Origin of the sequence: Paenibacillus sp. JSM ZJ436, from assembly GCF_044383795.1 — a bacterium.
GTDB classification, from domain to species: Bacteria; Bacillota; Bacilli; order Paenibacillales; family Paenibacillaceae; genus Paenibacillus_AQ; species Paenibacillus_AQ algicola.
In genome coordinates this window covers 57672-115342 of record NZ_JBISEO010000005.1, presented here as the reverse complement: position 1 = coordinate 115342, position 57671 = coordinate 57672, and the positions used below count along the sequence as shown (strand labels likewise).

General features: G+C 55.5%; 55 protein-coding genes and 1 riboswitch (2 of these 56 cut by a window edge). Of the genes, 43 read left to right on the top strand and 12 right to left on the bottom strand.

Annotated features, from left to right (window positions below):
- The 3 genes from ACH6EH_RS08650 to ACH6EH_RS08640 form a co-directional block, all read left to right on the top strand.
- Positions 1-1030, top strand: the 3' portion of a protein-coding gene (locus ACH6EH_RS08650; RefSeq protein ID WP_397331989.1) for a DEAD/DEAH box helicase. It extends 446 nt beyond the left edge of the window; 1030 of the gene's 1476 nt are visible here — the last part of the coding sequence; the start codon falls outside the window, past its left edge; its stop codon occupies positions 1028-1030.
- Between the two features lie 122 nt (positions 1031-1152).
- Complete coding sequence (locus ACH6EH_RS08645) at positions 1153-1506, top strand: DUF3243 domain-containing protein (protein ID WP_397331988.1); 354 nt, start codon at positions 1153-1155, stop codon at positions 1504-1506.
- 126 nt (positions 1507-1632) lie between these two features.
- Positions 1633-2802 carry a hypothetical protein gene (locus tag ACH6EH_RS08640; RefSeq protein ID WP_397331987.1) on the top strand — a complete coding sequence of 390 codons (1170 nt, stop codon included), beginning with the start codon at positions 1633-1635 and terminating at the stop codon, positions 2800-2802.
- A 94-nt stretch (positions 2803-2896) separates the two neighbouring features.
- On the opposite strand, the gene ACH6EH_RS08635 is transcribed toward ACH6EH_RS08640, so the two are convergent.
- Positions 2897-3457, bottom strand: coding sequence for a hypothetical protein (locus ACH6EH_RS08635; protein WP_397331986.1), 561 nt, complete (start codon positions 3455-3457; stop codon positions 2897-2899).
- A gap of 215 nt (positions 3458-3672) precedes the next feature.
- On the opposite strand from ACH6EH_RS08635, the gene ACH6EH_RS08630 reads away from it, so the two are divergent.
- The 9 genes from ACH6EH_RS08630 to ACH6EH_RS08590 all read left to right on the top strand — a co-directional run bounded on the left by ACH6EH_RS08630 (position 3673) and on the right by ACH6EH_RS08590 (position 15325).
- Positions 3673-3978 carry an antibiotic biosynthesis monooxygenase family protein gene (locus tag ACH6EH_RS08630; RefSeq protein ID WP_397331985.1) on the top strand — a complete coding sequence of 102 codons (306 nt, stop codon included), beginning with the start codon at positions 3673-3675 and terminating at the stop codon, positions 3976-3978.
- Positions 3979-4025: 47 nt separating this feature from the next.
- A complete protein-coding gene (locus ACH6EH_RS08625; RefSeq protein ID WP_397331984.1) occupies positions 4026-5096 on the top strand; it encodes a cobalamin-dependent protein in 1071 nt (356 codons plus the stop codon).
- A 38-nt stretch (positions 5097-5134) separates the two neighbouring features.
- On the top strand, positions 5135-6880 hold the full coding sequence (locus ACH6EH_RS08620) for an ATP-binding protein (protein ID WP_397331982.1): 1746 nt from the start codon (positions 5135-5137) through the stop codon (positions 6878-6880).
- Positions 6881-7311: 431 nt separating this feature from the next.
- The gene (locus ACH6EH_RS08615) at positions 7312-8670 is read left to right on the top strand and encodes an FAD-dependent oxidoreductase (RefSeq protein ID WP_397331981.1); all 1359 of its coding nucleotides are present in this window, start codon (positions 7312-7314) and stop codon (positions 8668-8670) included.
- A gap of 394 nt (positions 8671-9064) precedes the next feature.
- Positions 9065-11128: a molybdopterin-containing oxidoreductase family protein gene (locus ACH6EH_RS08610; RefSeq protein ID WP_397331979.1), complete on the top strand. Its 2064-nt coding sequence runs from the start codon at positions 9065-9067 to the stop codon at positions 11126-11128.
- A gap of 114 nt (positions 11129-11242) precedes the next feature.
- Positions 11243-12487 carry an MFS transporter gene (locus ACH6EH_RS08605; RefSeq protein ID WP_397331978.1) on the top strand — a complete coding sequence of 415 codons (1245 nt, stop codon included), beginning with the start codon at positions 11243-11245 and terminating at the stop codon, positions 12485-12487.
- 6 nt (positions 12488-12493) lie between these two features.
- Positions 12494-12991 carry a GNAT family N-acetyltransferase gene (locus ACH6EH_RS08600; protein WP_397331977.1) on the top strand — a complete coding sequence of 166 codons (498 nt, stop codon included), beginning with the start codon at positions 12494-12496 and terminating at the stop codon, positions 12989-12991.
- Between the two features lie 125 nt (positions 12992-13116).
- Complete coding sequence (locus tag ACH6EH_RS08595) at positions 13117-14709, top strand: methyl-accepting chemotaxis protein (protein ID WP_397331976.1); 1593 nt, start codon at positions 13117-13119, stop codon at positions 14707-14709.
- Positions 14663-15325: an MOSC domain-containing protein gene (locus tag ACH6EH_RS08590; RefSeq protein ID WP_138227321.1), complete on the top strand. Its 663-nt coding sequence runs from the start codon at positions 14663-14665 to the stop codon at positions 15323-15325. The genes ACH6EH_RS08595 and ACH6EH_RS08590 overlap by 47 nt, the downstream gene beginning before the upstream one ends.
- Before the next feature lie 203 nt (positions 15326-15528).
- Here the strand turns inward: ACH6EH_RS08590 and ACH6EH_RS08585 are convergent, their stop codons facing one another.
- Both ACH6EH_RS08585 and ACH6EH_RS08580 read right to left on the bottom strand, forming a co-directional pair.
- Positions 15529-16077, bottom strand: coding sequence for a GNAT family N-acetyltransferase (locus ACH6EH_RS08585; RefSeq protein WP_397331975.1), 549 nt, complete (start codon positions 16075-16077; stop codon positions 15529-15531).
- Between the two features lie 65 nt (positions 16078-16142).
- Positions 16143-16400 (bottom strand): DUF2164 domain-containing protein, encoded by a 258-nt coding sequence (locus ACH6EH_RS08580; RefSeq protein WP_397331974.1) that lies wholly within the window; start codon positions 16398-16400, stop codon positions 16143-16145.
- Between the two features lie 239 nt (positions 16401-16639).
- Between ACH6EH_RS08580 and ACH6EH_RS08575 the strand changes: the two genes are divergently transcribed.
- Entirely contained in the window at positions 16640-18385 is a 1746-nt protein-coding gene (locus tag ACH6EH_RS08575) for a glutamine--tRNA ligase/YqeY domain fusion protein (RefSeq protein ID WP_397331973.1), read from the top strand.
- A gap of 138 nt (positions 18386-18523) precedes the next feature.
- On the opposite strand, the gene ACH6EH_RS08570 is transcribed toward ACH6EH_RS08575, so the two are convergent.
- Complete coding sequence (locus tag ACH6EH_RS08570) at positions 18524-19768, bottom strand: MFS transporter (RefSeq protein WP_397332131.1); 1245 nt, start codon at positions 19766-19768, stop codon at positions 18524-18526.
- 196 nt (positions 19769-19964) lie between these two features.
- Here ACH6EH_RS08570 and mobA point away from each other — a divergent pair, with 196 nt between their 5' ends.
- Entirely contained in the window at positions 19965-20585 is a 621-nt protein-coding gene (gene mobA, locus ACH6EH_RS08565) for a molybdenum cofactor guanylyltransferase (protein WP_397331972.1), read from the top strand.
- 103 nt (positions 20586-20688) lie between these two features.
- Here the strand turns inward: mobA and moaA are convergent, their stop codons facing one another.
- From moaA to ACH6EH_RS08535, 6 genes are all read right to left on the bottom strand, one after another.
- Positions 20689-21693: a GTP 3',8-cyclase MoaA gene (gene moaA / locus ACH6EH_RS08560; RefSeq protein WP_397332130.1), complete on the bottom strand. Its 1005-nt coding sequence runs from the start codon at positions 21691-21693 to the stop codon at positions 20689-20691.
- 213 nt (positions 21694-21906) lie between these two features.
- Positions 21907-25143 carry an efflux RND transporter permease subunit gene (locus ACH6EH_RS08555; protein ID WP_397331971.1) on the bottom strand — a complete coding sequence of 1079 codons (3237 nt, stop codon included), beginning with the start codon at positions 25141-25143 and terminating at the stop codon, positions 21907-21909.
- A 133-nt stretch (positions 25144-25276) separates the two neighbouring features.
- Positions 25277-26197 carry a TetR/AcrR family transcriptional regulator gene (locus ACH6EH_RS08550; protein ID WP_397331970.1) on the bottom strand — a complete coding sequence of 307 codons (921 nt, stop codon included), beginning with the start codon at positions 26195-26197 and terminating at the stop codon, positions 25277-25279.
- A gap of 123 nt (positions 26198-26320) precedes the next feature.
- The gene (locus tag ACH6EH_RS08545) at positions 26321-26635 is read right to left on the bottom strand and encodes a DMT family transporter (protein WP_397331969.1); all 315 of its coding nucleotides are present in this window, start codon (positions 26633-26635) and stop codon (positions 26321-26323) included.
- Positions 26635-26994 (bottom strand): DMT family transporter, encoded by a 360-nt coding sequence (locus ACH6EH_RS08540; protein WP_208203838.1) that lies wholly within the window; start codon positions 26992-26994, stop codon positions 26635-26637. Before ACH6EH_RS08540 ends, ACH6EH_RS08545 begins: the two co-directional genes overlap by 1 nt.
- A gap of 62 nt (positions 26995-27056) precedes the next feature.
- A complete protein-coding gene (locus tag ACH6EH_RS08535) occupies positions 27057-27638 on the bottom strand; it encodes a TetR/AcrR family transcriptional regulator (protein ID WP_397331968.1) in 582 nt (193 codons plus the stop codon).
- 173 nt (positions 27639-27811) lie between these two features.
- Between ACH6EH_RS08535 and ACH6EH_RS08530 the strand changes: the two genes are divergently transcribed.
- On the top strand, positions 27812-28522 hold the full coding sequence (locus tag ACH6EH_RS08530; RefSeq protein WP_397331967.1) for a hypothetical protein: 711 nt from the start codon (positions 27812-27814) through the stop codon (positions 28520-28522).
- A gap of 107 nt (positions 28523-28629) precedes the next feature.
- On the opposite strand, the gene ACH6EH_RS08525 is transcribed toward ACH6EH_RS08530, so the two are convergent.
- Complete coding sequence (locus ACH6EH_RS08525) at positions 28630-30141, bottom strand: phospholipase D family protein (RefSeq protein WP_397331966.1); 1512 nt, start codon at positions 30139-30141, stop codon at positions 28630-28632.
- 204 nt (positions 30142-30345) lie between these two features.
- On the opposite strand from ACH6EH_RS08525, the gene ACH6EH_RS08520 reads away from it, so the two are divergent.
- From ACH6EH_RS08520 to ACH6EH_RS08485, 8 genes are all read left to right on the top strand, one after another.
- The gene (locus ACH6EH_RS08520; RefSeq protein WP_208203841.1) at positions 30346-31269 is read left to right on the top strand and encodes a MerR family transcriptional regulator; all 924 of its coding nucleotides are present in this window, start codon (positions 30346-30348) and stop codon (positions 31267-31269) included.
- 25 nt (positions 31270-31294) lie between these two features.
- Positions 31295-32410, top strand: coding sequence for a type 2 isopentenyl-diphosphate Delta-isomerase (fni, locus tag ACH6EH_RS08515; protein WP_397332129.1), 1116 nt, complete (start codon positions 31295-31297; stop codon positions 32408-32410).
- 223 nt (positions 32411-32633) lie between these two features.
- Positions 32634-33734, top strand: a complete 1101-nt coding sequence (gene ychF / locus ACH6EH_RS08510; protein ID WP_138227310.1) for a redox-regulated ATPase YchF — start codon at positions 32634-32636, stop codon at positions 33732-33734.
- Positions 33735-34141: 407 nt separating this feature from the next.
- Positions 34142-35209 (top strand): peptide chain release factor 1, encoded by a 1068-nt coding sequence (gene prfA, locus ACH6EH_RS08505; protein ID WP_138227309.1) that lies wholly within the window; start codon positions 34142-34144, stop codon positions 35207-35209.
- A gap of 25 nt (positions 35210-35234) precedes the next feature.
- Positions 35235-36104, top strand: a complete 870-nt coding sequence (gene prmC, locus ACH6EH_RS08500; RefSeq protein ID WP_397332128.1) for a peptide chain release factor N(5)-glutamine methyltransferase — start codon at positions 35235-35237, stop codon at positions 36102-36104.
- Between the two features lie 140 nt (positions 36105-36244).
- Positions 36245-37447 carry an FtsW/RodA/SpoVE family cell cycle protein gene (locus tag ACH6EH_RS08495; protein WP_397331965.1) on the top strand — a complete coding sequence of 401 codons (1203 nt, stop codon included), beginning with the start codon at positions 36245-36247 and terminating at the stop codon, positions 37445-37447.
- Between the two features lie 239 nt (positions 37448-37686).
- Positions 37687-38376 (top strand): stage II sporulation protein R, encoded by a 690-nt coding sequence (gene spoIIR / locus ACH6EH_RS08490; protein WP_397331964.1) that lies wholly within the window; start codon positions 37687-37689, stop codon positions 38374-38376.
- Positions 38377-38593: 217 nt separating this feature from the next.
- Positions 38594-39760 carry an L-threonylcarbamoyladenylate synthase gene (locus tag ACH6EH_RS08485; protein ID WP_397332127.1) on the top strand — a complete coding sequence of 389 codons (1167 nt, stop codon included), beginning with the start codon at positions 38594-38596 and terminating at the stop codon, positions 39758-39760.
- Here the strand turns inward: ACH6EH_RS08485 and ACH6EH_RS08480 are convergent.
- On the bottom strand, positions 39736-40008 hold the full coding sequence (locus ACH6EH_RS08480; RefSeq protein WP_397331963.1) for a hypothetical protein: 273 nt from the start codon (positions 40006-40008) through the stop codon (positions 39736-39738). The two genes, ACH6EH_RS08485 and ACH6EH_RS08480, sit on opposite strands and share 25 nt — an antisense overlap.
- A gap of 19 nt (positions 40009-40027) precedes the next feature.
- On the opposite strand from ACH6EH_RS08480, the gene ACH6EH_RS08475 reads away from it, so the two are divergent.
- The 20 genes from ACH6EH_RS08475 to spoIID form a co-directional block, all read left to right on the top strand.
- Entirely contained in the window at positions 40028-40588 is a 561-nt protein-coding gene (locus ACH6EH_RS08475; protein ID WP_397331962.1) for a manganese efflux pump MntP, read from the top strand.
- Positions 40589-40632: 44 nt separating this feature from the next.
- Positions 40633-41217 carry a low molecular weight protein arginine phosphatase gene (locus ACH6EH_RS08470; RefSeq protein WP_208203842.1) on the top strand — a complete coding sequence of 195 codons (585 nt, stop codon included), beginning with the start codon at positions 40633-40635 and terminating at the stop codon, positions 41215-41217.
- Positions 41218-41360: 143 nt separating this feature from the next.
- Positions 41361-41443: riboswitch (ZMP/ZTP riboswitch) on the top strand.
- 117 nt (positions 41444-41560) lie between these two features.
- Entirely contained in the window at positions 41561-42016 is a 456-nt protein-coding gene (gene rpiB, locus ACH6EH_RS08465; protein WP_397331961.1) for a ribose 5-phosphate isomerase B, read from the top strand.
- 121 nt (positions 42017-42137) lie between these two features.
- Positions 42138-42731, top strand: coding sequence for a TIGR01440 family protein (locus tag ACH6EH_RS08460; RefSeq protein WP_397331960.1), 594 nt, complete (start codon positions 42138-42140; stop codon positions 42729-42731).
- Positions 42732-42789: 58 nt separating this feature from the next.
- A complete protein-coding gene (gene glyA / locus ACH6EH_RS08455) occupies positions 42790-44040 on the top strand; it encodes a serine hydroxymethyltransferase (protein WP_138227301.1) in 1251 nt (416 codons plus the stop codon).
- 235 nt (positions 44041-44275) lie between these two features.
- A complete protein-coding gene (upp, locus tag ACH6EH_RS08450) occupies positions 44276-44905 on the top strand; it encodes a uracil phosphoribosyltransferase (RefSeq protein WP_138227300.1) in 630 nt (209 codons plus the stop codon).
- A gap of 97 nt (positions 44906-45002) precedes the next feature.
- Positions 45003-46160, top strand: a complete 1158-nt coding sequence (wecB, locus tag ACH6EH_RS08445) for a non-hydrolyzing UDP-N-acetylglucosamine 2-epimerase (RefSeq protein WP_138227299.1) — start codon at positions 45003-45005, stop codon at positions 46158-46160.
- 175 nt (positions 46161-46335) lie between these two features.
- Positions 46336-46569: an AtpZ/AtpI family protein gene (locus ACH6EH_RS08440; RefSeq protein ID WP_138227298.1), complete on the top strand. Its 234-nt coding sequence runs from the start codon at positions 46336-46338 to the stop codon at positions 46567-46569.
- Positions 46562-46939 carry an ATP synthase subunit I gene (locus tag ACH6EH_RS08435; RefSeq protein ID WP_397331959.1) on the top strand — a complete coding sequence of 126 codons (378 nt, stop codon included), beginning with the start codon at positions 46562-46564 and terminating at the stop codon, positions 46937-46939. Before ACH6EH_RS08440 ends, ACH6EH_RS08435 begins: the two co-directional genes overlap by 8 nt.
- A 35-nt stretch (positions 46940-46974) precedes the next feature.
- On the top strand, positions 46975-47736 hold the full coding sequence (atpB, locus tag ACH6EH_RS08430) for a F0F1 ATP synthase subunit A (protein WP_138227296.1): 762 nt from the start codon (positions 46975-46977) through the stop codon (positions 47734-47736).
- Between the two features lie 107 nt (positions 47737-47843).
- Positions 47844-48056, top strand: a complete 213-nt coding sequence (gene atpE, locus ACH6EH_RS08425; RefSeq protein WP_138227905.1) for a F0F1 ATP synthase subunit C — start codon at positions 47844-47846, stop codon at positions 48054-48056.
- 95 nt (positions 48057-48151) lie between these two features.
- Positions 48152-48640 carry a F0F1 ATP synthase subunit B gene (gene atpF / locus ACH6EH_RS08420; RefSeq protein ID WP_138227295.1) on the top strand — a complete coding sequence of 163 codons (489 nt, stop codon included), beginning with the start codon at positions 48152-48154 and terminating at the stop codon, positions 48638-48640.
- On the top strand, positions 48637-49176 hold the full coding sequence (locus ACH6EH_RS08415; protein WP_208203846.1) for a F0F1 ATP synthase subunit delta: 540 nt from the start codon (positions 48637-48639) through the stop codon (positions 49174-49176). The genes atpF and ACH6EH_RS08415 overlap by 4 nt, the downstream gene beginning before the upstream one ends.
- An 18-nt stretch (positions 49177-49194) precedes the next feature.
- Entirely contained in the window at positions 49195-50709 is a 1515-nt protein-coding gene (atpA, locus tag ACH6EH_RS08410; protein WP_138227293.1) for a F0F1 ATP synthase subunit alpha, read from the top strand.
- A gap of 199 nt (positions 50710-50908) precedes the next feature.
- Positions 50909-51766 carry an ATP synthase F1 subunit gamma gene (gene atpG / locus ACH6EH_RS08405; protein ID WP_138227292.1) on the top strand — a complete coding sequence of 286 codons (858 nt, stop codon included), beginning with the start codon at positions 50909-50911 and terminating at the stop codon, positions 51764-51766.
- A 111-nt stretch (positions 51767-51877) separates the two neighbouring features.
- On the top strand, positions 51878-53278 hold the full coding sequence (gene atpD, locus ACH6EH_RS08400; protein WP_397331958.1) for a F0F1 ATP synthase subunit beta: 1401 nt from the start codon (positions 51878-51880) through the stop codon (positions 53276-53278).
- 98 nt (positions 53279-53376) lie between these two features.
- The gene (locus ACH6EH_RS08395) at positions 53377-53781 is read left to right on the top strand and encodes a F0F1 ATP synthase subunit epsilon (protein WP_138227290.1); all 405 of its coding nucleotides are present in this window, start codon (positions 53377-53379) and stop codon (positions 53779-53781) included.
- A 290-nt stretch (positions 53782-54071) separates the two neighbouring features.
- Positions 54072-54329: a DUF1146 family protein gene (locus ACH6EH_RS08390; RefSeq protein ID WP_397331957.1), complete on the top strand. Its 258-nt coding sequence runs from the start codon at positions 54072-54074 to the stop codon at positions 54327-54329.
- A 470-nt stretch (positions 54330-54799) separates the two neighbouring features.
- A complete protein-coding gene (gene murA, locus ACH6EH_RS08385; protein WP_397331956.1) occupies positions 54800-56146 on the top strand; it encodes a UDP-N-acetylglucosamine 1-carboxyvinyltransferase in 1347 nt (448 codons plus the stop codon).
- Positions 56147-57017: 871 nt separating this feature from the next.
- Positions 57018-57671 carry the 5' portion of a stage II sporulation protein D gene (gene spoIID / locus ACH6EH_RS08380; protein ID WP_397331955.1) on the top strand. The gene runs 249 nt beyond the window's last position, so 654 of the gene's 903 nt are visible here — the first part of the coding sequence; the start codon lies at positions 57018-57020; the stop codon falls past the right edge of the window.

Sequence of the window (57671 nt, the reverse complement as noted above, 5' to 3'; positions counted from 1 at the left end):
GCTCGTGCTGGATGAAGCGGATCAGATGCTGCACATGGGCTTTCTGGATGAAGTGGAGGCGATCATTGCAGCGCTGCCGTACAAGCGCCAGAGTATGCTGTTCTCGGCTACGATGCCGGATCGCGTCAAGCAGCTTGCTGCAAATTATATGAACAAGCCCGTGGATATTGTCATCAAGGAGGGCGGGAGCTCGCTCATTCCGCTGCAGAATATCAAGCAGGTGCTGGTAGAGTGCACGGACCGGACGAAGCAGGATGCACTGAAGGGCATGCTGGAGCTGCACCAGCCGTATCTGGCGATGATCTTCTGCCGCACGAAGCGGCGTGCCCAGACCTTGAACGAAGCGCTCCTGTCGCACGGCTATGCCAGCGACGAGCTGCACGGGGACTTGTCCCAGGCGAAACGCGAAGCGGTGATGAAGCGGTTCCGGGAAGCCAAGCTTCAGCTGCTGGTGGCGACTGATGTCGCGGCGCGGGGACTGGACGTGGAAGGCGTGACCCACGTGTATAATTACGACATGCCGCATGATGTCGAGAGCTATGTCCACCGGATCGGCCGGACGGGACGTGCCGGCGGCACGGGTCTTGCGGTAACGTTCGCGGCACCGAAGGACGGATTTGATCTGGAGAAGCTGGAGCGCAGCCTCTCCATCAAGCTGAAGCGGATCACCTGGGACGGCCGCAGCGGTGAAGTCCGCGAAGGATCGTCCGGTCAGCGCAGCAGCCGAAGCAACGGCTCCTCCGAGGGCCGGGAAGGCAGCGGCGAGAGACGCGAGCGCCGGGACGGCACCTCGGGTGGACGCGGACGCAGCGAAGGTTCGCGCCGGAGCGAGGCATCCGGCGGCCGGGGCCGGACGTCTGGCGGCAGAGGCGGACAGAGCAGCGGCGGGCCGAGATCCGGCAAGAGCGGCACGGGAGCCGGCCGCAGCGGCGGCAGAGGTACAGGCGGAAGCGGCCGGAGCTCTGGCGGCTCCAGCAGACATGCCGGCAGCGGAGGTTCAGGCAGCGGACGGCGCGGGCGCACTCGTTAATTGGTTGTATAGCCGATGTAAACTCTTTGTCTAATCTGCAGATTCTGATTCAGGCATGCCCCAGGGGTTTAATAATTCTACGTTACCGAATATAGTAAAAATTTACTGAGGAGGCGTTAGACATGTCTGAACATAATCATGTAGTCAAAAAAGACGGTGAGCTTGATATGAACAAAGTGGACGATGCCATGAACAAGATGGATCAAGGGGAAAAGGAACAAATCCTGGCCAACTTTGATACCTTCAAATCCTACCTGCATAAACGTATCAAACTGGCAGAAAGCATCGGTCTTGGCGAGGAGCAGCTGGCCAAAGGTGCCGAGAAAGTAGCCAACTATCTGGCCGAGCACGAAGATCCGCGCAACAGCGAAGAGAAGCTGCTGCAGGAGCTGTGGAAGGTGGGTTCGGAAGAGGAGCGCCACAAGCTGGCCCACATGCTGGTCAAGCTGGCTCAGAACGAATCCAGCCATCACTAATCATATGGCCTCAGCCCTTCTCCGGTCGTGCACCGGGGAGGGGCTTTTGCTTGTGCTTTTGCTTTTTCCTTTGGCTGCAGGAATCTGCAGCTGTACATAATCTTCTGTATAAAGGAGTGGCCCAACGTGTCCACGGCGATTCACGAATATCGGGAGCGCAAAATGCAGCCCTTCTACTGGATACTGACGTTTGAAATGATGATAATAGGAATGCTGCTGGGACTGGCGCTGGTTGTGGGTCCGTTGATCTTGCTGTCCTTGTGGCCTTCAGGCTGGATGGCGCTCACCCTGCTGGCCATACCTCTAGGCCTATGGATGATTCGATCGCTGTGGAGGAGCCTGGCGACGCGCATCTGGCATAACCGTCATAATGATTATTTTGCCATCTATGAAGATGTACTGAGGTATACCGTGTGGGACCGGGAGACCCGGGAGGAGCAAAGCGGCAGCATCCGTCTGAAGGACATCTCCGAGATGTACTACGGACGCCATGTGATGATGTACAGCTACGCCTACAAAGAAACCTCCTTCCGGGAACGCGCGCCCCAGGTCGAGCTGTGGCCGGTCATTCACCTGATCTACAACAGCGGCGGAGGCGAGAAGATGATCAGCGTGCCTTTGGCAGAGACGCGGGAGGCGAACGAGTGGCTGAAGACACTGGCTCCGCATGGCATCCCGCTCTGGCTGTCGTCGGTAGTGGTCGTGGACGAGGATGAAGCGACCATCCACGTCCTCCGTAAGGAGGAGAATCGGGACGCCGCCGTGTTTGAGAACAATATCGAGCGGGCGTTCCGGCCCTTCATTGAGAAGAAGGTCGAGGAAGAGGAGCAGCGAGCGCCGGGTCCGGAAGAGCTGGAGGCACTGGATGCCGAAATTCGGCGGATCGAGGAGCAGGAGGCACAGCAGGCTCAAAAAGCGGTGTTTGCCAATGTGGGTCCCTTGGGCTGGATGGTGTTTGTACTCCAGTTCTTCTTCAGCTGGCTCATTATGAATCAGGCAGTCGCTGGCAGGATAGATCCTGACGGGGTGATCATTCCGGTACTGCTGATGCTCGTCATGAGCTTCTTGTTCTTCTTCTTGGTCAAGCGCCTCCGCTGGCCTCATCTGCTGGTCTGCTGGGGCGGTTTGTTTGTGACACAGCTGGTGCTGGATATGATTGCCGGGAGCAGTGAGGAGGGAAGTGCCCTCTATTCGATCGGCGGCGGGCTGATCGGGATGTCGATGGTAGCACCGGTCTTCATCTGGCTGCCCTATCTGCTGGCCCTTGGCTTGCGCCGCTCAGCAAAGGATAAGTAAAGGCCTGCCCTATGAAGCACTGAGGTGCTTCTAGGGCAGGCCTTTATAGGTCAAGCAGAGCTGTGTCAGGGTGCGGCCGCCTATAGGAATAACCTCAAGGAGTATCCGCACCTGTACCTGAAGCCGGAGCAGCCTTGAACTGCATAAGATACGGGTTATCTCTGCTCTCCAAGGAATACACCGTATCCAGCTCCTTCTTCTCTCCCGGTGCAAGGTGAACCTCTTCAAAGGTGCGCTTCAGCAGCTCGGTAATCCGGTCTTCATCCGTCACCGTCACGCTAACGGTTCCGGTAAACGGAGCCGAGCCGTAATTGCCGGCGTAGATGACCCATTTGGTACCATCGTCCTCGTCCAGAAACGCCCCCACATAAGCCACAATGCCCGGCGCCTCCGAGAAGGGAAGCCTGTCCTTGATTTCCGCATGGTATTCATCCATGTCCTGTACCATCTTCTCTTCCACGTAGAGCGACTCCTGGGACACGATCACGGTCGTGAACGTGACGAAGGCATAGAACACTACCAGCGACCAGCCTGTGCTCTTGAGCGTCGTTCTCCGGTCGTAGCCTCCGGCAACCATGCCGATGAAGGCAATGAGCACCAGCACTGGCACGGCCAGATGCCATACAGACACAAACATTTCTGTCTCCAGTCTCATGAACGGTACAACCTCGTTTCTATGTATTCAGCCAAGTCATTTTGGCATACATTTTGTACCCGGAACCTGCTTGCTTTAATCATCTAAAGGCTTCCTTTTTGCCGCCAATTCCGGTGTTTTCATATAAACCTGTCTCCAAATGCGCTATAATAGGGGAAGTATCTATACCAATTTCATATTCACACTAGAGCTGCTAAACCTCGGGAGGTCGTTTCGTGTATATTGTTCAATCCATCGTAGAGGTGCCTGTGCACAAGGCAGAGGACTTGGTCCAATTATATGTCAACCGAAGCCGGTCCGTCGATAAGCAGCCTGGCTTTCTTTCATTTCAGCTGCTTCAGAACGAGCAAAAGCCGGGAGAGCTGACGGTCCACATGACGTGGGAGAAGAAGGAGCATTATCTGGCTTGGGTAACGAGTGAGGATTTCAAGCGGATCCATGAGCTGGAGAAAAAATATCCGGATCAGGAGCTGGCCGGCATCAAGCCGATGGTTCGTAGATACCACGTACGGGCGGAATAGCCCGTATTCTCATTGCAGCATACATCTATAGAGAGGAAGGGATAAGCATGGGAATGACAGAAAAGACCGCCGGAGATGCATTGCTGAACGAGGCCGAGAAGCTTGCGGACTGGATCACGGAGCAGCAGTACAACAGGCAGCCGGATCTGCAGGACCGCTTCGGCCCTTCCGGAAAAGAAAAGACCCGGCGTGACTCGCTGTATACGCTGAATTATTTAGCGGAGAGTGTGCTGGTCAGTAGTCCGGCTTTATTTTTACATTATGTATCGTGGTTAAAAGTATTGCTTGAACGCTATAAAGTGACAGGCGAGGAGTTAAGGGTGAACCTGGAGGCGATGCGGGAGGCGCTGGATGAGCGGTTTGATCATCAAGACAAAAGAACCGTTCTGGATTATTTGGACATGGGGATGATGCAGTCTGTGGAGACGGTGACGCTGCATTCCTATATTACAGAGGACAACCCTTTGGCGAAGGAGGCGGCAGATTACCTGGAGCTGCTGCTGCAGGGAAAGCGCCGGGAAGCCTCAAGCCTGATTCACGGGCTGCTGGAGCGGGAGATCGGTATTTCAGCACTGTACAAGCATATTTTTCAGACGGTGCAGTATGAGATCGGGCGGCTGTGGCAGCTGGGGCGTGTGAGTGTCGCTCAGGAGCACTACTGCACAGCGGTTACCCAGTCGATTATTTCCAGTCTGTATCCGCACTGGATGACGGTGGGCAGTAAGGGCCTGACCCTGGTGGCGGCCTGTGTCGGCAAGGAGACTCACGAAATCGGGCTGCGCATGGTGGCTGACACGTTCGAGCTGCATGGCTGGGACACGTATTATCTCGGAGCAGACGTTCCGGATTTCAGCCTGCTGCAAGCCATCGAGAAGCATGATGCGGATGTGGTCGCGATATCGGCTACGATGACCTACCATATCCATCTGGTGCGGGACCTCATCCGCAAGATTCGGGCCGACGAGCGGTACAAGCATGTGAAGATTATGGTTGGAGGCCTGCCCTTCAACCTGGACCCTAATCTGTGGCGGGAGGTCGGAGCGGATGGCTGCGCGCCGGATGCCGAAGCTACGGTAGCTGCCGCGGAGCAGCTGGTCCTGACGAAGCCGGCGACGTAACGGTGCTTGGAAGCAACAAGTAAGGGAGGGACAGGCAAATGCATGACCCTAATACAGAGGCGGACCGGCTGCGGCAGACGATCGAGGAGATGTCCGATCAGATCATCCGGGCGAGGGAAAGGGAAGAGCAGGTGCTGGGTGAATTTACAGCTATGAACAATGAGCTGGTCACGCTGCAGCGCCGGCTGGCAAAGAGCAATGCCGAGCTCAAGCGGAGCCGCCTGGAGGCAGAGCAGGCTAATGAAGCGAAAGGCCGGCTGCTGGCTGTGATCAGTCATGAGATCCGTACACCGATGAATGCCATCATGGGCATGGCGGAGATGCTGGAGCAGCCGGGCTTGACGGATGTCAATCGGCAATCGGTGGGCTTGATCCGCGATTCCGCGGCTCTGCTCATTCATATGATCAACGATTTGCTGGACTTATCCAAGATTGATGCGGGCAAAATGGAGCTGCGGCGGGAAGCCTTCGATCTGCATGTTATTTTGGATCATAGTGCCAGGCTGCTGCAGGACAAGCTGGAGAACAACGGCAACCGGCTGTCTATGCTTCTGGATGAACGTTTGGAGCGGCAGTGGATTGGCGATGCAGGGAGGATCAATCAGGTGATGCTGAATCTGCTCGGCAATGCCAACAAGTTCACACAGGACGGGCAGATTATGATCCGTGTGAAGCCGGCAGAGCATGAAGGCCAGGACGAGAACCAGAGCCTGGTGCGCTTCGAGGTCGAGGACACCGGCATGGGGATCTCAGCAGAGGATCAGAAGAATCTGTTTACGCCCTATATGCAGACCGATGAAGGCGGCTCCCCGGAGTATGGAGGCACAGGGTTGGGATTGTCCATTTGCAAGTCGCTCGTCGAGCTGATGCGGGGGAGAATCGGAGTATCCAGTGAAGAAGGCCGGGGCACCTTATTCTGGTTTCAAATTCCGCTGGAGCCGGCTGTCGGCCAGGAAAGCGGTAACCGCTCGGTGGAGGCGCTTCGCGCCGCATATGCAGAGCAGCAGCCGCTGCAGACGACCAGCCGGGATCTGTCTGTCCCTGTGCTGCTGGTGGAGGATAATGACATCAACCGTCAGGTGGTGGGGATGCAGCTGCGTAAGCTGGGCTTGCAGCAGGTGGACTGGGCCCGGAACGGGCTGGAGGCCGTACAGAAGGCGCGCGAGAATACCTATGCCCTCATCCTGATGGATCATATGATGCCTAAGCTGAGCGGAGCCGAAGCCGCGGCTCAAATCCGCGCAGAGGAGCAGCAGCTGGGCAAGCCGGCTGTGCCGCTGGTGGCGATGACAGGCAGCACCGATGAGCGGGCGCGCAGGCAGTGCATGGATGCCGGTATGAATGATTTCGTATCCAAGCCGGTGCATGCCCAGGCTCTGGCCGCCATCCTGGAAGCTTATCTCCCTGAAAAAACGGCTCAAAGCGATCGGCCGGTGCTGGATTACAAAACGATTCACGAAATTATCGAAATTCAGGAAGACGGCAGTCAGGAGCTGCTGGCATTGCTGTTCCAAATGTACCAGGAGGATATGCCGGACAAGATGGAGCGGCTGCACAAGCTGCTGCAGCAAGGCAGAAGCGCCGAGGCGGCGGCGGCAGCCCATGACATGAAGTCCGGCAGTCTCAGTCTGGGCGTTCAGGAATTCTCCCGGCTGCTGGCAGAGATTGAGGCGTTATGTAAGGCAGGTCGACTGGAGCAGGGCCTTCATACGTTCGGACAACTGCAGCCTGCCTATGAGGAAGCCTGCGGCAGCCTGAATGCGCTGCTGGAGAGCCAGGAATAATGTGATCGGATTAAGAGACAATAAGATCATTGGTGGGCGGGCGCCTGCCGGTGGTCTTTTTTTTGAGTTCCCGTTGTCTGCTGTCCGAACGCACTCTTGAAGAAATAACTGTGAAAAGCTGGTTCAAAAGCCTCCAGCACTGGTATTAATTAAAAAACCAATATTCCCGACATTCTCTAGCTCATAGCTCATAGCTCATAGCTCATTGCCATAGAAGTGTTCCCAGGATCAAAGATTGTGAAATTGTGAACAAAGTGTGAGGATTGCTATAGCCTATTGCGTTGTGAACTAATTCACAATATAATAAAGACATAAACAAGGTGAATGTTTTCACAATAACAAGCAACTAACGGAAAATGACAAACAAAAACCGAAAAATGAACGACAGACGAGCTGAATGAAATACCACCATGCCAAGGAGGAATAAGAATATGAAAGTAGCAGTGATCGGATGTACCCATGCCGGAACGGCAGCAATTGTGAATACCGCGAAGCTGTACCCGGAGGCTCAAATTACCGTATATGAACGCAATGATAATATTTCATTCCTGAGCTGCGGAATTGCGCTTTATGTCGGCGGGGTCGTGAAGGATCCGGACGGCTTGTTCTACTCCTCCCCGGACCAGCTGGCGGAAATGGGCGTGACGACGAAGATGAAGCATGAGGTCGTCTCTGTCGATACGGACGGCAAAAAGCTGACTGCGCGCAACCTCGACACCGGCGAAACGCTGGAGGATACGTTCGACAAGCTGATCGTGACGACCGGCTCTTGGCCGATCATTCCGAAGCTGGACGGCATTGATCTGGACAATATTTTGCTGAGCAAGAACTACAATCATTCCAATACCATTATTGAGAAGTCGAAGCATGCGAAGCACATTACGGTGGTTGGCGCCGGCTACATCGGTGTGGAGCTGGTGGAGGCGTTTCAGCAGAACGGCAAGAAGGTGACCCTCGTCGATAGCGTGGACCGGATTCTGAACAAATATCTGGACCCGGAATTCAGCGATAAAGTCGAGGAGTCGTTCCGCCAGAAGGGCATTGAACTGGCGCTGGGACAGACTGTGAAATCCTTTGAGGGCGAGCATGGCCAGGTGAAGCGCGTCGTCACCGATAAAGGCACGATTGAAACCGATATGGTCATTCTGTGCATCGGCTTCCGCCCGAACACCGAGCTGCTGAAGGGTCAGGTTGAGATGCTGAAGAACGGCGCGATCGTCGTCGATTCCTACATGCAGACCAGCAAAAAAGACGTCTTCGCCGCTGGCGACAGCTGCGCCGTCCGGTACAACCCGACCGGCAAGGCGATGTACATCCCGCTGGCCACGAATGCGGTACGGATGGGCACACTCGTAGCGCGCAACCTGGCCAAGCCGACGACGGAGTATATGGGCACCCAGGGCACCTCGGGCTTGAAAATTTACAGCCATCACATCGCCTCCACCGGCTTGACGGAGCTGACTGCGAAGGAGGAGGAGCTGGATTTCGACACGGTGACGATCAAGGAGCACTACCGCCCCGAGTTCATGCCGACGTCGGAGGAGGTTACGCTGAAGGTCGTCTTTGACAAGAAGGACCGCCGGATTCTGGGCGCCCAGCTGATCTCCGGAGCGGACTTGACCCAATCGGTCAACACCCTCTCGGTATGTATCCAGAACAAGATGACGATTGACCAGCTGGCCTTTGTCGACTTCTTCTTCCAGCCGCATTACAACAAGCCGTGGAACTTCCTGAACACGGCGGGCCTGGAGGCACTGCCGAAGCTCGTGAAGGATCCGGTGCAGGTGTAAGGGAAACGGTATATGCGGCATAAGCCATTAAAAAAGGCTGTCCCGGAAGATGAACATCTTCTCTTGGGGCAGCCTTTGCTTTAAAGATGAAACAGACACAAAAAACAAATTCGCCGCATCGAGTTTCGGGGGAAGAAACTCGTTGCGGCGAATTTTTTTGGGAGTGGTCCATGATACGGCAAGGAGAGAAAGGGTCTGGGTTCCTCCTCTTGCTGTTGATACCAAATTACCCGGCGCACCGAGGGATGAAACAGGGGGGTGCATATTTTGTCAAAAAATATTTCGGGCGCTCTTCCCGCTTTACGGCATCCCGGATTTCGTTCTAAGATAAGGGGTAGAATATTGTCATATCAAGGATGGCATCGGGGTACGAGACGAGAGGATGACGACATAGATGATTCACGAGAAGGAAGGCGTCTTCCCGGCGGTATGTCCGCTGGACTGCCCGGATACATGCGGGCTGCTGCTGCATAAGCAGGAAGGCAGAATTGTAAAAGTGACCGGAGATCCGGAGCACCCCATCACCCAGGGAGCAATCTGCAATAAGGTGCGCCATATGGCCGAGCGGATTTATCATCCCGAGCGGCTGCTGTATCCGCTGCGGCGGGTCGGAGCCAAGGGAGAGGGGAATTTTGAAGAGATTACCTGGGAGGAAGCCATTACGGAAATTACAAGCCGCTACCGCAGCCTGATTGAGGAATACGGATCGGAGAGCATCCTGCCGTACAGCTTCTACGGCAATATGGGTGTGCTCAGTGTGGACGGCATGGACCGCCGGTTTTTTAATGCGCTGGGTGCGAGCAAGCTGAAGCAGACGATCTGTAACGCGGCCGGCAATGCAGGCTGGATTTCCGTCATGGGCGCCAATCGGGGGACTGTACCGGAGGAGACCGTGGATGCGGATGTGATTCTGGTCTGGGGCGGCAATATTGTCAGCACGAACATGCACCAGGTCGTATTGGCTGAGAAGGCTCGGAAGAACGGAGCGAAGGTTGTCGTCATTGACGTACACAAGAATCAGACGGGGCAGTGGGCCGACTGGTTCATTCCGCTGCACCCCGGCACAGACAGTGCGCTCGCTGCAGGCATGATGCATGTCCTGTTCCGGGATGGACTGGTGAATGAGCCGTTTCTGGAACGCTATACGCTGGGCCATCAGGAGCTGAGGGAGCATGTGAAGCAATATACGCCGCAGCATGTATCTTCTATCACCGGAATTCCGGCTGCAGATATTGAGAAGCTGGCGACCCTGTACGGTCAGGCCGAGGCCGCCTATATTCATATCGGCAACGGGCTGCAGCACCATGACAATGGCGGAATGGCTGTGCGGAGCGTAGCCTGTCTGCCCGCCTTGACCGGTCACTGGCAGAAGCGGGGCGGCGGCGCGTCCAAATCCAATGGCGGCTACAGCAACATGAATAGCGAGGCGCTGGAGCGTCCGGATCTGCGGCCGAATCCCGATGCCCGGGTCATCAACATGAACCGAATCGGGGAGGCGCTGGCTATGGAGGAGAAGCCGGTGAAGGCGGTGTTCGTGTACTGCAGCAATCCGCTGGTCGTAGCGCCGGATGCCGAACGGGTCAAGGCGGGCTTCGCCCGGGAGGACCTGTTCACTGTTGTGCATGATCTGTTCATGACGGACACAGCCAAATACGCAGATATCGTGCTGCCGGCGACCTCTACCTTTGAGAACACCGACGTATACGGCTCATACTGGCACCAATATATTCAGCTTCAGGAGCCGGTTATTCCCAAAGTGGGAGAGAGCCGCAGCAACGTCGAGCTCTTCGCCGCCCTGGGCCGGGCGATGGGCTTTGAGGATCCTGCCTTTAATGAGAGTGAACAGGACATGATCACAAAGGGCCTGGAGTATCCGCACAACCCTTATCTGAACGGCGTAACCTGGGATGGCCTGAAGGAGCACCGGCGCGTGAAGCTGGATATGACGCCTTACGAGACTTTTCTGGAACAGCTGCCTACAGCATCCGGCAAAATCGAGCTCTATTCCGCAGCGCTGGAAGCCGCCGGGCTCCCGCCCCTGCCCACGTACATTCCGCTCAAAGAGGGCTATGACGGCGTCCGCAGGGGAAAAGGAAATCGCTATCCGCTAATGTTCATCTCACCGCCAAACCATAATTTCCTGAACTCGACCTTCGCCAATGTGCCGAAGCACCAGAAGCTGGAGAAGGAGCCGTTCCTGCAGATTCATCCGGAGGATGCTGCAGAGCGCGGCATTGAGGACGGGGATGAAGTGACGGTATATAATGACCGCGGCGTGTACGAGGCCCGGGCAAAGGTGTCAGACAAGATGCTTCCCGGCACTGTGGTGAGCCAGGGGCTGTGGTGGGACGGCAATGGCCGGCGTCAGCGCGCCAATGCCCTCACCCCTGACCGGCTGTCGGATTTAGGGGAGGGCGCGGTGTTTTTCTCCACTGTTGTCGATGTAAAGCGTCACTGAGTGTGCTTGCGCGCCAAAGCTTGTGTACGACATACTGATTCTCGTGGAATTTATGCCTTGCTGGAGTGAATTCACAATAATCACACCTATTATGAAATCAAAGAGGCTGTTCTCATGAGATTCTTAAATTCGTACCCGAAGGAAGTCAAGGGCTTCCTGGCCGCAAGTCTGGTTAACTCGGCCGGCGGCTCGTTAATGTGGCCGCTGACGACGATGTATGTGTTCGATGAGCTGGGGCGCAGCATGCAGGATGCAGGCCTGGTCATTCTGCTGCAATCGGCGGGCGGGATCGCCGGGCAGCTGCTTGGCGGTGCGCTGTATCACCGGATCGGCGTAAAAAAGCTTATTGTCGGCTCGCTCCTGCTCAATGCGATGGGCCTGTTCTCTCTACCCTTCATTGACGGGTACTGGCCCATGCTGCTTCCTATTATGCTGCTGATCGGCTTGTTCAGCGCCATGTCGATGCCGGCCATCCAGGCGTTCATCGGCTTCCGCTTTGCAGACCGGCGCGGCGAATTGTTCAATGTCGTCTATGTGGCGAACAATATTGGAGTTGCAGTGGGAACCGCGCTGAGCGGCTTCCTGGCTGAAATCTCTTATGATGTCAGCTTTGTAGGGAACGGGCTGACATCGGCCGGATTCGCTTTCTTTTTCCTGTCTTATTTAAGCCGGACCGACCTGAAGGAGCCGACTCTCCAAGAGGAAGCCGAAGGCCGCCCCAAGCTCAAGAGACCCGTTCCTCCAGGCAGCCGTGGCGGCGTCTGGGTCCTGCTGCGGAACACCCGGATTTATTTGTTCCTCGGACTGGGCTCCCTGTTCATGTGGTTCGGCAATTCCATCTGGAATACCGGCATTTCACCGCATATCATTTCAGAGGGCATGTCGAAGGCATCCTTCGGCTATTTATGGACACTGAACGGAATTCTGATCTTTGCGGCACAGCCGCTGACGAGCTGGATCAAGTCCAGCTTTGCGCGCAGGGATACCTCGCAGATGTCGGTCAGCGCGGTCTTCTACCTGCTGTCGTATCTGGTCATCGTGCTGACCGGCAGCTATCCGGGCTTCGTGCTCGCGATGGTGCTGGCTACACTGGGCGAGATGCTGGTCTCGCCGGCAATTCCGTCATTTATTGCGGAGCGCGCAGGAAAAGCAGCCCCGTTCTACATCGGGGTGGCTGGAGGGATGGGCTCGGCGGGCCGGGTGTTCGGTCCCTATGCCATGGGAATCCTCTATGATGGAGGCGGGCTGAAACCTGTGGCCTGGCTGGCTGCCGCCATGGCGGTGCTGTCCTTCCTGTCGTTTGTCATCCATGCGCGGCGGGTGCCGGGCATGGAAACATCTTCCTTAAGGGGGGAGTAAAGAAAGATGAATACGGATCTGGATACGCTCATGATCCGCTTCTCTGCCTTGAAGGATGCCGGCCGGCTGATGGAGCTGGATCATCAGGTGTGGGATCACCGTACAGCGCCGCAGCCGCTGGTCTGGGAATCCCGGGAGCAGTATCTGCTTCACTGTCCCCCCGGGCAGCAGCTGGTGGCGGAGACGGGGGATGGCACCCTGGCCGGGTACCTGGGCTTCAAAGCGCCTACGGAGCTGGATAGCAGCCAGCATGTATATGAGCTTTGGATTGCCGTGGACCGTCAGTATCGCCGCCGGGGCATCGGCGTGAGGCTGATGACAGCCTTCAAGGCCTTTGCCCGGCGGGAAGGCAAGCTGAAGCTGCGCCTGCGCGTGCTGTCCAGCAATGAAGCTGCGGCTGCCTTTTACCGGACCTGTGGCTTTCAGGAGGAAGGACGCCTTGTCCGTGAATACCATGTCAAAGGTCAATACGTGGATGATATACTGATGGCCTGCTTCTTATGAGGCGGCGGGACAGTCCTGATCAGCTCGGGGCTGTTTTTTTATGGGTTCCATTAAAAGAGAATGAAAGATTGACGATGATAATCTATAATTGCTTATAACCTATTCATGGATTGGGGCGAAATGATTTGAACACCAACATCAAGGAGCTGTTTTTGACATCCGAGCGTTCGCAAATGACAGATTATGAAATGCTGGCATCCAAGCTTTTGTACCGGACTATTTTAATTTTGATCGCGGTCTGTCCGTTTATTTTCTGGCTGTTCTACGGGGTTCAGATGGTATCGTTGTCCGATGCAACAGCATTAACGATCGCGCTGGCCATCTTCGCACCGCTGCTTGTGCTGGCCCAGCGGATGTATGGCACCCGGCCTCAAGGGAAATATTTCCTTGTCAGCATTTGCTTTACCCTCGGTTGTACGCTGATTACGTTCGTGCCCTCGGCTTCTTCAGGTAATATTGTGTACATCTATGTGGCCCTGTCGCTGATTTATCTGAACCAACGGCTGAGCCTGCTGGCAGCGGCATATTCTTTAATCATACTCGTTGGCCAGCTGCTCTTGAATCCGAAGCTGTCGGAGGTTCCGCTACTGGACGCGGCCATTGATGTGCTTGTGCTGATCATGGTGAACGCGATTGCCGTGACCGTCTGCCTGATGGGGCGGCGCTTGCTATCCGACGTCGTCGTGGAGAAGAGAAAATCGGATGCCGTGCTGGACATGGTGCGGGAGTCTGTTCTTGGACTGGAGGCGTTCGGGCAGAGCCTGAAGGTTGATGTAGACCGCAATGAGAGCATTGGCGTCCAGCTGTCTGAGGGATTGGGCGAAATTACGAAGGGTGCGGCCGTGCAGGCCGAAAGCTTGTCCTCGGTCAATGGCAGCATGCAGCAGGCCGGAACCTTCCTGGGAGCGATCTCCACAGAGACAGCAGCCATGCGGCAGCTTTCCGATGCCTCCGTGACTGCAACGGAGGAAGGCGGGAAGCAGCTGGAGAAGCTGCAGCATAATATGCACCGCATTGACGATATTATGGGGGAAACCCACTCTGAGATGTCCGCGCTGCGGGAATACAGCGAGCAGATTCATCTCGTGTTGGAGAGCATTAAAGCGATCGTCAAGAATACGAGCATTCTCGCGCTCAATGCTGGAATTGAAGCGGCTCGCTCGGGCGAGCACGGGCGGGGCTTTCACGTGATTGCCCAGGAGATCCGGAAGCTCTCCAGCGATGCGGAGCAGGAAATGTTCCGTATTGCCGAGGTGCTGACCCGGATTGAGCAGCAGACGAGTGTTGTCTCGGACAAGGTCGGCCGGGGCATTGAAACGGCAGCCCAGGTACAGAGCATTGCGCAGGGGACGACATCCTTTTTCAGCAGCATTCTGGAAGATGCCCGGATGGTCTCTTCCAAATCGCTTGAAATCGAGAGCATGCTCAAGAAGCTGGAGGAGAACACGCAGGCGAGCCTGGGAGATATTGATGCCATCTCTACAGTGATCGAGCAGACCAGTGCTTCCCTGCAGCAGCTCTCTGCCGGATTTGAAGGACAGACCGCTTCGACGGCCAGCATTGCCGGTGCGTTCGGCGAGCTGGAATCCATGATTACCCGGCTGCAGAGCTTGGCGGAGGGCAGTGAAATGTCCGTTGTTCAGGAGCAAGCAGGAAAGGAGACCAACCAACATGGCAGTCATTCAAGCGCTGAATGCAGGCAGGCCGGTAGAGGTTGAGTACAACGGGAAGCCGCTCCTTACCGGTATTTACAAGCAGCCGGTGCCTGGTCCACTGTATCTGGGACAAGAGCAGCTGGAGGGAGACGGTCAGGCCGACCGTGTTCATCACGGAGGCCCGGATAAAGCGGTGTGTGTCTATCCATTGGAGCATTATGCCTACTGGGAGAGCGTCCTCGGCAAGACGATGGGGCCGGCTGCATTCGGAGAGAACTTTACGGTAACCGGGCTGCTGGAGGATGAGGTGTACATCGGGGATGTGTACCGTGTCGGAGAAGCCGTGGTGGAGGTCAGCCAGCCCCGGTACCCATGCTTTAAGCTGTCCCAGAAGCACGGGATCAAGGAGCTGCCAGCGCAGGTACTTGCGACCGGCTACAGCGGCTTCTATCTGCGGGTGCTGCAGGAGGGAAGCGTATCGGCAGGAGACGAGCTGATACCGGTGCAGGCTCAACCGGACCGCATCTCTGTGCGGGAGGTGCTGTACGCCATGGCAGGCCAGGAGCGGCGGGCGGAGGTGCTGGAGCGCATCCTGGCGCTGGATCGACTGTCAGAGGTCGTGCGGGTGCAACTGCAGAAGCTGCTGGGGAAGCTGGCGAGTCAAGAGCAGACGGAGTAAAGCGCAGGATCTGATCCTCGCGGATCAGACCCGAGCGCTTCCAATATACAGGGAGCACCACGCATAAAAAGGGGCACCAGTGGCGTTGATTCCCGGCGATTACAGCCGAGTCATCACGCACCTGGCGCCCCTTGCTGCAGGCTGCGGCGGAAATATCTCAAGCCGCAATGCATCGCCGCCCTGGCTGCTGGCAGGGCACGGCGTCAGCGCAGCCGCAGCCAGTCACTGCGGATCATGCCATACACGGCATGATTGACATAGCCCTGCGGCAGCTTCTCGGCTTCGCGGACAATGCCTTCCAGCACGAACCCCAGCCGCTCCGGGATTGCGCGGCTGCGGCGGTTGGCCGTGGCACAGCGGATCTCCACCCGATTCAGCCCCATGCGCATGAGCGCATGGTCAGTGAATACCCGGCAGGCTGTACTCATCAGGCCTTGTCCCTGATATGGCTTGCCCAGCCAGTAGCCGATGCCGACCGAGCGGTTGTTCCAGTCGATCTCGTGGTAGGAAATGATACCGGCGAGCTCCTCCCGTACCCAGATGCCGGCAGTGAGGCCGCCGTTCTCGGTGCCCTGGGCCAGCGCGCCTTTGATGAAATTCGTGCTGTCAGACACCTCTTTGACCGAGTCTACCCAGGGAAGCCATTGGCGCAGCCAGTCCCTGCAGTCATCAATCAGCTCATAAAGCGCTCTCGCCTGCTCAGGTGAGAGCGGACGCAGCTCAACATGATCATCCAACGCATAGGTAAACATAAGATAACTCCTTTACAATAAACTAAAATGAGCTCCGACCACGGTTTCGTGGAAGGGGCTGGGAATTACCTTCGTCTTGCATGTACCGTTTGTTCCAATGCATATATATCTTCCTCTAGAGATACCATATGCCGTGCAGTGAGGCTTCTACAGTCCTCAAGAGCCTGGTTGTATATGTACGGGCTGGCTGTTGTCAGGAAGAAATCAAGCAGATTACCTGCGCCAAGCTCACCAAGCTCTTCTTCTCGCTCGTATTGAAAATACTCCTGAATCTCGCGGATCATGGCTTCGCGCTGCTCTTTTGGCAGCTTCAGAGGCTTCATGGTTTACATTCCTACCTTTCTTATTAACTAGTTTCTTCCATGCTACCCTAATGAAAAGGAATTCGTCAAAGCTCAGATCCTCAGCCGCCACGGGCAGATCGCCCTTGGGTTTCCTTGAACAATACAGCTCAAGCAGGTATATTTAAGAGAAACAGGCTTATACAGGATATAGAGCCCGCTTTTTCGGCGCCGCCATTCAGATTCAGGTTTGCCAGAGAGAGAATTTACAGGATGAAAGGTTGATTAACGTGGAGAACCATCCGGCAACACCCTCCAATTTCATTAAAAATATTATTGCTGAAGATCTCAAATCCGGAAAGGTCAAGCATGTGGTCACCCGTTTTCCGCCGGAGCCGAACGGCTACCTTCATATCGGCCATGCCAAGGCCATCTGGATTAATTTCGCGCTGGCGGACGAATTCGGAGGAAGAACCCACCTGCGCCTGGACGATACGAACCCGCTGAAGGAAGATACGGAGTATGTTAACTCCATCAAGGAAGATGTGAAGTGGCTGGGCTATGAGTGGGAGGAGCTGCGTTTTGCATCGGATTATTTCGAGGAAATGTACAAGCGCGCCGTCATTCTGATTCAAAAAGGCAAGGCCTACGTGGATGATCAGAGTGCCGACGAAATCCGCATGAGCCGGGGTACGCTGACTGAGCCGGGTCAGAACAGCCCATACCGCAATCGCAGTGTCGAGGAGAATCTGGATTTGTTCAGCCGCATGCGAGCCGGCGAATTTGGTAACGGGGAAAAGGTACTCCGCGCCAAAATCGACATGTCCTCCCCGAACATTAATCTGCGCGATCCCGTCATTTACCGAATTGCCCATGCACATCACCATAACACCGGCGATACGTGGTGCATCTATCCGATGTATGCCTTCGCCCATCCGCTGGAGGACGCCATAGAAGGCATCACGCACTCCCTTTGCTCCCTGGAGTTTGAGGATCAGCGCCCCTTCTATGACTGGGTCGTTGCCGAATGCGAGATGGAAGCGGCACCGCATCAATATGAGTTCGGGCGCTTGAATCTGCAGCAGACGGTCACGAGCAAGCGGAAGCTGAAGCTGCTGGTGGATGAGAACATGGTAGACGGCTGGGATGATCCGCGCATGCCGACCATTTCAGGAATGCGCCGCCTGGGCTTTACCCCGGAAGCGATCCGCAGCTTTGTATATGAGACGGGCATTTCCAAGGCGTATGGCACGGTGGACCGCCAGATGCTGGAGCATTTCATCCGCGAGGATCTGAAGCTGAAGGCGCCGCGCACGATGGCTGTATTGGACCCGCTGAAGGTGGTCATTACCAACTATCCGGAAGGACAGGTGGAGTGGCTGGATGCAGAGAACAATACGGAGAACCCGGAGATGGGCGTGCGGCAGATTCCTTTTTCCCGTGAAATCTACATTGAGCAGGAGGATTTCATGGAGGACCCGCCGAGCAAATATTTCCGGCTGTTCCCGGGCAATGAGGTGCGTCTGAAGCATGCGTACTTCATCAAGTGCAATGAGGTGATCAAGGACGAGAACGGCAAGGTGGTTGAGCTGCACTGCACCTACGATCCCGAAACGAAGAGCGGCAGTGGCTTTACCGGACGCAAGGTGAAGGGCACCATTCACTGGGTAGAGGCTTCTCAAGCGGTTCCTGCGGAGTTCCGCCTGTACGAGCCTTTGATTCTGGAGGAAGAGGCCGAGGCGGAGGCAGAGGTGCAGCCGCAGGTAGCAGGAGACGTCACTGCCGAGGAGGGGATGCAGGCCGAGGCCTCTCCGGAGAAATCCTTCCTGGACCACATCAATCCGAACTCATTGGAGATTGTGCATGGGTTTGTAGAGCCGGAGATGAAGGAAGCCCGCCCACAGGACAAGTTCCAGTTCTTCCGCCATGGGTACTTTAACGTGGATTCCCGGTACTCGAAGCCCGGTCAGCCGGTCTTTAACCGGGTCGTTTCCCTCAAAAGCTCCTTCCAGCTGCCCAAGGCCTAAGCTGCCGCGCAGGCAAAGGCTTGAGCATCCGGGCCTTGGGAACAGGAATCAGCTATGATGAGGAGCATCAATCCATAAAGAAAAGGCCCCGGCTGCTCAGGCAGGGGGCCTTTTCTTCATAAGCTATCCAAAGAGCAGCTATCGCGGTTCCTCCTCCTCGTCCTCCTCGGCGTCCCACGACTCCACCACCTGCGGCTGGTAGCCTTGGGTGCGGAGCAGGAACCACATCCACCCAAAGCCGAAGGCGCCGATCAGGGCAAGCATCATGCCCGTGCGGTACATGGTCTGGGCGCCGAAGCTTTGGAAGATCCAGCCGCCGGCAATGCCGCCAATGACGCCGGAGATCCCGCTCCAGGACAGAGTATACAGCGCTTGTCCTGTCGCACGGAATGGCCGGGGCACGAACAGCATCGTCAGCTGGGTGCCGACATAGAAGTATCCCCCGAAGGTGATACAGTGCAGCAGTTGAATGAACGCGACCTCCAGCGGGGAGGAGGCCTCAGCCATCAGCAGCCAGCGCAGCGAGAACAGCAGGCTGACGACGGCCAGGCAGGCGACGAGAACGCTGATCTTACGTTTCAGGAACCGGTCGAACAGCAGAAACACCGCCACCTCGAAGACGGAGGAGAGGAAGAGGGCCAGGCCCACGGTTTCCGTGCTGCCTCCAAGCTCCAGAATGTACAGGGACATAAACGTATTGTTGGCGGTGCTGGGGATGGAGACCAGAATGCCCAGCAGAATAAAGCCCGTAAAGTACGGATTCAGAAACAGCCGCGTCACGCCCTTGAAGCTGACGGTAGCGGTATGCGCGCTCTTTTGAATATCCGGAAGCACCCAGATGAATAGTGCCGAGATGATCAGCATCGCCGAAAAGACAAAGGAAATGCGCCCGGTGCCCAGCCGCTCAATGACGGGGCCGACCGCGACGGCCGTCAGCGCCCAGCCAAGAGAGCCCCACAGGCGGAACGCGCCGAACTTCAGCGGCGTGCCGTCGATATAGTTCAGAATGAGCGTGTTGCTCTGAGAAAAGATCGGGATCTGAAAAAAATAAAAGAAAATCATAGATATATAAATAAAAACATATGTATTCGCCTGAAAAACAAATTGAACCGATATCAAAGCCCCCGCCATCATGAACAGCAGCACGCGCTTCAGGCTGCTGGCTCTGTCAACGCGGTATCCCCAGAAGGGATTGGCGAGGATCGATACAAACGGAGCGATCGCCATCAGACTGCCGATTTCCAGCTTGTCCATCCCGATATCCTGCAAATAAAGCTGAAAGAAGCCGGTAAAGATGACCATCGCGCCATAGATGAAGAAGTTGAACATTTTTAACGAAGGTAAGGACGGATGGCTGTGATCTTGATCCCGCAAATGGGTCATTCCTTTCACACTGAAGATGCACATCAACAGTCCGGCCACAGACCGGATATCTTCTTCAATGTATCACGCATTGTAAAGGGATACAAACCATATTGTATACACTTTTACAATTATTATCATATTGTGAGTTAAGTATGCTCTACGGCTGATAAGGCTTTGGGTCAGACAGCTTGTTTACGAAAGGAGGAAAATGGAGATGGCGGAGTCTATAACAGGCATTCTGCTTGCGGGCGGACGCTCCCGGCGGATGGGACAGGATAAGGCGCTGCTGCGCTTCGGCCGTCTCTCCTGTATCGAGCAGGTGCAGAGCGCGCTGTCTGTGGCCTGTTCAGACCTGCTGATTTCTGCGAATGCTTCTCGCAGCTATGACTTTCTCGGCCTTCCAAGGGTCGAGGATCAGTATCCTGGCCAAGGCCCGCTCGCTGGCCTGCACGCCGGCTTGAAGGCGGCCAGGACCCCCTGGAGCCTCGTGTCAGCTTGCGATATGCCTCTTGTTACGGCGGGCATGGCGAGCGATCTGGCGCGGATGGTCCGCAGCCTGACACCGATGGAGAAGGTACAGGCTGTGGTGCCGATGGCGGAGGGACGGCCTCAGCCGCTGTTCGCAGCCTATCACGACAGCGCAGCGACTGTGATGGAGCAGCGCTTGCAGCGCGGGGAGCTGCGGCTGATGGATGCTCTGGGTGACCTGACGGTGAAGCGGGTGCCTCTCGAAGAGCTGGCGTTGTGCGAAAGCCTTCACCGCTGGCGTGAAGGATTATTCAACATGAACGAGCCGAACGATTACGAGTGTTTGAAAGGACTTCACCGCCTATAACTACAAATAACCACCGGAAGACAAGGCGGTCAGCCCTGTGTTTCGGTGGTTATTTATGGTAAAGGGCCCCTTTTCATTACATATGAGGACGGGGGCTGCTTCTTTAGCCGCCGATTTGAGACATCCGGCGTCCGGTCGGCGTGTGGCTCTGTGCTTTTTTTTCCAGCGCCAGCGCCATTTCATGGTTCTGCGGCTTCTCACCCAGCGCCTTGCGAAACAGAGCTTCAATCGAAGCTGGATCATGGGCGACCCTGCGAACGTTCAGCTCATCGGACCAGTAGAGGCACGCCTTGATGTTGCCGTCAGCGGTCAGGCGCAGTCGATTGCAGGAATCGCAGAAATGCTCACTGACCGGATGAATCAAACCGAACGTGCCTTGTGCGCCCTTCACCTTCAGGTTCCGGGACGGCCCGTTCCCGCCGGGGCCTTCATGCGGAGCGACGCTCCAGCCGGCCTCCTCACACACCTCGGTAACATGGCTGAGCGGCAGATAGGTCCGGCGCCATTCTTCTGAAGACTGACCGATCGGCATGTATTCTATAAAGCGGACATGCAGCGGACGGTCCAAGGTCATCGCAATGAAATCCTTGATTTCGTCCTGGTTAAAGCCCTTCATTAACACCACATTGAGCTTGATCGGGTCCAGTCCCGCACGGTAAGCGGCTTCGATGCCATCCAGCACGCGCTGGACATCTCCCCCGCGGGTAATGGAGGCGAACCGCTCCTGCTGCAGTGAATCCAGGCTGATATTAATACGGGTCAGGCCCGCTTTTTGGAGTGCTTCGGCCTTCGCCGGTAGAAACATGCCATTGGTGGTCAGCGAAATATCCTCAATCCCGTCAATGGCCGAGATCATCGCTACCAGCTGCTCCAAATCCTTGCGGACGAGCGGCTCTCCGCCGGTAAGGCGCACCTTGGATACGCCCATGGGAGCGAGCACGCGAAGAACGGCCGTGATCTCTTTATAGGTCATAATTTCGTCATGCGGCTGAAACTCCATCCCTTCGGCAGGCATGCAGTACACACAGCGCAGATTGCAGCGGTCGGTGACCGAAATACGGATATAATCGTGAACGCGGCCAAAGGAATCCGTTAACGGCTTCATGATCGGCAATCCTCCTTTTGCAGGCTTGGTTGAGTTGTATTCTGCAGCAAGCCTTGGTTGTTCTTGATGTGGACACCTCTTTATATTAACAAACAATTCCCCTCTATGTCTTGGGGGCTGGAGTAAAGTGTTCAGGAAAAAGAGCCGCCCCCGACAGATCCCAAGCATCTGTGGGGGGCGGCTCTTCGTGTTAGGGCCTGAGGGCAGCAGTGGGTCTTATTCGACGTGCCGCTTGCGGCTGAATTTCATCAGGAATTCGTATACGATCGGCACGACGACCAGCGTCAGCAGCGTGGAGCTGATCAGACCGCCGATAACCGTAATGCCGAGGCCGCGAGAGATGATGCCCGCACTGTTTTCCCAGCCGAATACAAGCGGCAGCAAGGCGCCGATTGTAGCCAGGGCCGTCATCAGAATTGGACGCAGGCGGGTTGCGCCAGCTTCCAGAAGCGCTTCTCGTGTTGAGAGACCCTCGCGCTCCTTGTGAATCACGCGGTCGATGAGAACGATCGCGTTCGTGACGACGATACCGATCAGCATCAGCACACCCATCAATGCAGAGACGCTAAGCGTTTCTTTGGTGATGAGCAGGGCAACGATCGCACCGATGACGATAAACGGTAGTGAGAACAGAATGGCAAATGGAGCCAGTGCACCGCCAAAGGTAACGACGAGTACGAAGTACACGATCGCGATGGCTGCCAGCATAGCCAGGCCAAGCTGGCCAAAGGTGTCATTAATCTGCTCGGTGGCACCGCCGAAGGATACAGAAATACCGTCCGGCAGATCTATAGCCTCGACTTCTTCCTGCAGCTTCGCAGAAGCACTGCCGATATCATCGGTCACGAAGTCGGCGTTCACGGTTACGGTCATTTTGCCGTCCATCCGGGTGATGGTGTCCGGTGACGTTCCTTCTTCCACGGTGGCCACATCTTTAATAGGTACTTCAATACCGAGCGGAGAGGTAAGTGTTTCATTCTGAATCTCTTCGATGCTGTTATAGGTCTCGTTATCTGCTTCGATATAGACCTCATACGTCTTGTCTTCGATCTGAATTTCGGTCAGCACCGGACGCTCGCGCACCGGGCTCAGCTTCATTGCCAGCTGTCCGGCCGTGAGGCCCAAGGAGCTCAGCTTCTCCTGATCTGCAACCAGAGTGTACTGGCTGTAGGCTTCCGACAAGCTGGATTCCGCATTTTCGAAATTCGCGGTGTCTTGCTGCGTCAGCTTCAGAATCTGGTCCGCTACAGGCTTGAGCTGCTCCAGCGAGTCTCCGAACACATTGATCGTGAGCTGCGAGCCGCCGAAGCCGCCCATATCCATATTGGTCCATTCGCCTTCCGGAACGCGCTGCTCCAGATCCTCGATCAGCTGCGCTTTAACATCCTCGAAGTTCTCTGTTTCCGGATCATACAAGACGTAGAACAGTCCGGAATTGGAGGAGCCCATACCCAGCGGGTTGCTGCCGCCAATGGAGTACTGCATGTTCTGAACATGATCCTGCTCCAGGATCAGCTTCTCCGCTTCCAGAGCGCGCTCTTCCACATCCTCCAGACGGTCGCCCGGCTGCGGACTGTAGGTGACCATCACATACTTATCTTCCTGCTCCGGCAGGAAGCTGACGCCGAGGAACGGGGTCAGGAACAAGCTGCCGACAAGCAGCACGACGGCGAGGCCGAAGGTGACGAGCTTGTGGTTCAGCGACCATCTCAGAATCTTCTGGTATCTGAGGGCAAGGCCGCCTGGCTTCTCTTCATGGTTATGCTTGTTCTTAAGGCCTTTGCTGAACAGGCTGTGTGCCAGCGCCGGAACGAGCGTAACGGCGACGAGCAGAGAAGCCAGCAGGGCGAATACCATCGTCAGGGCAAAAGGAATGAACAGCTCGCCCACCATACCGCTGACGAGCACCAGCGGCAGGAATACCGCGATGGTGACGATAGTCGAGGACATAATTGGCGCGAACATTTCACGCGTAGCCGCACTGATAAGCTCACGGCCCTTCAGCTTCTCGGTGGAAAGAGACATCCGGCGGTAAATGTTCTCGATAACAACAATGGAGTCGTCGACAACCCGGCCGATTGCAACCGTCATGGCGCCGAGTGACATCATGTTCAGGGTGATGTCCATTTGACGCAGACACAGAACAGCGATCAGGAGCGACAATGGAATCGAAATAATCGAGATAATGGTGGAACGGATATTACGCAGGAAGATCAAGATGATAATGACTGCGAACAGGGCGCCGTACAATGCTTTGAAGAGCATCGTATGCACAGAATTCTCAATCGGCTTGCCCTGGTCGAGCATAATCGTCATTTCGGTTCCCGGGTACAGCTCGGAAAGCTCTGCAATCCTGTCTTTTACCGCATTGACGACATCCACAGTATTGGCATCGTTAGCCTTAATAACCTGGATGCCGATCGACTCGCTGCCGTTCGTGCGGGAGATGGATTCGGCCTTGCCGATCACCTCAATGGCAGCGATCTCGCTCAGCTTAACGGTAGGAATACCGGCGGCTGCCGGGTTAGCGGCACCTTGACCTGCAGCGCCCTGACCTGCAGCGCCTTGTGGTGCTGGGGCTGCGCCTTCAGCCGGCTGCTGGCCTTCAGCACCTGCAGCGCCTTGACCTGCTGCACCGGCACCCGGTGAAGCTCCCGCCTCCGGCGCATTGCCTGCGCCTGGCGCACTGCCTTGGCCTGCACCGCTCGGCAGAACCGGAATCGCGAGGTTGTTCAGGTCGTCAATGCCGATAATGCCGCCGTCCACGGCGACCGCTTTCTGAGACTGGTCCATTTCAAACAGGCCCAGCGGAGCGTAAATGGAAGAGCCTTGAACAATGCCTTTGACTGTATCCTCGGTCAGACCCAGCTCAGCCATTTTGTCCTGATCAAAGGTTAATTGAACCTCGTTGACAAACTGACCGGCCACCTGCAGGGAAGATATGCCCTCCAGCTTCTCCAGCTCCGGGATGATGTCGTTCTCTACGATTCGCGTCAGCTCATCGAGATCATCGCTCTCCTTGTTGCTGATGCTGACCGATGTGACGGGGAAGGAATTCAGGCTGAAGCGGGTAATCTGCGGCTTCTGCACGCCCTCCGGCAGCTTCACATCATTCAGCGCCTCCCGAACCGCGGCTGTCGCGTTGTCCAGATCTGCGCCATACTTAAACTCAATCGTGACATTCGCGGCATTCTCCAGGGAAGTGGAGGTCACCGTCTTCACGCCGTCTACGTTGCGAAGGCGCGTCTCCAGCGGCTTGCTGACATCCTGGACGACGCCTTCCGGCGCGGCACCCGGATAAATGGCCGTCACGTTCAGGAACGGTACGTTAATGTTCGGGATGGTTTCCTGCTTCATCGTGAGTCCGCTGTACAGACCTCCGGCTACAACGATAATAGTGAGCAGCCAGATGGCGAACTTGTTGCGAAGTGAGAAATTAATAAGACCTTTCATAGGACGTTGCTTCTCTCCTCTCCAAAATAACAATCTTTATCTTTCTGTCCAGCCGGTCAGGGCTGTAAACACCGTGTTCATCTGCGCTTCATCTTATAGAAGGCAGGGGCTGTGCTGCTTCAGCAGCACAGGCTTACTTCTGGGCGGGCAAAAAGAAATCGGTCACGCTCTGCAGGGTGCTTCTCAGCTCCTCTAGCAGTTCTCCGCCTTGTCCGATCTCCATGAGATTGGCAAGCATTCCCTTCAATACAGCTCGCCGGGGCTGTAAATCGACCAGCTCGCGCTCCAGCACATCCAGAGATTCCAAGGCATCACTGCGGTCAGCCGCATTCATCGGCAGCTGCTTGAGCTCGGTTCGCAGGGCCTTGATCACCACGAGCGGATGCCGGGTATGATACGCCTTCTCTGGCGGAATCAAGCCCATCGACTCCCACACCTCCAGAGACACGAGCGGCTCGGGACGCCGGCGCAGCAGGCTGGCAGCGACATCCTCCAGCATCGTAACCAGATGGGAGGCCAGGGTGCCTACGTTCAGCGGCAGTCCCGGAACAAATAGAAAGCGTATGTAAGAACCGAGCATACCGGTCACAAACATGGCGATTTCCATCGTATAAGGCTCGATATCCTCTCCGTACACCGTGCAGAGCTTGTTCTTGAACCAGATCTGCGCCTGGACCAGCTCACTCTGAAAGCATCTTTCTACATCCATCGGGTGCTTGCCGGGGGACTCGAACAGCTGACGGAGCAGAAACTCCCGCACCTCCAGAAAGTGCACGAGCAGAATTTCCGCCTGCTTGCGCAGCTGCTCCCGGGGGGTGATGCCGGTCTGCTGCTCCACCTGCACGAACGCATCCCAAATTCGGTGGGCAATAAACTCGTAGATGCTTCTCTCCAGCTCCTCTTTAGACTTGAAATGCAAGTACAGACTGCCTTTGGACATGCCGCACACCTCTGCAATTTCCTGCATGGAGGTGCCTGCGGATCCTTTCGTGGAGAAGAGCTGAAGGGCTGTGCTTAATATCTGTTGACGCTTCTCCGTCGCCTTGTCAGCCAAGCTTTCACCCCTCTTAAGAACCTGTCAGTTCTTGAATTGACCCATCGGTCAAACTTATTATATAAAAAAGAAACGGTCAGCACAAATGTTGCCGTGTGTCCGTTTCTTGAACATTTAAAAGTCCTACGTCAGAACCTTCAAGCCCACTGCAGAGCCTAGTATCATAGCAATGAACACCATGCGGCGCCATTCCTTCGGTTCTCCGAATAACAGCATGCCGGCGAGCGTGCTGCCCACCGTCCCGATGCCGGTCCATACCGCGTAAGCCGTTCCCATCGGAAGGAAGGTCATGGCGTAAGAGAGCAGTGAGAAGCTGCACAGAAAAGACAAAGCCATCAGCCCTCCGTACCGCAGGCCCTTGCGCTCCGAGACCCCTTTAATGCCGATGACGCCGAGCACCTCGAAGCCGCCCGCCAAGATCAAAGCCAGCCAAGCCATTACAGGCGCACCTCCCTTACAGAAGAGCCTTCTTTACCCGAGGGCTCTGCCGTTACGAGCTTCAAGCCGATGACGCCGCCCAGCAGCACCCCGATCAGCAGGACCTTGCTCAGCGAGAACGGCTCGCCGAACAGCAGCATCTCCGCGGCTACGGTGCCGGCCGTTCCGATCCCTGTAAATACAGCGTACACAGTTCCGACGGGAAGCCGCTTGGACGCCTGTACAATTAAATAAAAGCTTGCGATAATCGCTGCCACCGTGCCGATCCACTCCAGCGCGGTGGTGGAATGCTTCAGGCCGGATACCCACACAATCTCGATCAAGCCGCCAATCCACACATAAAGCCAATTCCGACTCATGATTCCGATACTCCTTTATCAATCTGATCTGACGTTTATGTTTAAAAGGTCCGTCCCTTTGCTCAAGAGCGTGTTACCCCTTGCCAGTACACTGGCCAGGCATGAGCCAGCCGCCGGGCGGCACGCTCTTCACCGCCATACAGAATTTCTACATGAATGCCGTCCAGCAACGTCAAAAAGACCGAGGCTGCCTGTTCAGGCCGGGAAATAATCCTGCCGTGCTGCGGACATCCTGCCGCGAGCAGCTGCGAAAGACAGGCCTCATGACGGTCAAGAAACGGATATACAATATTCATGACCTCTTCATAGAGTGCCCTCGGCGGGAAAAAGGACACCCGCAAAAAAAACCGTGCCTCATCGTCCCGGGTATATTGCTCCAGCCGCTGCTGCAAAAAGCTCTTCAGCATCTCTTCCAGCGAAAGCTCCTGATGCTGACTGAAAAAGCCGACAATGTTCTGCTCCTGCCGCTGGAATACATCCTTTACGGCCTGCAGGAACAAATCGCCTTTACTGCTGTAATGGGCATAAATGGACGGCTTCCGGATGCCGCAGTCCTCGGCAATCCCCTGAAGTGAAGCGCCCTCATAGCCGTCCCGGGCAAAATGAGCCAGCGCGGCCTGCAAAATCTGTTTGGAGCTGTGCATCGCCCACCTCCTACCTAACGATCGTTAGGCACTATTGTTGCAAACCTAACTTTCCTTGTCAAGTTTTCCCTGTGCTTCTTTCGTCATGGCTTTTACTTGAAAAGGTAACTTATTTCATTTGTGGGCGTTATTAGGTATATGGAATATCCAGAAAACAAAGGAGGAAGTTATCCATGAAATATCTGAAATATTTCTATATATTGTTGGTTGGTGTTACCATTTGCTCTGCTTCTTTGTTCTCAAACATTGATGCTAGTGTCAGGGTCCCGGATGATATTCGACATTATGCTAACGACGCCGGACTTGAAGAGTTTAAGAAACTGATTTCCGAGGATCCGATTGGATTTGGATATAAGGACATAGAAGAAGTAGGTCAAGTTACACTAGGGCCCGGCTTTCAAATAAATTGGATTGATGCCGACAAATTTGCAAACGTTAAATCAAGTTTAATAGACGTTTCAAAACCAACAGGACAATATGAATTTATTGTTCTGTCTAATGGGGAAGGTAAATCCTTTTTAACCGTTGAAAGATACGGAGGTCGTTTCAGAGTCATATCTGCAGGAGGAGATGCATCCGGATTGTCCAAGTCATTAGCGAAGATGACAAGCTCACTTACTTCAGCAAGTGAACTCATTGAACTAGCCTTAATAAAAGATGGAAATGTCAGGTATCTTGTGACAAACGTGGATGGCAAAGAAGTCAATATTCCAGATTTCACCTCAGAGAAAATGGCTTTAATGAGTGGCATGGATCAAAATCAGTTATGGGATTCCGATAAAACAATAAGTTATCTTAAGCAGGCCCAGTTTCAAAATGTAGATCCTAACACAGATGGCACTAGAGGTTATCCGATCACCGAGAAGGAGAACTCCCGTAAGTGATAAAAGCATTAATCATCCCAAATAACTCCTGCTGTTTAGCAGGAGTTATTTGGATGTAAGCATCATGAAGCTGCTAAGCTTGGAGGGTAGAGATTGAAAGCGGAAGCTTAAAAGGTCGTAAAGCCCAGCAGCTTCTGAATTCGGAACGCCACGCTTTTGAGCCAGACGGTGTCTTCTTCGTAAGCGCTCAGCTCCAAGGTGTACTCCGCATCCACGTTGTTCCACAGCCTGTTGAAATAGTCATTGACCTGTTTCGTGACCTCATGCTCCTTCTCAGCGGACAGCCAAAAGTTGTTCTCCAGGTTGTAATCCTTCAGGTTGCGGGGGGTAAAATTGGTCGAGCCGCCAATCATGATGGACGGCTTGGAGGGCTTGGAAATAAACAGAAGCTTGGTGTGATACTGCTCCTCGCCTGTGTTGTACCAGCGAATATCAATGCTGTTTCCGGAGCGCTCCTTCAGCTCTGCGGCGGCCGGGCGGTTCGGAATGCCGATCTTGTCCCGGCCAAAAGCGTTCTGATTGGGGTCCAGAATCAGCCGCACCTGCACGCCGCGCTGTGATGCGGCGACAAGCTCGTCCATCACCTCGCCCTCAGCGAGATAGAACATACCCATCCACAGGGTATCGCCGGCTTCCGCTTCTTCAATCGCCTTCAGCACATATTTGTACACCTTGCCTTCCGTCAAATATCGGATGTCAGCAGACAGCCCCGGTGCCGGCTGTGTTTCTTCCGACGGAGTATAGACCGGCAATGTATACGGGCCGCTCAGACTGGCAGCCGCCTGCTCTGCTGCAAGCACATCCCGGATGACTTCACCGCCGGCCTCAAAGGCGATGTTGGAGTGGTAGGCACTGGCCGCATGCACATTGGCGGAGGAGACGAGGGCGGTACGTTCGCTCACGATCACCTTACGGTGATTGGCCTTGACGTTCAGCAGCTTCATGTACGAGCGGACCGTCATATCCGGGGCCTCCTCCGCCATCAGGTTGGGCACCTGGCCCTCCCCGGCTTGCCCGAACCACTGAATAAAGGTTCTCCAGAAAGCCGAATAGATCGGCGTGGAATCACGAAGCGGCTCCACATTTGTGATGATGACGGTAATGCCTGCCTGCTTCAGATCCTCTAGCAGCGGGTTTTTGGAAGAGCCGTAGTTTGTGTTGACCTCATCGGTAATCAAGAACATGTCCATTTCCGGATGCTTGCTCTTGTGCGAGATCAGATGGTCTGTCATTTCGCGGCTGACCTGAGGGAAGGATTGGTCTTTATGGGTATAGTCATTAAAAAGAAACATGTCGATCACGAGAAATTGTCTCGAGTCGTCAATGATTTCATGCATTCGATCATAAATCTGCTGCTCGTGCACCGCCTGGCCGTCCGGCCCCGGATAGGTCAGGTCATGCCAGAAGGCAACCTCAGTACTTTGGTACAGCGGGCTTTCGTAGGAAATGCCGTCCGGCAGCGGCTTTTGAGTATGGTACACGAGGACAGCCAGCAGCCAGGCAAAGAGAAGCAGCACCGCTGTTTTTACCCAGAAGCGGGGAGAGCGGCGGCGGGAGACTGCAGGCTGAGGCCCAGCCGATGCTTCCGGTAAGTTGTTAAATAGGCTGAACAGAATCATAGCCATCCTTCTTTCTGTATAAGGGTTGTTAAAACCATTTACCAACCTCGGCCGTAATTGAAGCAAGCTGTACGGCGGGAAAGAAGCCGTCTTCCTGGTCGACAGCGGAAGCGAAACTATGTATAATCGATGTACTGGATTTGTATAAAGTGCGACGTGATATTAGGGAGGATCACTCCTACCGATCGAAAGGCAGGGAACCGCGTGTACTCTATTAAACAAGTATCCACGATGCTGGATATGCCGAGTGTAACGATCCGGGCCTGGGAGAACCGGTATGGGGCCGTGAAGCCGCTGCGGACAGAATCAGGCTACCGGATGTATAGTCCGGATGACATAGAAGATTTGAAATGGCTGAAGGAGCAGGTGGAGGAGAAGGGCATGAGCATTTCTCAGGCCGTGCTGATGCTGAAGGCCGGGAAATCCTTTCCGGGACCGGGCCGCGGTGAGCCATTTCCGACTCTTGGCGCTGAGCAGCAGGAAGGTCCTTATGAAGAGCTTAGCGGCCAGATTTTTAATGCTTTGTTTGCGTTTCAGAGTGAGCGGGCGAACCGCCTGATTGATTATGGCTTTTCAATTTACGGCTATGATGCCATGTTCTACAAAGTGCTGGTGCCTGTTCTCGTGAAAGTCGGAGATGCATGGGAAGCGGGCACGGCGTCGGTGGCGCAGGAGCATTTCATGACGGAGCTCATCTCACGGCGGTTTTTTCAGTTTTTTCATTTATTTCCCGTTCATTCTTACATGCCGAAGGTGCTTTCGCTTTGTCCGGAGGGAGAATATCATCAGGTCGGCCTGATGCTCTTCTCACTGCTGCTGCGGCGCAATGGACTGGATGTAGCCTACCTGGGCCCCAACACGCCGAGAGAAGGTCTGCTGGATATCATTGATTCCCAGGGAATCGGGATCGTGTGCCTCTCGGTGACAAATGCCAGATATGTAGGACGGGCGGACGAACTTGTGGATTATATTTCGGAAGCGTTCCCCGAGGTGCTCTTTCTGCTTGGCGGCAAAGGGTACGGAAGCGGAACAAAGAGCCGGTACACCCAATGGGTGATGAACGAGCCGGCAGAGCAATGGCAGGAGTGGCTGAGCCGATTTTTGGCCCAGCACCAGCTGAGGCCGTAAAACCTATTAGATGGGGGATCTCATGATGAAGGAGTCAAACAAGGAGCGTGAAGGCTTACCGCAGGAGAACCGTGAGCAGCCGGCAGGCGCGAATCCGGGCATGCTGATTCCGGAGGTGCCTACCGGGGAACGTAAAATCGAGCACGTCCGCCTCTGTCTGGAGGAAGAGGTGGGGGGACGCGGGATTACCACGGGGCTGGAGCGCTACCGCTTTCGCCATCACGCTCTGCCGGAGCTGGACTTTGAGCAGGTGGAGCTCTCGGCCTCCTTCTTGTCCCACCGTATGCGCACACCGCTCCTGATCAGCTCCATGACCGGGGGCAGCCGGGCGACGGGCGAGATTAATCAGCGTTTGGCTGCTGCTGCGCAGCGGCGCGGATGGATGCTTGGCGTCGGCTCAGTCCGTGCAGCGGTGGAGCAGGAGGACCTGGCTGCCACGTTCCGGGTCAGGGAATCGGCGCCTGACATTCCTGTCATTGCGAATCTGGGTGCTGTGCAGCTGAACTATGGCTTCGGAGCAGATCAATGCCGCAGAGCCGTGGACATTGCGGGAGCCGACATGCTCGTGCTGCATCTGAACAGTCTGCAGGAAGTGTTTCAGCCGGAAGGCAACCTTTCCTTCAAAGGGCTGCTGAAACAAATTGAGCAGCTGTGCGGGGCGCTGGAGGTGCCTGTCGGCATCAAGGAGGTCGGCTGGGGCATCGACGCGGAAGTCGCCGTACAGCTGGTGGAAGCCGGAGCCTCCTTCATTGATGTTGCCGGCGCAGGCGGCACCTCCTGGAGTCAGGTGGAGAAGTTTCGCAGTCCTGACCCGGTGCGCAAGGCCGCGGCAGAAGCCTTCGCGGATTGGGGCAACTCCACGGCGGATTGCATCGCTGAGGTACGGGCTGCGCTGCCGCAGACCGAGCTCATCGGCAGCGGCGGTCTTGCCAGCGGAGTGGACGCCGCCAAGGCCATTGCGCTTGGCGCAGACATTGCCGGCTTCGGCCGGGGTCTGCTGGGCTCGGCGGTGGCCTCGGAGGAGGCGCTGGATGCCCGGCTGGCTCAGGTCGAGCTGGAGCTGAGCATCGCCATGTTCGGCATCGGAGCCGCTACCATTGAAGAGCTGCAGGGTCATAAGCGGCTGATCAGGCTGGGATAGGCTGTGAACGGGATGTGCGGAGCAGCTGGGAGCTTGACACGCGGCAGCCTTGGCAGTAAAGACCGTGCAAATGGAATGGAACAGGCCGGAACGCCAGGGGCGAGCCGGCCTGTTCTGCTGTGTAAACTTCAGTTTGAACAACCGGGATCATCTGCTATAATTAATAGGATTGTTTAGCGGCAAGATATTTGAGGATGATTATTCATAAGGAGTTGTCATATACATGGCTTTGAAAGCAGGGATTGTAGGTTTGCCGAACGTCGGCAAATCGACGTTGTTTAACGCAATTACGCAGGCAGGTGCGGAATCGGCCAACTATCCGTTTTGTACGATTGATCCGAACGTAGGTATTGTTGAGGTGCCGGATGAGCGCCTGGACAAGCTGACAGAGATGGTGGAGCCGAAGAAGACCGTGCCGACGGCCTTTGAATTTGTGGACATTGCCGGGCTGGTCCGGGGAGCGAGCAAGGGCGAGGGGCTGGGCAACAAGTTCCTGGCACATATCCGCGAAGTGGATGCGATCGTGCATGTCGTCCGCTGCTTCGAGGACGAGAACATTACCCACGTCGACGGCAAGATTGATCCCGTCAGCGACATTCAGACGATCAATCTGGAGCTGATTCTGGCGGATATCGAGAGCGTGGAGAAGAAGATTGAACGCTCCAAGAAGAATATGAAGGGCGGCAACAAGCAGTTTGTTCAAGAGGTTGAGGTGCTGGAGAAGGTCAAGGCGGTGCTCTATGAGGACAAGCCGGCCCGCAGCATGGACCTGACCGAAGACGAGCGCCTGCTGGTCCGCGATCTTCATCTGCTGACACTGAAGCCGGTGCTGTATGCGGCGAACGTAGCGGAGCATGAGATTGGCGATGTCGCGAACAATGCCTATGTGCAGAAGGTTCGTGATTTCGCAGCGGCGGAGAATGCCGAGGTCGTGCCTATCAGCGCCAAGGTGGAAGAGGAGATTTGCGAGCTTGAGGGAGAAGACAAGCAGATGTTCCTGGATGAGCTGGGTATTCAGGAGTCCGGCCTGAACCTGCTTATTAAAGCAGCATACAAGCTGCTCGGCTTGTACACTTACTTTACGGCCGGTGTGCAGGAGGTTCGTGCCTGGACGATTCGCAAGGGCACGAAGGCTCCGGGAGCAGCCGGTGTCATTCACAGCGATTTCGAGCGCGGCTTCATTCGGGCCGAGGTCGTGTCCTACGAGGATCTGGTCGCTGCCGGCTCCATGAACGGCGCCAAGGAGCGGGGACAGCTTCGCCTGGAAGGCAAGGAATATGTCGTGCAGGACGGCGATGTGATGCATTTCCGTTTCAACGTATAGCAGAGAACGGTGCCAGCCCGCCGCGCTTTAGAAGCGCAGCGGGCTGGCTTGTTTGTCTTGGCGGGAATTGCCAGGGGTTATCATGTTCTCGCGGAGTCAGCGCGATGTCTATCGCTAGGCGTGCTGCACGGTCTTTGCCGTTATCGTTGTAGCTGTCTTTCCCGAAAAGCTGTTGCTATTCAAAGCCTGTAGAATATGATATAATTAAGAGTCGTATGACTAGTGTTTTGAAACTAATGATGAAATGACGTAAAGCGAGATGTGCAGGGGAGACGGAGCGTTTTTGTACGCTGGCGGCCGAAATTCTGCAGCAGCTGGCGATCTGATAATGAATGAAATAGAAGCATGCTTCCGGACAAAGTGTACCCGGGGCGTGAAGAACATACCATACCATGAGGTGACAAGCCATGTTGGATAAATTACAGGCATTAGCGGATCGTTATGAGAAGCTCAGCGAGCTACTCTGCGATCCGGATGTGGCCAGCGATACGAAGAAGCTGCGGGAATACTCTAAGGAGCAGTCCGATCTCCAGCCGACGTATGAAGCGTACAATGAATACAAGCAGGTCAGCGAAGAGCTGGATGCCGCCAAGGAAATGCAGGGCGAGAAGCTGGATGATGACATGCGCGAAATGGTCAAGATGGAGATCGACGAGCTGTCCGGACGGAAGCAGCAGCTGGAGGAGACCATCCGCGTCCTGCTTCTGCCGAAGGACCCCAATGACGACAAGAACGTCATTGTGGAGATTCGCGGCGCAGCCGGCGGCGATGAGGCCGCGCTGTTCGCCTCCGATTTATACCGGATGTATACCCGCTATGCCGATACTCAGGGCTGGAAGGTCGAAGTGATGGATGTCAATACGAATGATCTCGGCGGTTTTAAAGAGGTTATTTTCCAGATTATCGGCCGGGGAGCATACAGCAAGCTGAAGTTTGAGAGCGGGGCACACCGGGTGCAGCGGATACCGGCTACGGAATCCGGCGGCCGGATTCATACCTCCACTTCAACGGTAGCGGTGCTGCCGGAGGCGGAGGAAGTGGACATCGAGATTCATGACAAAGACATCCGCGTGGATACCTTCTGCTCCAGCGGTGCTGGCGGCCAGTCCGTTAACACGACGAAATCGGCGGTTCGTGTAACCCACGTTCCAACGGGCATTGTGGCGACGTGTCAGGATGGGAAATCCCAGAACTCCAATAAGGAGAAGGCGCTGCAGGTGCTTCGGACCCGGATCTATGACATGATGCGCCAGGAAGAGGAAGCGAAGTATGCCGGTGAGCGGAAGAGCAAGGTCGGCACAGGAGACCGCAGTGAGCGGATCCGGACCTATAACTTCCCGCAAAGCCGCGTCACAGATCATCGGATTGGCTTGACGGTACACAAGCTGGATCAGATCATGAACGGTGAAATTGAGGAAATCGTTTCAGCCCTGACGATTGCAGAGCAGGCAGAAATGATGGATAAAGGAGAATAACGCTTTGGAGCGACAAAGGTTCAGCATGACGCCGGAGCAGACGATACGGGAAGCCTTTGTAGAGGCTTCTTCTTTTTTAAGGGCCCATGAAGTGATGGAGCCGCAGCGCAATGCCCAGCTGCTGCTGGAGCATGTGCTGGGGCTGTCGGGAACGTCTTATTACGTAGCCTTGGGAGATCCTTTTCCTGCCGAGAAGCAGGGAGAGCTGGAGGAAGGGATCACCCGGAAGGCACAGGGAGTCCCGGCTCAGTATATTACAGGGGTACAGGAGTTTTACGGCCGGGAATTTAAGGTGTCGCCCGCCGTGCTGATTCCCCGCCCTGAAACCGAGCTGCTGGTGGAGGCGGTGCTGCAGTACGGACAGAAGCTTGCGGCCGGTCCCGGCGGCGAGCTGAATGTGGTGGATATCGGAACCGGCAGCGGTGCTATAGCCGTAACCCTGGCGCTGGAATCGCCCCGCTGGCGTGTGCTCGCCAGCGATATTTCCCCGGCGGCCCTGAACACTGCCGAAGAGAATGCCCGGAAATGCGGCGCTCGGGTAGATTTCCGCCAAGGGAACCTGCTGGAGCCGTTCAGCGGACTTATGATTCACATTCTCGTCTCCAATCCTCCTTATATACCGGCACGGGATATAGAGGAGCTGCAGCCGGAGGTCAGGGACCATGAGCCGCGCACTGCACTGGATGGCGGCCCCGACGGGCTGGACCCATACCGGGCTATGATGGAGCAGCTTCAGCTGCTGCAGGCGCCGCCGCGCCTTATAGCTCTGGAGCTGGGCATGGGCCAGGCGCCGGAGGTGGCGGAGCTGCTGCGCCGTGCCGGGCACTGGCAGGATATTGTGACCGTCAAGGACCTGGCAGGCATTGAGCGCCATGTGCTTGGGGTGGGGCGCTAGCTGCAAGTGTGCAGTCAAGGAGTCCATCACGAGCGCTGGCATTGTACTGCGGGAAGGTTTTCTTTTACAATAGATGGAGGATATGAACTTGAAAATGGAAACACTAAAGAGCTTGCCCGGCTCTTGCATGGAGGGATGACATGCTGAATAAGCTTAAAAAAATCGACTACCTCATCGTCACCGCCCTGGTAGGGATGATGATCGTCAGCATTACGTCTATATACAGCGTCACTAAAGATACAGCGGATATGGACGGAAGCCATCTGACGATGATGGCTTACTATGTCGTCGCGTTTATTGCATTTTTCGGCATGAGCCTGCTGGATTACCGGCTGCTTCACAAATACGCCCTGTATATTTATTTGGGCGGCATCGGCATCCTGGTATTTACGCTATTTTTCGGGAAGACGATTAATGGCGCCCAGGGCTGGCTGGATCTCGGGATTGTGAACCTGCAGCCGGCAGAGATGTTCAAGCTCATTCTTATTATTTTTGTCACTCATGTGCTCATTATCAGAAACAAGCCGGAGCTTTCCTTTATCAAGGATATTATTCCGATCGGCCTGCTGACCTTCATTCCGTTCGCGCTCGTCATGATTCAGAATGACCTGGGGAATGCACTGGCGTATGTGGTCATTCTGCTTGGCCTGCTGTGGATCGGAAACGTCAAGGTGACTCATGCGCTGATCGGCCTGGTGCTGGTGGCAGGGACGGCTTTTGGCGGGATTCAGGCCTACATTCATTATCATGATCAGATTGAGGAGTTCTTGGGCAAGGGCTCCCGTGCGCACTGGATGGACCGGATCGATCCCTGGCTGATGGCCTCCAGTGTGGATACGTCCGGCGCAGGCTGGCATACGTATAATGCCAAGCTGGCTATTGCGAGCGGCGGGATGAACGGGGAAGGCTTTATGCAGGGGACGTCGGTTCAGTCGGGTCGCGTGCCTTATACGTATTCGGATTCGATTTTTGTGCAAATTGCGGAGGAGTACGGGTTTGTCGGGTCCTCGGTCGTCCTGCTGCTGTATTTCATTCTCATCCACCGGATGATTCTGATCGCGCTGGAAAGCCGGGAGCGGGCAGGTCCGTTCATGATCGTTGGTATTGTGTCGATGCTGCTCTATCAGATTTTCGAGAACATCGGGATGTTTATCGGGCTGATGCCGCTGACAGGCATTACGCTGCCGTTCATTAGCTACGGCGGAACGTCGCTCGTGATCAGCATGGCTTCCCTGGGCGTGGCCATGAGCGTCAAGCTGCACGGGCAGGACATCGAGGAGGATTTCCCCGAGCCCAAAACCTACCGCACCCAGGCGGCGCGGATTCGTCCGCAGAACCGTTGATGTCAGTCCAGCAGGGCGTGGCGGGGTGCCACCCTGCCTGGTTGGCAGCAGGATGAGTTTGGCGGGGATGCTCAAGATGAGATGAACCATAAAGATTCCAAAGCTGAAGGCCCCCGTGCGGGGCTTTTTTGGATGGAGAAGAAGTCTATCAAAAAATCATAGACCGCCACGTTTATCTCTCAAAGCTGCCGGACATACTGGTAGTATCATAGAGTTATCGTAAGAGAGGCGGCTGTCCAATGCAATCATCCCATCCATCCCATGATCCACTGCGTACTGCAGTCAAGCAAATTGTCGTGCTGTTATCCATCTTGTTTCTGGTTGTCATGTCCTGGGAGGAGCAGCGCATTGATGCTGCTGTCACGGAAGGCGCCATCCCGGAGGAGTCCATTCGGCTCCGCATTCTTGCTCATTCCGACGCCCCGGAGGACCAGCTGGTGAAGCAGGACATTCGTGACGCTGTCGTAATGCAGATGAAGAGCTGGGTAGGTGAGCTGGCACCGGAGAGCCTGGAGCAGGCGAAGGCGATGACGAGAAATCACTTGCCGGAGATCGAGGCGCTGGTTGCACAGGAGCTGGCTGTACGGGGCATCACGTATGCTTACCAGGTGGAGCTGGGCGAGGTCCCTTTTCCGACCAAAATGTACGGAAGAGTGATTTATCCCGCAGGTGATTACGAGGCGGTTCGCATTACACTGGGATCCGGCAAGGGCAAGAACTGGTGGTGCGTGCTGTTTCCGCCGCTGTGCTTCATCGGGGACAATGGAGATGTGAGTGCGCCAAAGGAGGCTGCAGGAACACGCACGGCTTCTGCCGAGCCCGCTCCGTCTGAGACGGCAGAGGCAGAGGCGAGTGCGCCGGAGGTACGGTTCTTCCTCTTGGACCTGCTGGCGTCGCTGTGGAGCTGGGTTAGCGGACTGTTTAAGTAGGGTGGAATATGATACACTTTCTAGCAAAAGAGTGCTTGTTCTCTTCAGCGCCGCCACTACCGCTTGTCAAGCGGCGGGGAGCGCTCAGGGTTGGAAGCACTTTTTGTGATTGAATTCGAAGAGAAAGCTTGGGATATAGATGAAGCATGAGAAATGGCAAGATGCAGCAAAAGAAAGACAGCCGCTGACAGGCGGCAAGCGTGCAACGAAGCTGTGGATGCTGGGCGGAAGCGCCCTTGATGGGGCTGAGGCTGAAGGGGGCGCTGCGGCTTTGTTCCATGCGGATTCCCGCAGACTGTCAGCTGGAAGCAGGAGAGGGCCGGAGGAGATCCTCGGCAGTGCGGATGCACCCGACACTTGTGCTCTGCAGGAAGCAGGAGCTGTGCTGGCGGCAGGCGGAACCGTCGCTTTTCCGACGGAAACGGTGTACGGGCTCGGCGCGGATGCGCGCAGCACGGCTGCGGTGGAGCAGATTTTTGCCGCGAAGGGACGGCCTTCGGACAATCCGCTCATCGTACACATTGCAGATCCGGCACAGCTGCAGGAGCTGGTGACCGGCGTGAATGACACCGAGCGGCGTCTGATGGCGCAGTTCTGGCCCGGCCCGCTGACGCTGGTGCTGCCGGTGAAGCCCGGCGCGGTATCGCCGCGGGTGACGGCCGGGCTGGATACGGTCGCCGTGCGGATGCCGGATCATCCGGCGGCGCTGGCGCTGATCCGCGCCTCCGGCTGTCCGCTGGCCGCGCCGAGCGCGAACCGCTCGGGCCGTCCCAGCCCGACGCTGGCCGCGCATGTGCTGGAGGACCTGTCGGGGGCCATCGACGGTGTGCTCGACGGCGGACCGGCAGGCGTCGGCGTCGAATCGACAGTCGTGCAGGCCGCCCCGGACGGCGCCGTTACGGTGCTTCGCCCCGGCGGCGTCACCGAAGAGCAGCTTGCCGGCATTGCGGCAAGCGTGCGGCGCGACCCGGCGCTGGCGCACGCCGGGGGCACAGACAGCCCGGCGCCCCGCTCGCCGGGCATGAAGTACACGCACTATGCGCCTCAGGGCGCGCTGTGCGTGGTCACCGGGCGGACGGCAGCTGCCGTGTCCGCCCGCATCCAGGCCGAGCTGGACGCGGCCCGCACGCGCGGGGAGAAGACCGGTGTGCTGTCGTTCGACGAGCACATCGGCTTCTACCGCGCGGACGTTGCCGTCTCGCTCGGCAGCTTGGCCGCGCCAGAGGAAGCGGCACGGCGGCTGTACGCCGGCCTGCGGCAATTCGATGAGGCCGGCGCGGCCTTCCTCCTGGCGGAAGCCTGCCCGGAGGAAGGCCTCGGTGCCGCAGTGATGAACCGGCTCCTGAAGGCGGCGGGGCATCACATCATAGATGCCGACGCCTGATCAGCGGGACGCGCTGTCCCCGCCCCGGCCCTGGCCTTCTCGCGCCCGCGATGCTTAACGCGCCCCCAGCGCTGCCCCGCCCCTAGCCTTCCCGCGCCCGCGATGCTTAACGCGCCCCCAGCGCTGTCCCGGCCCTGGCCTCCCGCGCCCGCGATGCTCAACGCGCCTACAGCACCGCCTCGGCCCTGGCCTTCCCGCGCCCGCGCGGAATGATTTCCTCCTTGTCCGCATATGGTGTACAAGACCATAGGACTTGGAGGAAAGCGCATGCTGGAGACATCTGTCCAGACCGGGCAGCTGGCCGCGATCTTGATGATGGCCGTGGCCCTGGGGCTGGATGCTTTTTCGCTGGGCATCGGAGTCGGCATGAGGGGGGTACGCCTTCGGCATGTTCTGGCTATCGGGCTCATGACGGCACTGTTTCATATGCTGATGCCTCTGCTGGGGCTCATCTTCGGCCGATATGTCGGCGCTCTGCTGGGCGAGATTACGGGGATTGCAGCGGGAGGGCTGCTCGTGCTGCTGGGCGGACATATGATCTGGAACTCTTTTCAACAGGGGGAATCCCGTCCCGTGAACCATACGACCCTGCTAGGGATGCTTCTATTTTCTTTGAGCGTCAGCATCGACTCCTTCTCGGTCGGAGTCTCCCTGGGGATGTTCAACAGCCACGCGGCATTGATCGTCAATGCCTTCGGTATTGTCGGCGGGCTGATGTCCATCTGCGGCCTGCTGCTGGGGCGGAAGGCGGCAAGCCGCCTAGGGGAATACGGCGAGCTGGCAGGGGGCGCGATTTTGCTTCTGTTTGGCTTGATGTTTATCTTTTGATACAATAACCGCAGATCTTTACAGGCGACAGGAGGCGAGAAGCCGTGACTAATATTTTATTTCTGTGCACAGGCAATACGTGCCGCAGCCCCATGGCGGAAGGCATGCTGCGCAAGCTGGCGGCCGGAAGGTCCATGAAGCTTGAGGTACGCTCTGCCGGGGTAGCTGCCGTGGAGGGCATGCCGATTTCACGTCACGCCCAGGCGGTGCTGCGGGATCAGAGCATTGAGGGGGAATTCACCTCGAAGCCGCTCAGCCGGGAGCTGGTAGCATGGGCAGATTTGATTCTGACACTGACTCAGTCCCACAAGCAGTTCGCGATTTCCCGGTTTCCGGAGGCAGCAGACAAGGTGCATACGCTGAAGGAGTTTGCCGGAGCGGATGAGCAGGTCATGCAGGATCTGCAGGAGCTGGACCGGCTCTATGTATCGGCAGAGCTGGCCCGTTCGCTCGGCGGTGCCCAGTCCAGCCAGGAACGGGAGCGCTTGATCGAGCTGCGCCAGCGGATTCCGAGCTTTGATATCTCGGATCCTTACGGCGGCTCGCTGGAGGACTATGAGGCGACGGCGGCCGAGATCCGGACCGCGCTGTTCCGCCTGCTGGACAAGCTGGAGGGAGAAGCGCGCTGAGGCTGGCTTTAGAGAGCCGGTTTTTTGCAGTCTTTCATCCTGCTGTTTATCGGAATGAGGGACGGCTGCACATCGACGTAAATGGTCCAAATGTCTCCCTTGCTTTTGGGGATGTTTTGATTTAAGATGAAGTGGAAAAAGTGAGATTCCGATGTAACTGGCGACGAAGTGGAGTAAACCACGATGGAGCATCGGAGACATACGGCCGGTCGCCTGGGCAAAGAGCATTTGTGCACGCTATGCGTGTGCAGACTGCTCTTTTTTCGTCTTTTGGCCAGACCATGGGTTATACTATAACTAGTATTTGAACCAGAGGATGAAATCACGAGGAGGTTTTTCAATCATGAGAATCGCATTGGGTACGGATCACGCCGGGATACGCTTGAAGGAAGAGATGATCAAGGTCATTCAGGAGCTGGGGCATGAGGTTGAGGATTTAAGCTGCGGCTGTGAGACGTCTGTGGATTATCCGGATTATGCTCTGCCCGTCTGCGAGCGGGTCATCGCCGGTGAAGCTGACCGGGGCATTCTGATTTGCGGAACGGGGATCGGCATGAGCATTGCAGCGAACAAGGTGCCGGGCATCCGCTGCGCATTGACCCATGATGTATTCTCCGCCAAAGCGACGCGGGAGCATAACGACAGCAATGTGCTGGCACTGGGCGAGCGTGTCGTGGGGCCGGGGCTGGCTGCGGAGATCGTAACAGCCTGGCTGAACACGGAATTCAGCCAAGGTGAGCGCCACATCGGGCGTGTAAGCAAGATTAAGGCCATTGAAGATCGGTATCTGAAAGCCTAATCCCAGGAGCCTGGAGCTTGGTGCTTCGGGGGAAGCCGAGGCTGCGGTCCTTCTAGGGATACGGCTCAACTTGGCATAAGAACACTTCCATACAATATACAGGCGGGAGGCGGTCCACTGGATGGAGCATGGGGCAGAAGTGAGAGACATGAGCTTGAAGGAGCAGACGGCGCAGGTATTGAGAGAGCTGGCGGAAGCAGCCGGTCTCAGGTCGGGCAAGGTGCTGGTGGTCGGCACAAGCACGAGTGAAGCGGCGGGCCGGCGGATCGGCACAAGCGGCGCCCTGGACATCGCGGAGCAGCTGCTTCAAGGTATTCAAGAGGTGCAGCAGGAGCTGGGCTTTGATACGGTCTATCAGTGCTGCGAGCATCTCAACCGCGCGCTGGTTATGGAGCGGGAGGTGCTGGAGCGGCTGTCCTTGAATGAGGTTGCAGCGATTCCCGTCCCTAAAGCCGGCGGCTCGATGGCCGCGGCCGCTTACCGCAGCTTTCGGCAGCCGTGCCTGGCGGAGCATGTCGCGGCAGATGCGGGGCTCGATATTGGCGAGACGCTGATTGGCATGCATCTGAGGCATGTCGCGGTGCCCTTCCGCCCTTCGCGCCGCAGCATCGGCGAGGCGAGAGTAACTGCGGCATTTACCCGCCCGAAGCTGATCGGCGGCGAACGCGCCGTGTACAGGCTGGAGAACGAGAGCGGAGCCGGTTTTTGTGATTGATGACGTTATTTACCTTACTTTTATATAAATACTATGTAGATTCAGGGAGGAAATAATTATGATGGAACATTTGCGCAAGGCCGACCCGGCTGTACTGGAAGCCATGAATCTGGAGCTTTCCCGCCAGCGCAGCAACATTGAGCTGATTGCATCAGAGAACATTGTCAGCGAGGCTGTTATGGAAGCTATGGGCTCCGTGCTGACGAACAAATACGCGGAAGGCCTGCCGGGCAAGCGCTACTACGGCGGCTGTGAGCGTGTAGATATTGTTGAGGATCTGGCGCGTGACCGTGCGAAGGAGCTGTTCGGAGCAGATCATGCGAATGTACAGCCTCACTCTGGCGCACAAGCGAACATGGCCGTTTACCTGGCTGTGCTGAAGCCTGGAGATACCGTACTGGGTATGAACCTTGCTCATGGCGGACATCTGACGCACGGCAGCCCTGTGAACGCTTCGGGCCTGCTGTACAACTTCGTTGCCTATGGCGTACAGGAAGACAGCTTCCTCATCGACTATGATGAAGTCCGCAAAGCGGCGTTCAAGCACCGCCCTCGCCTGATTGTAGCCGGCGCGAGTGCATACCCGCGGATCATTGATTTCGAAAAAATGGCTTCCATCGCAAACGACGTCGGCGCGCTCTTCATGGTAGACATGGCGCACATCGCCGGCCTTGTTGCAGCCGGTCTGCATCCGAGCCCGGTTCCGCATGCGCATTTTGTAACGACAACTACGCACAAGACACTGCGCGGACCTCGCGGCGGCTTGATTCTGTGCAAGCAGCCATGGGCGACGGCTATTGACAAGGCTGTGTTCCCTGGCTCCCAGGGCGGTCCTTTGATGCACGTCATTGCTTCCAAGGCGGTGGCTTTCGGTGAAGCGCTGCAGCCTTCCTTCAAGGAATACTGCCAGCAGGTGGTGAACAACGCGAAGGTGCTGTGCGAAACGCTGATTGAGGAAGGCCTGAACATTGTATCCGGCGGCACTGACAATCACCTGATGCTGCTTGATACCCGCAATATGGACATCACCGGCAAGGACGCGGAAAAAGTGCTCGACTCCATCGGCATCACGGTGAACAAGAACGCCATTCCGTTTGACCCGACATCTCCGTTTGTGACCAGCGGCATCCGGCTTGGTACGCCGGCAGTCACCTCCCGCGGCATGGACGAAGCTGCAATGAAGACGATCGGCAAGGTCATTGCCATGACGCTTCGCCAGCCGAAGGACGAGGAGAATCTGGCGAAGGCCGCCCGTATGGTGGCTGAGCTGACGGACCAATACCCGCTGTATCCTGAAATGAAGTACTAATCCTATATCGACTGCTATTACCAAGGCCCCGTCAGGTATGACGGGGTTTCTTGCATATTCTTTACAGAGCGGGAAACGCCGCTTTTACAGGTGGAAAACATTCATCGGTCTTGCAGGTGTAAAATCACATCCGGGAGTGATATAATAGACAAGATTTATGGAGCCACAATCCTGCTTGCAGCCCATATTGAAGAACATATAAGAACATATACGTAACCAACCGGAGGGACCTGACATGGGAAAATTGGTGATTTGTGATCACCCTTTAATTCAACACAAACTAACTTTTATACGCGATAAGCAGACCAACACGAAGGATTTTCGGGAGCTGGTGGATGAGGTCGCTACCTTGATGGCGTATGAAATTACACGCAATATTTCATTGGAATCTATTGCTGTAACGACACCGGTGGCGCAGACGGAGGGCAAGGTCATTTCTGGCCGCATGCTGGGGCTCATCCCGATTCTTCGCGCCGGGCTGGGGATGCTGGATGGCGTCGTGAAGCTGCTGCCGGCGGCGAAGGTCGGACATGTCGGCTTGTTCCGGGATCCGGAAACGCTGCAGCCGGTCGAATATTATACCAAGCTGCCAACCGATGTGACCGAGCGCGAGCTGATCGTGATCGATCCCATGCTGGCTACCGGCGGCTCGGCGATTGCGGCCATTGATGTGCTGAAGAAGCGCGGCTGCACACAGATCAAGATGATGAACCTGGTTGCCGCGCCGGAGGGCGTGAAGGCCGTGCATGATGCTCATCCGGATGTCGATATTTATGTAGCGGCGCTGGACGAGGGTCTGGATGATCACGGGTACATTGTGCCTGGCCTTGGCGATGCCGGTGACCGGCTGTACGGCACGAAGTAGCCGCCGCAAGCCGAGATATAAACGCTGTGATGCTTTGATCCATGCTTTCGCATGGAAGGTCTTTGCTGTATAGCGGGAGAAGAGGAGTTAGTCCAACATGTCCAAAATTAAAGTGATGACGATCTTCGGCGTCCGGCCGGAGGCGATCAAAATGGCGCCGCTCATTCTGGAGCTTCAGCGCCATCCCGAGCACATTGAATCTGTGGTCTGCGTGACCGCGCAGCACCGCCAGATGCTTGATCAAGTGCTGGACGTATTCGGCATCGTGCCGGATTATGATCTGAATGTAATGAAGGACCGCCAGACGCTGAATGAAATTACGGTTCGCGTGCTGGAGGGGCTGGAGCCCGTGCTGCGCGAAGCGAAGCCGGACATTGTGCTCGTTCACGGCGACACGCTGACGACCTTCCTCGCCAGCTATGCGGCTTTTCTTCAGAAGATCCAGGTGGGCCATGTTGAAGCCGGTCTTCGAACATGGAACAAGCTTTCTCCGTATCCGGAGGAGATGAACCGCCAGCTGACCGGGGTGCTGGCTGATATTCATTTTGCACCAACCGATTTGTCTGCGGGCAATTTGAGAAGCGAGAACAAGAATGAAGACTCGATCTATGTGACAGGCAACACCATTACCGATGTGTTCCGTTATACCGTGAAGCCGGATTATACCCACCCGATGCTGGACTGGGCCAAAGGCAAACGGCTGATTCTGATGACCGCCCACCGGCGGGAGTCGCAGGGGGAGCCGCATCGTAATGTGTTCCGCGCTGTGAAGCGGATTGCGGATGAGTTTGAGGACGTTGCGATCGTGTATCCTGTTCATCCCAGCCCTGCGGTGCTGGAGCCGGCTCATGAGATTCTGGGAGGCCATCCCCGCATCCGCCTGATCGATCCGATGGATGTGGTGGACTTCCACAATTTCTACCCGCACACCCACCTGATCCTGACGGATTCCGGCGGACTTCAGGAGGAGGCGCCTTCTTACGGCGTGCCTGTGCTGGTGCTTCGGGATACGACGGAGCGGCCGGAAGGCGTTGAAGCAGGGACGCTGTCGCTCGCCGGAACCCACGAGCAAGAGGTTTATGAGAAGACGCGCAGCCTGCTCACGGATCAGGACCTGTATGAGTCCATGAGCAAAGCCGCGAATCCGTATGGGGATGGACAAGCCTCGGAGCGGATCGTGAATGCGATTTTGCATCATTTTGGCGTACAGAGCGAGCGTCCGTCGGAGTTTCACAGAATGTTCACAAACCGTTAAAAAAATATAAGCTGCAGTACAGCAGCGCAGTATACAGTTGAACTGTACGGTTGACGCGGCGTTTCGGGATTTTAAATACCCTGAAACGCCCGTTTTATAAGGAAAATCAGTCAAAGTGATTCATTGACAAACTCTTCTGTTATTCAGTAAAATGAGTTGGGATTAGAGAGGTACTATGAAAAATCCGAACAGTCAAGATAACCCTTGGATGATTGCGCTTTATCTCGGCGGATCCGGCGGACTGCTGGCAGCCTACATCGTAATTGGTTTTTTTGCAGGAAGGTGGGTCATGGAATGGATGGACGGGCCTAGGTACTGGCTGGCCATTGGAACCTTGACCGGACTCGCTTTGGGGATTTTGAATATATCTCTTCTCATTAAAAAGTTTCTGGGGGCACAACGTGAATGATCTGACATCCATTGTGGGCGCCGTGACGAGGATTTCCTATCTCATTATGGCAGCGCTGTTTCTGGGATGGGCTGTATATCCGGAATTTCGGCCAGAGTTTGCCGGAGCGATTCTGGGCATGACAGCAGGGCTGTTTAACTTTCGCTTCCTTTCCCTGAAGGTGCGGCAGGTGGCCCAAATGGCGGTCGACAACCATGACAAGCGGCTCAGCTTCGGCTTCATTACCCGCCTGTGCATCGGCGTGCTGATCGCAGCTGTGGCCATCAAGCTGGAACAGGTATCATTGGGTGCGGCTGTCGCCGGTTTGTTCATCCCCCAGGTGTTGACGATTCCTGTCAGCATTGTGTTCAGTTTGAGAAACAACCAATGACCAACGCTAACTTGGAAAGGGGTGAAAACTAATACATGCATGATTCACCGGTTATTATTCTCGGCGGGCTACATATTGACTTGTCAGCGGTTCTGATGCTCCTGGTCACCTGCGTGGTGGTCTTTGCACTCGTGATGCTGTCTGTCCGTAATCTGTCTGTCGAAAACCCTTCCAAACTGCAAAACTTCATGGAATGGGTAGTAGAATTTGTGCAGGGCATCGTCGCTAGTGCAATGGACCTGAATAAGGGAAGGCAGTACATATCGCTCGGCCTGACTCTGATTTTGTTCATTTTTGTAGCGAACCTTCTGGGCTTGCCGTTCTCCGTCATTACAGATCTTCCAGCCAATTTCACTGTGTTCGGACACGTGATCGAGGCGACGAAGGATCTCAAGCCGGACTACTATGCACACGTTCTGTGGTGGAAATCGCCAACGGCTGACATCTCGGTTACCGCAGGTCTGGCCATCGTCGTTTTCATCTTGATGAACTACCTGGGATTGAAGCTGAACCGCAAGCATTACCTGAAGCACTACATCGAGCCGTTTCCAATCTTCCTGCCGCTCAACATTGTTGAGAACCTGGCAAAGCCTATCGCTTTGTCGATCCGGCTGTACGCAAACATTTTTGCAGGTGAGGTATTGATTACGGTTATTCTGAAGACAGGCTTCTACGGCATTCCGTTTATGGCGGCATGGCAGGGCTTCAGTATCTTTGTCGGCGCGCTGCAGGCGTTTATCTTTACCATCCTGACGATGGTGTACATCTCGCAGGCTTCGATTCACGAAGAGCATTAATGAACTCCGAGAATTGCCCGTGCAAGCGGTGTGATTCGAAAGAGATATTATTTATAGCTTTACCAATTCAAAGCAACTTAATTTAAGGAGGATTTTTAACAATGGGAATGGAATATTTGGCAGCAGCAATTGCAGTAGGTTTGGGCGCATTGGGCGCAGGCTTGGGTAACGGTATGATCGTAAGCAGAACGGTAGAGTCTATCGCTCGTCAGCCGGAAGCTCGCGGCCAGCTTCAAACAACGATGTTTATCGGCGTAGGTATCGTCGAGGTTATTCCTTTGGCGGCTACTGTAATCGCGTTCCTGATCATGTTTTCTTAATAACAATACAACGGTTTGGCGGGGAGGGCCGATGCCATCCGCGCCTTCGTTTTGTTAAACACCGCACTTCGTGTTAACGGAAAGGAGTGACTTTAATGCATATTTTGTGGGAAAACATTGCAATTACGATAATTTCATTTATCTTGCTTTATGTTCTGCTTCAGAAGTTCGCATTCAGCAAGCTGTTTGCGATCATGGAGCAGCGCCGCGAGCTTGTCATGGGTCAAATGAATGAAGCAGCACAAACCCGCCAGCAGGCGGCTCAATATGTAGAAGATCAGAAGAAGGCACTGGAGCAGGCTCGTAAGGATGCTCAAGAAATTATTGAACGTTCCAGACAGACCAGCAGCAAGCAGGCTGAGCAAATGCTGGAGCAAGCGAAGGAAGAGGCTGTACGTCTGAAGACGGAAGCTGTTCGCGACATCGAGAATGAGAAGAACAAGGCTGTTGAAGAGCTGCGCAGCGAGCTGGGCACGGTATCCGTGAAGATCGCATCGAAGCTGATTCAACGTGAAGTGAGCAACGGCAAAGCCCAGGAAGAATTGGTAGACCAATACCTTAAAGAGGTAGGGGGCAGACCATGAGCCAGGAAACTGTAGCAGCGAAGCGGTATGCGCGGGCGCTGTTCGAAGTGGCGGCTCAGCAGCAGAAGGGTCTGGAAGTGGAAGAGGAGCTTCGTTCGGTAGTCCAAGCCATTGAAGGCGATACCGACATTCAGAAGTTTATCTCCACTCCGAATGTGCCTCAGTCCGTGAAGATGGAAGTGCTTAGCAAGGCATTGGCAGGGAAAGTGTCAGCGCCGGTTATGAATACAATGGAGCTGCTCTTGAACCGTGGACGCGCAGAGCTGATCAGCGACCTGCTTGACAGCTATGTGAAGATTCAGGGAGACAGCCTGGGAATGGCGGATGCAACCGTGTATTCGACCTATCCCCTGAGCGAGCAGGAGCAGAATCAGGTGTCTGCCGAATTCGGACAGATGGCCCAGAAGAAGATTCGTGTCAGTAATGTAGTGGACGAGAGCCTGCTGGGAGGACTGAAGGTTGTAATCGGCGATAAGCTGTACGACGGCAGTCTGGCTGGCAAGCTGCAGCGTCTCGAGAAATCTTTCAGAGTTTAGAAGATAGGGGTGAACACGTTGAGTATCAGACCTGAAGAAATCAGTACTTTGATTAAAAGTCAAATTGAACAATACAAATCCGATATCGCTGTTTCTGAAGTGGGTACGGTAATTCAAGTTAGTGACGGTATCGCTCGCGTATACGGCCTTGAAAATGCCATGTCCGGTGAATTGCTGGAGTTCCAAAGCGGCGTATTCGGTTTGGCGCTCAACCTGGAAGAAAGCAACGTGGGTGTCGTTATCCTCGGTCCTTTCTCCGACATTAAGGAAGGCGATCAGGTTAAGCGTACAGGACGGATCATGGAGGTGCCTGTAGGTGAAGCACTTCTGGGACGTGTCGTAAACCCGCTGGGTCAGCCACTGGATGGCAAAGGCCCAATTGAAGCGGCTGCATATCGTCCGGTAGAAAGCAACGCTCCAGGCGTTATCGACCGTAAATCCGTTCATGAGCCGATGCAGACTGGAATTAAAGCGATCGACGCTATGGTTCCAATCGGCCGCGGTCAGCGCGAATTGATCATCGGTGACCGTCAAACAGGTAAAACCTCGATCGCGATTGACACGATCCTGAACCAGAAGGGCAATGGCGTGAAATGTATTTACGTCGCAATTGGCCAGAAGCAATCCACGGTTGCACAGGTTGTAGAAACACTGCGTCGTCATGGTGCACTGGAATACACAATCATCGTGACCGCTTCCGCTTCCGAGCCGGCTCCTCTGCAGTACATTGCTCCATACGCAGGCTGCGCTATGGGCGAGTACTTCATGTTCAAGGGTGAGCATGCCCTCATCATTTATGATGACCTGTCCAAGCAGGCAGCAGCTTACCGCGAACTGTCCTTGCTGCTTCGTCGTCCTCCAGGCCGGGAAGCATATCCGGGTGACGTTTTCTATCTGCATTCCCGTTTGCTGGAGCGTGCAGCGAAGCTGAGCGACGAGCTGGGCGGCGGTTCCCTGACGGCACTGCCATTCATCGAGACGCAGGCTTCTGACGTATCCGCGTACATTCCGACGAACGTGATTTCGATTACCGACGGACAGATCTTCCTGGAGTCTGACCTGTTCTACTCCGGTCAGCGCCCAGCGATCAACGTAGGTATTTCCGTATCCCGTGTCGGCGGCTCCGCGCAGATTAAAGCGATGAAGAAGGTTGCCGGCGGTCTGAAGCTGGATCTCGCACAATACCGCGAGCTTCAAGCGTTCTCCCAGTTCGGATCCGATCTGGACAAATCCACACTGGCTCGCCTGAATCGTGGTGCGAGACTGATGGAAATCCTGAAGCAGGGTGTAAACCAGCCGTTGTCTGTTGAACAGCAGGTCATCAGCTTGTACACAGCAGTGAAGGGTTACCTGGATGAAATTCAAGTTGCGGATGTTCGCCGCTTCGAGAAAGAATTCCTTGCCTATGTGGAAAGCAACAAGCCGGAAATCATTCAATCCATTACGGATACGAAGGATTTGACAGCGGATAACGAAAATGCGCTGAAGAGTGCCATCGAGCAGTTCAAGAAGGGCTTTGCTGCTTCGGCATAAGGCTCGGCATTCTCAGTAATACAATGGAAGGGGAGCCGCGTGGCGTACGTCCGGTATCCTCTTTCATCATAATCAGGTACCGCTTTGGCTTCGCCAAAGCTTATGTTGATGCTTACGAAGTAACTTTGGCTTCGCCAAAGTTTATGTTGATGCTTACGAAGTAACTTTGGCTTCGCCAAAGTTTTGAGGTGGTGAAAACATGGCAAGAGGATTACGCGATATCAAACGGCAGATCAAAAGTATCCAGAACACCAAGCAGATCACCAAGGCAATGGAAATGGTCGCTGCGGCCAAGCTGAGAAGAGCGCAGGAGAAGGCGACATCCGCCCTTCCTTACTCCGAGAAGCTGAAAGAGGTAGTCGGCAGCATTGCAGCCGGCACCAAAGGCATCAGCCATCCCATGCTGGAAAAGCGCGAGGTGAAAAAGACCGGTTACCTGGTCATCACTTCCGACCGCGGTCTTGCAGGGGCTTCCAACTCCAACGTTTTGCGTAAAGTCTCGGCGATTCTGGCTGAGCGCCATAAGTCCAAGGACGAGTACACGATCTTCGTCATTGGCCGTAAAGGCCGCGATTACTTCCGCCGCCGCGAGCTTCCGGTTTCAGAAGCGCTGACAGATTTGTCAGACAGCCCTACATATGGGGACATCAAGTCGATTGCATCGGCTGCGGTGCAGCAGTATGAGCTGGGTCATATTGACGAGCTATACCTTTGCTATAACCGTTTCTTGAATGCTTTGACACAAACCCCGGAAGTGGACCAGCTTCTGCCTATGGAAAATATCGGAGCCGGCGCAAGTGCATCCGGTCATGAATACGAGCCTTCGCCAGAGGCGGTTCTGGAGGCTTTGCTTCCGAAATATGCAGAGACGCTCATCTTCAGCGCAATGCTGAACGCCAAGGCAAGTGAGCTCGGTGCCAAGATGACCGCGATGGGTGCTGCAACGAAGAACGCCAGCAAGCTGATCGGCGAGCTGAAATTGACATACAACCGTGCCCGTCAGGCTGCAATCACTCAGGAAATTTCCGAGATTGTTGCCGGTGCCGACGCACAGTAACGTGCTAGACCTAGCTTCAACATGAAGAAATATGGGCGGCACAGATCGTGCTGCTTTACGATGATCGCTCGCCGTGCATAACGGCGGGCGGGTAGGAGGGAAAACGAAAAGATGAACAAAGGACGCGTTGTCAGCATTACAGGCGCTGTTGTTGACATTGAATTTGAACGCGGTCAGCTTCCCGACATCTTTAACGCTGTCAAGATTGAAGGCGTTGTGGAAGGCGGCCGTTCGGTTAATCTGACTTTGGAAGTATCCAACCACCTGGGTGATAACCTGGTACGTTGTATCGCGATGTCCTCGACCGATGGCTTGATTCGTGGAATCGAGGCAATGGATCTGGGCAGACCGATTACTGTACCTGTAGGCTCTTCTACACTGGGCCGTGTATTTAACGTTCTGGGTGAGCCGATTGATAATGCAGGCGTGGTTGTATCCGAGGTCAATAACCCGATCCACCGTGAAGCTCCAGCATATGATGAGCTTTCCACGCAAGCTGAAATGCTGGAAACCGGCATCAAGGTTATCGACCTGCTGGCTCCTTACCAAAAGGGCGGCAAAATCGGTCTCTTCGGCGGCGCGGGTGTAGGTAAAACCGTTGCGATCCAGGAACTGATCAATAACATCGCTCAAGAGCACGGCGGTATCTCTGTATTTGCAGGGGTCGGCGAGCGTACTCGTGAAGGTAATGACCTGTACCACGAGATGAGCGATTCCGGCGTAATCAACAAAACCGCGATGGTTTTTGGACAGATGAACGAGCCTCCGGGCGCGCGTCTGCGTGTAGCCCTGACCGGTTTGACGATGGCGGAGTATTTCCGTGACCAGGAAGGCAAGGACGTACTGCTCTTCATTGATAACATCTTCCGTTTCACCCAAGCGGGTTCTGAAGTATCGGCCCTCCTCGGCCGGATGCCTTCAGCGGTAGGTTACCAGCCGACACTGGCTTCCGAGATGGGACGTCTGCAAGAGCGGATTACCTCCACGAAGAAGGGCTCAGTAACGTCCATCCAGGCGATCTACGTGCCTGCGGATGACTATACGGATCCGGCTCCGGCAACAACGTTTGCCCACTTGGACGCAACGACAAACCTGGAGCGTAAAATTTCCGAGATGGGTATCTACCCGGCGGTAGATCCGCTGGCATCCAGCCCCCGGATTCTGGCTCCTGAGGTTGTAGGTGAAGAGCATTACAACGTAGCTCAAGGCGTTAAGAAAATTCTTGCTCGTTACAACGAGCTTCAGGATATCATCGCGATCCTCGGTATGGACGAGCTGAGTGAGGAAGATAAAGCGATCGTTGCGCGTGCGCGCCGCGTTCAGCGTTTCCTGTCCCAGCCGTTCCACGTAGCCGAGCAGTTCAACGGTATGCCGGGTAAATATGTACCGGTTAAAGAAACCGTGCGCAGCTTCAAGGAAATTCTGGATGGTAAGCATGACAGCCTTCCGGAGGCCGCTTTCCTGTTCGTCGGCACCATTGAGGAAGCAGTGGAAAAAGCCAAAACTATGTAAGCTGACGCTCTCGTATCAGACAGGCGGGACACTGATAATTCAGCATGTCTTGCCTGCTGCTGCGGGTTTTCTGCGGAAAACGGTGAGGAGGGATGGAAGTGAGCACCTTTTTGTTAGAGATTGTAACTCCGGACCGCCTGGTGTATTCCGAGCAGGCCAACAGCATTACTGTGCGTGGTGTGGAAGGGGAGCTGGGCATTTTGCCGGGGCATATCCCATTCGTAACGCCGCTGCAGGTCGCTCCGGTTTTCGTGAAAATCGGAAATCAGACTACCGCATTTGCGGTTCAGGGCGGATTTGTTGAGGTCCGGAAGGACAAAGTGGTGATCTTGGCAGAAAGCGCCGAGAAAGCGACTGAAATTGATCTTGAGCGTGCTGAGGCTGCAAAGAGCCGGGCAGAAGCCCGTCTGGGCGCAAGCCGCCAGGATGAAATAGACCATCGCCGTGCCGAGCTGTCTCTGCAGCGGGCGATGAACCGGATCAAGGTTTCCGGCGGAAACTAAGATTTATTATAGACACTAAAGAGAAGCGATTCAGCTGTGCAAGCAGCAGAATCGCTTTTTTCATTGCAAAAAAGCTTGGCGTTTTCAAAGTAAAAAGGGCGATGAATGCTGATATAACGCGGTTTAGGGCCATATGTCATGAAAAAGTTCATGAAAATGACCATAAGTGATCATTTTTTTTTATTTCCGAGGAAATGGTGGGATATAGGGGTGGATTCTTCAGGCTTTGCCAAGTATGATAGAGAAGTCGGTCCTTTTCGGGCCTAACATCTGAGCCTGGAGGAGGGAATATGAATCAAGACATTTCAAGTGCCGTAGACAGTGCGGTGGGCGTAAGCGGACTCATCTCCATCACTGTATCACTCTTATGCATTGCACTGGCATGGTGGGCATTACAAACATTAAAACTGGATTTGGTGATCCGAAATCCCAAAAGTCCCCAAGGAAGGCTGCTGCATGTGCTGCTGGCTGTAGTGCTGGGTCGTTTTGTAGCTGAATTTCTCATTGACTATTTGATTTGGAGCCAAATGATCCGATATATTTTTTAGGTTTATTGCTAGCTGTGTTTTAACGGGGTCTTGATTGGTTATAAGTCTGATAGGCTGCCTGAGACAGATGTCGAATAAACGTGAATTATTATGTTAACAATGACAATAAGCATAATAATCGGGCGGACGAACATGACTTCTGAACTAAACCGTTCACCCGCTCCTGAATGAAATGACAGGTCAGGAATGACGCGTGGGAACCTTTTGAGGTCTATGTCGCATACAACTAATGTATTGAAATGCTTGTTAGAGAAATCGTAATGAGTTAAGGATCTTGAGCCATGCGTGGCGTGATTCCCGTAGAAGTCTAGGGAAATTAGGGACTCGATGAACGGGAAATAGTCCTTGGTAACCTTGTACGTCTGGAAATGGCAATGGTAAGATGTAAGTTGGAAATTCAGCAGGTATTTGTAACGTCATTGATAAGAATGTATGATAATCAGAATTTATGGACGCGGAGGGAAACCAAGATGAGCAAATTTATCGTCCGCGGTGGCAAAAGACTGGCCGGAAGTGTCAAAGTCAGCGGAGCAAAGAATTCAGTTCTTCCGATCATCGCCGCCTCTCTTCTCGGGGAAGAAGGAGAAAGTGTCATTATTGACGCCCCTCCTCTTGACGATGTGATGACCATTAGCAAGGTGTTAGAATCTTTAGGGGCTGCAGTTACATATAAGGATGATGTGATCACTGTAAACGCGGAGAACATCTCCACATGTGAAGCACCGTATGAATGGGTGCGAAAAATGCGTGCCTCGTTCCTGGTGATGGGACCTTTGCTTGCTCGCTGTGGCAGCACGAAGATTTCTCTTCCGGGTGGCTGTGCCATCGGGACCAGACCGATTGACCAGCATTTGAAAGGCTTTGAAGCATTGGGTGCAGAGATCAGCTTGGGTCAAGGATTCATTGAGGCCAAGAGCAATGGAAGACTGCGCGGTGCCAAAATATATCTGGATGTTGCCAGCGTAGGCGCAACCCAGAACATCATGATGGCGGCTACGCTGGCTGAAGGCGTAACCACGATCGAAAATGCCGCGAAAGAGCCGGAAATTGTCGATTTGGCGAACTACCTGAACGGGATGGGCGCTGTGGTTCGCGGTGCAGGCACCGGGGTCATTCGGATCGAAGGTGTAGAGAAGCTGCACGGCGTGAAGCATCATGTCATTCCGGACCGGATTGAAGCCGGGACCTTCATGGCGGCAGCCGCCATTACGGGTGGAGATGTGTATGTGGAAGGCGCGATTGCGGACCATTTAGGCTCTTTGATTGCGAAGATGGAGGAAATGGGTGTGACGGTACAGCCGGATGAGAACGGGATCCGGGTGATTGCCGACAAGCCGCTGAAGGCTGTGGATGTGAAAACTCTCCCATACCCGGGCTTTCCGACCGATATGCAGTCTCAGATGATGGCGCTGCTGCTGAAATCCAAGGGAACCAGTGTGGTCACGGAGACCGTTTTTGAGAACCGCTTCATGCATGTGGAAGAATTCCAGCTTATGAATGCGGAAATCAAGATTGAAGGACGCTCCTCCATCGTAACGGGAGACGCCAAGCTGACCGGAGCAAAGGTATGCGCAACGGACCTTCGCGCAGGCGCAGCCTTGATTATGGCTGGATTGGTGGCTGAAGGAACGACAGAGGTCACAGGTACGCATCATATTGATCGCGGCTATGTGAATCTGGCAGAGAAGCTGTCCGGTCTTGGCGCAGACATCTGGCGTATTTCGACAGAAGAGCGCAGTACACAGGAGACGGTGAAGTCGGCTGTTGCAGAAATCGAAGACACGAAGGTGTTCAAGGTTCAGCCAAGCTGGGTGTAAGGAAACGACTTCTAGAGTTCTCTTAAGACGGCGGATGAAGCCGGGGGAGAAGGCTGCTGCTCTGAAATAGCAGCATGCGATAGAAGTAACATGAACAAAGACATGGTGATACCAGGAAGCTGTTCCCGGTACCGCCATGTCTTTGTTTGTTTCTAGGGAATGCTAGGGAGCACACTACGTTCGGATCCGGTTCTATCATCTGTTACTCTCTCATACATATATATCAATTCAAAAATATGGACGCACTTGGCGTTAAAGCGTGGGATTCAGGAGGGAGAGCAGAATGAAAGATTCCAAGGTTCGTATCCAAGTTTCGATCCCGGCTCAACGCGGCAGCGACGCTGCCATAGATACAAGAGAGGCAGGAGAGGGCGAGCAAAAGCATGAGCAAAAGCATGAGCATGAGCATGGGCAGGAGCAGATGGCAGAGCCGCAGCCTATGATTACGTGGAGCTTCCCGGGCGGTTCCGCTGGGGAGCACGGGGCGGCGAGAGAGCCAGGGCGGCCGAGCGCGGGCACGAGAGTGGCGGCGAAGCACGGGGCGGCGAGGGCAGAGCAAGGCAGCGCGCGGGCCCGCGCAGCGGAGGCGGCGCCGCTGCCCGTTCCGGGCGCGGCCGCGGCTGCGCCTGACGGCGCGCGGCGCGGGAGCCCCGCACGCACGTCCCGTGCGCGCCTCCCGCGCCCATGGCGCCGCGGCCGCGCCGCGCGGCGCCCGGCCCGCCCGCAGCGGGTGCAGCTGCACCCCGCTGCGTGGGCCCTGGCGGGCCTGCTGGCCCTCGCGCTGGCGCTGCCGCTGCTGGTGGTTGCCCCGGGGGGCACCCACCAGCCCGCACCGCCCGCGCCCGGGCCGGCGCCCGCCGCCCCTTCCGCCATGCCGAAGGCGGCGGAAGAGCCGACCGTGTCCGTCTACCTGTCGGGGACGGACACGGTGGAGCAGCTCCCGCTGGAGCGCTACCTCGTCGGCGTCGTCGCCGCCGAAATGCCGGCGGCGTTCCAGCCCGAGGCCTTAAAGGCTCAGGCGATCGCCGCCCGCACCTATATCGTGCAGCGCCTGCGCAGCGGTGATACCAGCGGAGTCCCGGGGGACAAGGCCCTGGTTACCGACACGGTGGCGCACCAGGCTTATATTTCCCGGGACATGCTGGAGAAGGAATGGAAGGCAGGCGGCAAGCAGCCGGAGCTGGACAAGATTCAACAAGCCGTGAATGACACGAGAGGCATCGTGATGACGTATGAGGGGGAGCCGATCACGGCTTCTTTTTTCTCCACCAGTAATGGGTATACCGAGAATTCAGAAGACTACTGGAGTAACGCCTTTCCCTATCTCCGAAGCGTAGAGAGCCCGTGGGATCTGGAAGTTTCGCCGAAATACAAGACGGTCGTCACGATGAAGCGCAAGGAGCTTGTGAATCTGCTGGGATTGGCCAGTGCCGCGGTTCCGGTGTCGAAGTCGGGAGAGGGCAGCGGGAGCTTTTTCAAAGTGACAGCCTACACGGAGGGCGGGAGGATCAAGCAGGCGCTGCTG

Excerpts from the sequence above, each read along its gene's own strand:
- spoIIR (WP_397331964.1), top strand. The coding sequence starts at position 37,687 with ATGCAATCATCCCATCCATCCCATGATCCACTGCGTACTGCAGTCAAG.
- ACH6EH_RS08530 (WP_397331967.1), top strand. The coding sequence starts at position 27,812 with ATGAAATATCTGAAATATTTCTATATATTGTTGGTTGGTGTTACCATT.
- ACH6EH_RS08545 (WP_397331969.1), bottom strand. The coding sequence starts at position 26,635 with ATGGCTTGGCTGGCTTTGATCTTGGCGGGCGGCTTCGAGGTGCTCGGC.
- ACH6EH_RS08635 (WP_397331986.1), bottom strand. The coding sequence starts at position 3,457 with ATGAGACTGGAGACAGAAATGTTTGTGTCTGTATGGCATCTGGCCGTG.
- atpE (WP_138227905.1), top strand. The coding sequence starts at position 47,844 with ATGGAATATTTGGCAGCAGCAATTGCAGTAGGTTTGGGCGCATTGGGC.
- ACH6EH_RS08525 (WP_397331966.1), bottom strand. The coding sequence starts at position 30,141 with ATGATTCTGTTCAGCCTATTTAACAACTTACCGGAAGCATCGGCTGGG.
- atpG (WP_138227292.1), top strand. The coding sequence starts at position 50,909 with ATGGCAAGAGGATTACGCGATATCAAACGGCAGATCAAAAGTATCCAG.
- ACH6EH_RS08480 (WP_397331963.1), bottom strand. The coding sequence starts at position 40,008 with ATGGTCTTGTACACCATATGCGGACAAGGAGGAAATCATTCCGCGCGG.
- fni (WP_397332129.1), top strand. The coding sequence starts at position 31,295 with ATGAAGGAGTCAAACAAGGAGCGTGAAGGCTTACCGCAGGAGAACCGT.
- ACH6EH_RS08605 (WP_397331978.1), top strand. The coding sequence starts at position 11,243 with ATGAGATTCTTAAATTCGTACCCGAAGGAAGTCAAGGGCTTCCTGGCC.
- ACH6EH_RS08415 (WP_208203846.1), top strand. The coding sequence starts at position 48,637 with ATGAGCCAGGAAACTGTAGCAGCGAAGCGGTATGCGCGGGCGCTGTTC.
- rpiB (WP_397331961.1), top strand. The coding sequence starts at position 41,561 with ATGAGAATCGCATTGGGTACGGATCACGCCGGGATACGCTTGAAGGAA.
- ACH6EH_RS08460 (WP_397331960.1), top strand. The coding sequence starts at position 42,138 with ATGGAGCATGGGGCAGAAGTGAGAGACATGAGCTTGAAGGAGCAGACG.
- ACH6EH_RS08475 (WP_397331962.1), top strand. The coding sequence starts at position 40,028 with ATGCTGGAGACATCTGTCCAGACCGGGCAGCTGGCCGCGATCTTGATG.
- ACH6EH_RS08620 (WP_397331982.1), top strand. The coding sequence starts at position 5,135 with ATGCATGACCCTAATACAGAGGCGGACCGGCTGCGGCAGACGATCGAG.
- ACH6EH_RS08495 (WP_397331965.1), top strand. The coding sequence starts at position 36,245 with ATGCTGAATAAGCTTAAAAAAATCGACTACCTCATCGTCACCGCCCTG.
- ACH6EH_RS08555 (WP_397331971.1), bottom strand. The coding sequence starts at position 25,143 with ATGAAAGGTCTTATTAATTTCTCACTTCGCAACAAGTTCGCCATCTGG.
- murA (WP_397331956.1), top strand. The coding sequence starts at position 54,800 with ATGAGCAAATTTATCGTCCGCGGTGGCAAAAGACTGGCCGGAAGTGTC.
- ACH6EH_RS08615 (WP_397331981.1), top strand. The coding sequence starts at position 7,312 with ATGAAAGTAGCAGTGATCGGATGTACCCATGCCGGAACGGCAGCAATT.
- glyA (WP_138227301.1), top strand. The coding sequence starts at position 42,790 with ATGATGGAACATTTGCGCAAGGCCGACCCGGCTGTACTGGAAGCCATG.
- ACH6EH_RS08440 (WP_138227298.1), top strand. The coding sequence starts at position 46,336 with ATGAAAAATCCGAACAGTCAAGATAACCCTTGGATGATTGCGCTTTAT.
- ACH6EH_RS08610 (WP_397331979.1), top strand. The coding sequence starts at position 9,065 with ATGATTCACGAGAAGGAAGGCGTCTTCCCGGCGGTATGTCCGCTGGAC.
- ACH6EH_RS08590 (WP_138227321.1), top strand. The coding sequence starts at position 14,663 with ATGGCAGTCATTCAAGCGCTGAATGCAGGCAGGCCGGTAGAGGTTGAG.
- prmC (WP_397332128.1), top strand. The coding sequence starts at position 35,235 with ATGACGCCGGAGCAGACGATACGGGAAGCCTTTGTAGAGGCTTCTTCT.
- atpD (WP_397331958.1), top strand. The coding sequence starts at position 51,878 with ATGAACAAAGGACGCGTTGTCAGCATTACAGGCGCTGTTGTTGACATT.
- mobA (WP_397331972.1), top strand. The coding sequence starts at position 19,965 with ATGGCGGAGTCTATAACAGGCATTCTGCTTGCGGGCGGACGCTCCCGG.
- atpB (WP_138227296.1), top strand. The coding sequence starts at position 46,975 with ATGCATGATTCACCGGTTATTATTCTCGGCGGGCTACATATTGACTTG.
- prfA (WP_138227309.1), top strand. The coding sequence starts at position 34,142 with ATGTTGGATAAATTACAGGCATTAGCGGATCGTTATGAGAAGCTCAGC.
- ACH6EH_RS08645 (WP_397331988.1), top strand. The coding sequence starts at position 1,153 with ATGTCTGAACATAATCATGTAGTCAAAAAAGACGGTGAGCTTGATATG.
- ACH6EH_RS08585 (WP_397331975.1), bottom strand. The coding sequence starts at position 16,077 with ATGTTTACCTATGCGTTGGATGATCATGTTGAGCTGCGTCCGCTCTCA.
- ACH6EH_RS08580 (WP_397331974.1), bottom strand. The coding sequence starts at position 16,400 with ATGAAGCCTCTGAAGCTGCCAAAAGAGCAGCGCGAAGCCATGATCCGC.
- ACH6EH_RS08485 (WP_397332127.1), top strand. The coding sequence starts at position 38,594 with ATGCTGGGCGGAAGCGCCCTTGATGGGGCTGAGGCTGAAGGGGGCGCT.
- ACH6EH_RS08600 (WP_397331977.1), top strand. The coding sequence starts at position 12,494 with ATGAATACGGATCTGGATACGCTCATGATCCGCTTCTCTGCCTTGAAG.
- ACH6EH_RS08570 (WP_397332131.1), bottom strand. The coding sequence starts at position 19,768 with ATGACCCATTTGCGGGATCAAGATCACAGCCATCCGTCCTTACCTTCG.
- ychF (WP_138227310.1), top strand. The coding sequence starts at position 32,634 with ATGGCTTTGAAAGCAGGGATTGTAGGTTTGCCGAACGTCGGCAAATCG.
- ACH6EH_RS08625 (WP_397331984.1), top strand. The coding sequence starts at position 4,026 with ATGGGAATGACAGAAAAGACCGCCGGAGATGCATTGCTGAACGAGGCC.
- ACH6EH_RS08535 (WP_397331968.1), bottom strand. The coding sequence starts at position 27,638 with ATGCACAGCTCCAAACAGATTTTGCAGGCCGCGCTGGCTCATTTTGCC.
- atpF (WP_138227295.1), top strand. The coding sequence starts at position 48,152 with ATGCATATTTTGTGGGAAAACATTGCAATTACGATAATTTCATTTATC.
- upp (WP_138227300.1), top strand. The coding sequence starts at position 44,276 with ATGGGAAAATTGGTGATTTGTGATCACCCTTTAATTCAACACAAACTA.
- ACH6EH_RS08390 (WP_397331957.1), top strand. The coding sequence starts at position 54,072 with ATGAATCAAGACATTTCAAGTGCCGTAGACAGTGCGGTGGGCGTAAGC.
- ACH6EH_RS08540 (WP_208203838.1), bottom strand. The coding sequence starts at position 26,994 with ATGAGTCGGAATTGGCTTTATGTGTGGATTGGCGGCTTGATCGAGATT.
- wecB (WP_138227299.1), top strand. The coding sequence starts at position 45,003 with ATGTCCAAAATTAAAGTGATGACGATCTTCGGCGTCCGGCCGGAGGCG.